Origin of the sequence: Granulicella rosea (assembly GCF_900188085.1) — a bacterium.
Classification (GTDB): domain Bacteria; phylum Acidobacteriota; class Terriglobia; order Terriglobales; family Acidobacteriaceae; genus Edaphobacter; species Edaphobacter rosea.
This window is the reverse complement of record NZ_FZOU01000004.1, coordinates 230164-285410: the sequence shown is the minus strand read 5'-3', so window position 1 is coordinate 285410 and position 55247 is coordinate 230164. Positions and strand designations below refer to the sequence as shown.

The following is a 55247-nucleotide window of genomic DNA, read 5'->3' as shown; positions in this document are numbered from 1 at the left end:
GAAGAGAAAGTCCACGAACTCTCCGGTCTTCCAATCGGCCCGCTTGGCGCCCTGCGGACGCACCTTCTCCCAGGCTGCGATAGCGTCTCCAACGATACGATCCACTGGCTTCGTGAAGGCTGTTGCGGTCTTGTTGACTGGAACATCGAGCAGGCAGACCGCATCGGCGGGGAGTATGTCGCCCGTGGCAGGGACAATTACTGCATCGCGCTGCCAGCGGATGCAGCCGACCCGCAGCCTAAGAATCTCGTTGTTGCGAAGTCCTGCGAAAAGCCAGGTCGTCGCGAGTGCCCTGCACAACTCTATGGGATAACTGTTGGGGCGAAAGTTCCCTCGATGGGCCGGGCCACGACGGGGAAGATCATCGGGAACGAGGTTGAGACCGGCCCATACGAGCTTGGCCCAGACATCGTCGGCGATGATCCTCGGGTTGGGACCGATCAGAGCGACCAGGCTCTTCGGTGTGGCAAATGCCGCATGGGATCAAATCGTCGCGGGATCAGCTCCCACTCTTGAAGATCGCGAAAGAAGATCCGCAGCGTGGAGATGCGGCTCGCACGAGTACTTGGGGCGAGTATCTTACCTCGGCTTCTGATATGAACTGGATCGATGCTTCCCCAGTCTCCACCATGCCACTGACAGACGACGGAGATGAGTTCCGCGGCAAGATCACGAGTCCAATCGCCTGGTGAGAGAACCGTTGGATGTACATGACCGAGCCAACGACCGACGTTGAGAAGGAAGTAATAGCTCTGGGTTCTGGAACTCCTCGCGTAGGTGGATCGATCAAACCAGAGACGGCAGAGGCGCGCCCACTCAGGTGGCACGCCGAGAGTAAGGGCGGGCGAAGACTTCTTGTCGGAAACGGGTCGATGGATCTCAAGAGCCTCCGGAACGGTCCCCATGCTGGCCAGCACACGGGAAAAAGCAACGATGGAGTAGCTCCCAAGGCGTGGTGGCTTCCGTGCGATCACCGCCTTCAAATGCTCCAATGTAAGCTGATCAAGATGGGGCGAGCGGATGAAGAGCAGCGTCTCAAATACAGTCCGCATGATGCGATCACTCATGCCGTGCTTGATGTATCCCCACTCCAGAAGTAGTGCGTGGACACGGTCGGAGACGGTCTTCATGTAATCGCGGCCAAACACCTTGCGTGCGAGGCACACGTAAACGACGTGGTCGCACTTGAGACGGTGTAGGTCAGCAAAGTCACAAAGCAAGTAAGCGATGGCGACGATGTGCTGACGCTCCATCCTTCTCCGCTCGATGGAATCGATCCACTCTTCGGTAGTCCATCCCCAAAAAGAACGCTTACGCTCAGCCATCTCACGCAGGAAGAACAGCAGCACATACTTGCGATGGTTGGTCTTGATCCCCGTATAGTCGAGCGTATCGTTGAGCGGCTGCACCAGCCGGTTGAGCGAAGGACCAAAGTCCATCGTTCGGCCGTACCTGTAGAAGCGATATGCCTCTGCATAGCGTGTCAACATCTCTTCTTCGCCCGCGGTGAGCATGGCACAGCGGTCGTATCGGGAAAGCTCAATGGGCCATGTCCAGGGTCCGTCGTCCGCCTTCTTCGGCTTCTTCTTCTCAGGTCCCCACTGGGCACGGGCGCTGCGCTGAAACAGTGATGATCGTTGCTCGGCGGTCAAGTTATCGACCCACCGACCAATGTTGTTGTGCCATGGCTGTCCATCCTTCCTGACTCGCTTGACTGTCACTGGGCAACCTCCGCAAGCATCTGAACGCGGCGGGCGTGAAGTTGAGCCATACCCGCTGCGAGCTTGAGCGAGAGGTCGCGTCCACTGAGATGGATATAGAGCAGTGTGGTCTGTACGCTCCGATGTCCGGCGAAGGTTGCAATCTCGTGTATGTCCCAACCCGAATGGGCAAGGTCGGTCAGACAAAGATGGCGAAGGGTATGAGTTGAGAATCGTTCGACGCCCGCTCGTCGTGCAAGGTGTAGGACGATCTTCGACCAGCTCCATATCGAGATCGGTTCGGTATAGTTGCGGTGAGACTCGGAGAGGAACAGCGGCCCGCGCTTGCTGCCGAGGGTCCTGCGATGCACGAGATAGCGGCCAAGCAACTCACCACTCGATGCGGAATAAGGAAGAGCGCGCTCGCGGCGTCCCTTCGTACTCTCGGTTCGAATCCGGAGAATGCGTCTCGACGGGTCAATGTCACTGCTCTGGAGACTGCAAAGCTCTTCGCGGCGAAGTCCAGCGTCATAGGCAAACGCAAGCATCGTCCTGTTACGGATGGACTCCTGTCGTGCTGCCGCAAGAATCCGGTGCCAGTCTTCCTCGTTAGGAATCCAGGGCAGCTTTTGCTGACGTGCGACCATCGCCCGTCCACTGCCGGTCTGTGCGGCTGGGTTGTTGGAACGCGTTCCCTCTTCCATCAGATATCCATGGAAAAGGCGAACAACCGTTAGTAGCTGCTGTATCGTCGCGTTCGCTAGAGCGACCTCGCCGGCTTGCAACGCTGCGAGATACAGTCCCACGTCCGCCCGCGTCGCGGAGACGGATGCAATGCATGCCGACTTCAAGAATGCAAGATACCTCTCCGATGCCCGCGAGTAGGCATCGAGCGTGTTGGAGGATAGGCCACGGTGCGACTGCAACAAAAGCCACGCTTGGGCGTGAGGGTCTGATGCGACCAACGGACACCGATCCCAACGGATCGGGTGAACAGTAAACTCGAACGGCACATGAACCTCCTGGTGGAGATCCAAGGAGAACAGCCTGGACACTAATTCCGCCTCATGCGGGGAGCGCGGCGGCGGCGAGCCAGCGGAAAACACTTGCGGTTGCCCTGATTCCACATAACTTACACTGGTCGCCCTGAACGTCCGCAAACAGGCTCGTATTGAATCCGCTGCGACGTGGGCAGGTGACGCAAGCCCCGGCCTCTGGTTTGAGGGTAGGGTCTTCACGGTCGAACGGTGCCTCGGCAAGATTCAGGTAGAGATTGGCCTGAATCCACGCGCTAAGGTGCTTAGCCGGAAGCAGGTGTGCTTCCTTGTCCTGCCAATCCTTCCGCCAGCAGTTTTCGAAAGCGTCTGCTTGATGCTCTTGCGGCAGACGGGCGATGAGGTTGGCATGGCTGGCCGTGATGCGCTCCTCCACGAATGCCTGGGCGACCTCGGGGATAAGCTGCAACAACGAGAGACGCGCATAGATGTGGCTTGCGCTCTTGCTGGATTTGGCGACAAGCGCGGCAACATCATAGCCGGGAAGGTCTAAGAGACGCTGAAAACCCTGCGCCTCCTCGTAAGGATGCACGTCCACACGCTGCGAATTCTCAACTTATCTTGAGTCCGTCAAAGGATGTCTACGACGTCTATGATGATGCGTTTCCCTTCGTCGTGGAATCGTTAACTGTAGAGCGTCTATGACGTGCAGTAGGAGTGAAGTTCTCTGCTTGCCGGAGGAAGGTTAGCCCGCATTGGCGCAGTGAGCGTAGCGTACTGCGCCAATGCGGGCTGGCGCCCTTGCCTCTGGAGGTAGATGTGATCAAAGTGCAACGAATCATCATGACAGATAGCCATGAGCGCAGTTGGATCGTTCTCGACGCGAACGGCCGACCCATTACAGAAGTCAATGAATACCTGCTGTATCTTCACCATCTTGGACGCTCGCCGAACACGGTGCGAGCGTATGCCCATCATCTTCGGTTGTTCTATGAGTTCCTGAGCGATCGACAACTCTCTTGGAAGGGGGTCGTGCTGAACGACCTTGCATTGTTCGTTGGCTGGCTACGTCAGTCGTCCGCCTCTGCCCACAAACAGCGCTGTGACACAACGATCAACGTGATCCTAGCCGCGGTGGGTTCGCTCTATGAGTACCAGGATCGGCTTGGCATCGAGACAGAGGTCAGCCGGTCGCGACGGTTCGGCGTAAGGAGTCCCTACAAGCCGTTCCTGCACCACATCAATCGCCGGCAATCCCTTCGCCAGTCTGTGATGCAAGTGCGAACGACGAAGCGGTTGCCCAAGGTGCTTGCGGCAGTAGATATACAGCGCCTTCTGGAAGCCTGCACTCATCTTCGAGACCGGCTTCTGTTGAGTCTGTTGTATGAGAGCGGAATGCGTATCGGCCAAGCGCTTGGTCTGCGGCACGCAGACATACGTTCGTTCGATGGGGAGATCGAGATCGTTCCGCGCTCGAATCTCAATGGGGCTCGCACGAAGTCACGCGATCCTTATGTGGTGCATGTCTCCAAGCAAGTCATGGCGCTCTATGCGGACTATCTGGTGCATGAGTATCGAGAGGCCACTCATGACTATGTGTTCGTGAACTTGTGGGGTGGCCGCATCGGAACACCAATGCGCTATGCGACGGTCATCGATCTATTCCGAGCGTTGGGAATGAGAACCGGGCTTCACGTCACTCCACACATGTTCCGCCATACGCACGCGACCGAGTTGCTGCGGTCTGGCTGGGATGCGGCCTACGTACAGAAGAGGCTGGGCCACGCCCACATCCAGACAACGACGAGCATCTATGCTCATCTGTCCGGAGAAGACATGGGAGAGGCCTATGCACCTTATCTTCGGGAGCGTGCGAAATGAGCCGCTACACAGAGCGATGGAATCGCGCCAAGCAGCGTCGTCTTCTTGCACAACTGGAGGGCTTCTGGAGCGACAATGTGTGGGATATGCAGTGCTGTTCCATCGAAGGTCTATCTCCAAAGTCTAGCCAGCGCCGTCTCCGCTTCCACTGCAAATCGGCGGCGATCAACGGCGAGTTGAAGTATGTGTTCCGGAAGAAGTTCGTTGAAGGCCAATGGAGAAGCACACAGGAGCTGACGAAGGTCCACCTTCTTGTGAAATGGCTGAACAGCCTGAAGCATCTCCCGCTATCGCTTATGGAGCATGATCTGGAGTGGTGGCGGCGCTCCTATACGAGCTATCTGACAAAGCGTGGCATGTATCGGATGGGAACGACCTGCCGGATGGATGGCGATCAGCAGCCGTCTGTTACGCCACGCGACAGTGCTTACATCAGCACGTTGCGCCAGGCCTATCTTCTGCTGAGCGATGCTTACGACGAACGTCCAGAGCAGGAGAAGGACATCTGGGATCTTCGCCGTCTGTCGATGCTGCATAATCCTACGCTATCGCCCGGACCGCTTAACTTCCTGCTGATCCAACAGCCATGGTTGCGTACGGCAGTGAAGTCCTTCTTGTTTTACTGTCTACCGATCTATGCCGAGGGTACATGCCGGACGCGGTTGCAGGCGGTGGTCTGCTTCTCCGAGTTCCTTGCAGCAGATAGGCCACATGCAACCGTGCGGTCGATCACGCGCCGCTGCTGTTGCGCTACCTCGCCTATCTTCCTAGCCGAGTATGTACCGGAACGCGGAAGAACCACATCATCAACCTTCGCACGTTCCTCGAACTGGCTCACCGTGAGCGATGGCTGTCGGTTGGCCCGGAACGTCTGATCCATGATGAGGAGGTTCCACAACCTGCGAAGCGTCAGCCGCGATATATCCCTTCCGCAGTGCTGGACCAGTTGAACCAACATCTGCACGAACTTAAACCGTGGTGGATGCGCATGGTGCTGATCCTGCAGGAGTGCGGAATGAGAATCAACGAACTGCTGCAACTTCCTATGGACTGCCTGTCTCAAGATGCACGAGGCGTCTTCTACCTTCGCTATCTTCAGGGTAAGGTTCGACGGGAGAATACGATACCCGTCTCGCAGGCGATCGCGCGTGTCGTGCAGGAGCAGCAGGAAGCTGTTCGTGCGCGAGGTAACGCATCGACGTTGTTGTTCCCCAACGAGCGAGGTCGTCCCACACGCCAGGCTAGCTTCTCGCAGGCGATCAATCATCTGGCTTATGTCCATCAGATCAAAGATGTGACGGGAAAGCTGTTCCGCTTCCAGTCGCATCAGTTCCGTCACACGGTTGGAACGCGGATGATCAATCTCGGTGTGCCGCATCACATCATCCAGCGTTACCTCGGGCATAAAGGCCCGGAGATGACCAGCCGCTATGCCCATATCCACGACAGCACGATGCGCGAGAAGCTGTCGGAGTACCTTGCAGGGACGCTGGTCGATGTCACTGGCAAGAAGGTCATGGAGAACACGGCGAACGATACAGCGGAGCTACAGTGGTTCAGTCGAAACGTGCTCGCGCAGGCTCTGACGAATGGCTTCTGCTCTATCCCTACAGTCGCTGGCCCATGTCCTCATCCCAATGCTTGTCTGAACTGCGCCCACTTCCGAACGGATATCACCTTCCTTGATGTTCATCGCTCAGAGTTGCGCGAGACAGAGCGCGTGATCGCCAAAGCAGATGCGAATGGATGGGTACGTCAAAGCGAAATGAATCAGCGGAAGCGGGAGAACCTGGTGAATATCATCACGTCTCTGGAGGTGCCAAATGCGTAGAAATCTAGTGGGGCTTGAACGAAGCACGCAGCTCAGAAGCAAAGCTGCGCTGGAAAGGGCGCAGAATGCCATCCGCCGTATGCAGACCGACGAACGGTCGATCAACTTCCGCACAGTCGCCGCTGAAGCTGGAGTCTCCACGGCATGGCTCTATAAAACCAAGCTCCTGCGTGAGCGCATCATGAAGCTGCGGACGGTCTCGAAGCCAATCGCAGAAAACACAGGCAAAGACCGTAGACTCATCTCCCAGGAACGAATCATCGCCACGCTACGGCTTCGCGTCAAGGAACTGGAAGCGAAGAATAAAGAACTGAAGGAACAACTGGAACTGTCCTACGGCCAGCTTGTACGACGACCTTCAAACGATAAACCTGCACGTCGTGGACATGTCCACGACGTGCAGAACCGCAACAAAAGAAAGAAATCGCTTGACGACTATAGATAATTCAATTAACTGCCATTCGAGCGCCTGCGCGTCGTCGATGTCGACGATGCGGGCGGGAAGGGAAAAGAGGTCTGCAAGCTGCGCGGCACGGAAGCGCCTCGCTCCCGCGACGATCTCGAAGCCTTCCGCTTGTGGTCGCACGGTGATGGGTTGAATCAGGCCGTTGGTGCGGATGCTCTCCGCCAGTTCGGCCAGCTTGCCCTCGTCGAAGGTGCGGCGGGGGTTGGTGGCGGATTCATGGATGGTGTCGATGGCGATGTATTGGAATTCGCTGCTGTTCTGCATGATGCCCTCCTGTGGGCGTGGGCTATGGGCATGAGGTTGTAGAGCGGAGGCGTTCCCCTGCATCCGCTCCGAGGGCGGGAAGGGGTTAGCCGCGATTGTGCTTTTGCGGGTCGAAGACTTCGGCGAAGCCCTGCGAACGCAGGTTCCTGTCCCAAAGCTCCGCGAATCGCTTATGCTGAATATGCAAAGCGATCAGATGGATGTAATGGTCACGAACGACCGTGCGGCTCCACTCTTCGGCTCCGACGTAGTCGTTGCGCCAGTACTGTGTGAAGCGCCGGATTATGTGAAGTCGGACAGAGAAATGCAGTCAGGACGCGGGATATCAGCGTTCTGACTGCACATAGTTAGAGCGACGCGAGGAAGGCAAGGAGCCTGTCATCAGGCTTGAAGCGCTTGAATGTAGAGCTTGAGGGTGTGACCTTAGCGAGGGCTTTTTCCTTCAACGCGATGCTTGTATGGAGGTAGCCGTTGGTGGTCTCGATGCTCTCGTGTCCGAGCCAGAGTGCGATAACGGAGATGTCCACTCCCGCATCAAGGAGCGCCATAGCGGTTCCATGTCTGATCGTGTGAGGCGAGATGCGCTTCTTCTTCAAGCTGAGGCAGTGTGCCGATGCAGCAGCAACGGCCTTCTGTAGCAGGAGTCGCACGGCAAAGCGGCTCAGCGGTTCGCCGCGAACTCCCGGAAAGGCTATGCCCCCGGTGTTCTCGCGAAGCCAGTCGCGCAAGATACGTGCGGTGGACGGCCATAGCGGAATCGCACGTTCCTTGCGGCCCTTGCCGTGGAGATGGACGTAGCTGTTCTTGCCGCTGCCGATCTGATCGGCGCGCAGAGCGCACAGTTCAGAGACGCGCGCGCCGGAGTTGTACATGGTCAGCAGCAAGGCATAGTCACGCCGGCCGCACCAGTGCTTGCGATCGATGCTGTTGAGGATGGCGTCCATCTCTGTGCGAGAGACATACTCCAGAAGCCGCGTATCCGTTCGCTTCATCGGAACGGCGAGCACGCGTGTTGCTGTTCCAACGCACTCGGGATGATGGAGAGCCACCATGCGGAAGAACGACCGTATGGCCGTGAGCCGCAGGTTGCGGGACACAATAGAGTTCTTGCGCTGCTGTTCCAGGCTGTCGAGAAAGCGCAGAATGATCTCCGCATCAAGCTGTTCGATGGCAAGGTGCGAAGGCTCGATCTTCAGTTCCGACTGCACGAACTGCAACAGGAGACGGAACGTATCCCGATAGCTCGCCAGCGTCTGTGGGCTGAGTCGTCGCTGAGCGATGAGGTAGTTGGTGAAATAGCGTTGGAGAAGAGGGCCTGCAAGCATCATCGGCGGTCTCCTCTCGGCATCAGTTCTGGATCGAACAATGCACCGGCATCGCGAAGGAGATCCGGCGTAGCGCTCAGATACCAATAGGTGGTCTCCGGCCCTTGGTGACCGAGATACACAGAGAGCCATGGAAGCTGCTTCCGAATGTCGGTGCCCTCACGCTGCCAAAGCGTCAATCGCTTCACAGCGAAGGTGTGCCTGAAGCAATGCAGTGTGGGCCTGCGTTGGCCTGCAGACGGAGCGATACCGGTCTGCTTCAACAGCTGGCGGAAGGTGTATCGGAGTGGGTTATAGATCAGCGGTCGGCAGATCGTGTTGGTGAAGAATGGCTCAGCTTGGCGGCCCCGCAACGCTGTTGCTCGCGCGCTCATGTAGTGCCGCAGATGCTCCACGGTCGAGGGATGGAGCACAACGTTGCGTGACTTCCCAAACTTCGTCTCGTGGATATAAAGGTGTGCTTGCGTCCGATCGAGCCTCACGTCAGCCATCGTCAGTCTTAGAGCTTCACCGATACGAATGCCTGTGCTGGCGAGCAGGCCGATCAGAGTGCTGACCGTCGCCGCACGAAACCTGAGCGGGTTCCGTGCGGCTGCTTCCATAAGTTGATGAATCTCCTGGTCAGAGAAGATGTAGGGCGCGCGGCGCTTATACCGCCTCCGGAACTGGCTCTGCGGAACGCCCGTCTGTTCTTCGAAAGTACGAATCTGCAGCAGGAACGCGCGGATGGCAAGCAGGCGATGCTCATCGCGATAGGGCCTGCCTAGCGAAGAACCCAGCATCACCCAATCCATCGCGAACTCCGTGTGGATCGGCCAAGGACATCCGTGCTGTCGCCATCGTTCAAGAAAGCTCCGGAGCAGCGCTTCTTCATATCTGAGGCGTCTACGCTGGTCGCCTTCAAAATAAGGGCTACGCCTAGCGCGAGTCCTCTTCAGCGCAAGGAATGCTTCGAGGTGTTGGGACAGAGCTTCGAAGGTCATCGCTCACCTCCCGCCCACGGCAGAGCAACCTGAGCGAGCGCCTTCATGTCCAGCTTGGCGTAGATCAACGTCGTAGAAAGATGGCGATGGCCGAGCAGGTCCGATACATCCTTAAAGGACGCGCCATGGTTCACCATGCTGGTGGCGACGGTATGACGGAGTGAGTGCGCGGAACCTCCGATCACACCCGCTCGCTTGAAGAGGTACTTCGAGATCGCCTTGATATGCAGGCGTCTCATCTCATCAGGGAAGGTTGAACGACTGGAATCAAAAATCCAGAGCGGGACACTGGAGAAGGTTCGAAGGTAGGCGACAAGCGCCTTGCCCACATCTTCCGGCAGCGGAAGTATCCGGTCGCGTCGGCTCTTCTGGCTGCATATCCTTATAGAGCCTGCTTGCCAGTCGATATCCTGCCACTTGAGATGAGCAACTTCTTCGCAGCGCAGACCGAGCCGCAGTAACAGCAACAGTAACGCACGATCTCGGCGCGCTATCCACCTGTTGCCCTGTGATGCCTTGAATAGAGCACGTATCTGCTCACTCGAAAGCTGTCGCGGAAGATGCGCGTGACGCTTCGTCGCAGTCCTGGGAAGAGCTTCGTCCCATCCCTTCGGCACCATGTTGTTCTCTGCGAGATACCGCAGAATCGTGCGCATGCTCGTCAGCGAAGCGCGTTGCGTGCCCCGGTTGGGATAGCGCTCGAACTCGGCTGTCAGAAACCGAACGATGTCCGTGAAGCAAATGGCATCCCATGCGATCGTCCCATCGCCAAAGCAATAGCGGCAAAGTCGCCGCAGGATGCGGCGTTGAATCTCACGTGTCGATGCTGCGAGACAGCGTACCTCTCGCGCGTACAGGTCATAGCTGGCCACGCACTCTGCGAGCGATAGCTCCTTCTTCGATGACTGGTCCATAGTCTCCTCGTGCCGACCGGATGTCGGCATGAGAAGAGTCCCGAACTATGTTGAGTAGTGCAAATACAAGAGCCGCGTGAACACTGCGCCCGAGCTATGTCGCGAGACTCCGCTTCACATAATCCGGCGCTTCACACAGTATTGGCGCAATGACTATGTCGCCATAGAGCAGTGGAGCCGCTTTATTCGCGAGGGCAACTACTGCTATCACTCGCAACTCCACACGGAACACGAACGCTTCGCCAAGCTATGGGACAAGAACCTGCGACTGCAAGGTTTCGCCGAGGCCTTCGAGCGGCAGCGACACCAACACGCCTAACCCAAGTTTCTCCGCCTACGGAGCGGATACAGGGCAGCGTGTGCGCTCCACAACCGCCACCATCGACAGCCCACAAGGAGGGCACCATGCAGGACAGCAGCGCATTCCAATACATCGCCATTGACCAGATTCACGAGTCCACCACCAACCCGCGCCAGACCTTCGAGCAATCCAAGCTGGAAGAACTTGCCGAATCCATCCGGCAGCATGGCCTCATCCAACCCATCACCATCCGTCCCAACGCCAGTGGCTTCGAAATCGTGGCCGGGGCGAGGCGTTTCCGCGCCGCGCAGCTTGCGGAAGTGTTTTCGCTTCCGGCCCGCATCGTGGACCTTGACGACGCCGCCGCGATGGAGTGGCAGTTGGTTGAGAATTCGCAGCGCGTCGATGTGCACCCATACGAGGAGGCGCAAGGCTTTCAGCGTCTCTTAGACCTGCCCGGCTACGACGTGGCCGCGCTAGTTGCTAAGTCGGGCAAGAGCGCCAGCCACATCTATGCGCGTCTCTCGTTATTGCAGCTTATCCCCGATGTCGCCCAGGCCTTCGTGGAGGAGCGCATTACGGCGAGTCACGCAAACCTCATCGCCCGTCTTCCTCAGGAGCATCAGGCCGAGGCGTTTGAAAACTGCTGGCGCAAAGACTGGCAGGACAAGGAAGCGCACCTGCTTCCCGCCAAGCACCTTTCGGCGTGGATACAGGCCAATCTCTACCTGAACCTTGCCGAGGCACCGTTCGACCGCGAAGACACCACCCTCAAACCAGAGGCCGGGGCTTGCATCACTTGCCCACGTCGCAGTGGGTACAACACCAGCCTGTTTGCGGACGTGCAGGGCGACCAGTGCCTTGATGCGCCATGCTTCCAAGCCAAGGTCGCTGCGCACATCGACCGCGAGATTGCCGCGCGGCCTGAGCTCGTCACCATCGAGACCGCATGGAGAGCGCCGAAGGAGCAGCACCCCGGAGCCTTGCAAAAGCACCAGTACCGCGAACTCGACATCCCCGATAACCCAGATGCCGAGCCGCCATGCCCTCACACCAAATCCGCCCTGATCGTGTTCGGCAAACATGCCGGACATACACTGACCGTCTGCGTTGACCCCGATTGCCCGGTACACAACCCGCGCGAAGCTGCCCGCGTTGCTGCCGATCTGGCGCCCGTCATGGCACCCGCTGCCGAAGAGGAGACGGAGGAAGAAGCCGCACAGCGCCAAGCCGAGCACGAGCAACGGATGGCCGAGTACAACGCCGAACAGGAGCGTAAAGAGGAGGAGCGCAAAGCCGAATTCGAGCGTCAGCAGAAGGAGTACGAAGCCGAACAAGCCCGCCGCGAAAAACAGCGCAAGGCGCGTCTTGCCACCTTCGACCGCATCCTCGACCAAGCACCCGCGATGTTCACAGCAGCGCAGCTTCACTTCTTCCTGCGCTTGGTGGTCTACATCGACCCGTACAGCTTCCTTGAGGAAGTCGCCAGCCACTTCGCAGCAGATGACGAAAATCACGAACAGACCGAGCACGAGATCGTACTTTCCGCGCTTGAAGCCACCACCGACGAGAAGCTAACCAGCTTCGCCCTGCGTCTCGCCTTGACCGACCATCTCGGCATCCCGCGCGACACCGACCCCGACTTGCTGACGGAAGCCGAGGCCGTGTTCGTCCCGCCTCAGGCAAAACCCAAGAAAGCGACGAAGGCCAAAGCAGCCCCTAGCCTTGTCAAACCAGCCGAGAAGAAGACAACGGCGAAGAAGCAGAAAGCGGCCTAAGCATAGATATCGTGGCCCCGGATTCGTCCGGGGCCGATTTGTCTCTGGATTGCTCAAAAAACCGCGGGAGAACCCCCTTCGGTTTCTCCCGGCCCTCATCCCGCCTGGCACCGGCCCTCGCTCGCCGGCTGCGCGGCAAAGAGTCAAGTTCCTCCTCTTTGCATTCTTCCCCTTTATTGCCTGCGGCGCTCAACTGCCGTGAAGCGCGTCTCCCGTTACCTTTCTTCTGCGTGAAGCCGGGGTGAAAGACTCAACATGAGCGGCACAACAGCAAGTGCCGTGATGGCAGTAGCGACCACGGCCCAAACGATACCGGTCTTATCACCTAGGCGCCCGTAGATCACAGGGGCCAGTGCGCTTGCGCCGAGAATACCTGTGTAGAAGATTCCAAAAGCCCGCTCGATGCGATGCGGAGCCACAAGTTCCGGAACCGTGCCGTAAAGAACGGACGACGTGCCATTGAGCATCACGCCGAGGAACGGCAAGATGATGATCCCTGGGATGAGAGGAAGAACCAAGAACGAGAGGATGGCAACAGCGGTACCGATTTCAGTCGTGAGCACAGTCGCCAGCAAACCAAGACGTGCTCCAAGCCAGCCGCAGGCTGCTTTCCCAAAAGCTCCGCCAATGAATACTAACGATAAAGCAATACCCACACTCGTTTGCGATGCACTTTTCGTCTTCATGAGAAAAGGCAGGAACAACAAAAAGCCCATGCGTGTGGCTGTATCAAGGATTCCGATTACAAAGAGTAGTGCGAAGCCCACCTTGCCCTTAGTCTGGCCGATCGGCACAACGACCACTTCCATGTCGCTGGCAGGAGTTGGAACGGGCGGCATGAATAGCCGTATGGAGACTGCAACGAGCAAACCTAGCCCGGCAGCGAACCAGAGCGTTGAGCGCCAATGCATCAGCGTCAGCAAGAAAGAGACGACTGGTGGAAGTGACGCCTTGCCGAGGTCACCAGCAAAGTTATATGTGCCTAGGGGGCCGCGAGACTTCTCGCCATAAGCCCGCGACACGGCGCCAGAGGCAAGTGGATGTTGGGTGCTGCCGCCGAAGCCTGCCAACGCCAGCGCGCCGACCAAGCCTATGAGACCGCCTGAGAGGCCAGCCACTGCGTAGCCAGTTGCGCTGAACAATGTCCCGAGCGCGAGAACCGTTCGCGGGTTCAAGTGCTTCGCAAGCTGCGTTGACGGAACCTGGAACGCTGCCAATGTCCCGACGTAGACAGCGCGAACAACGGCGAGAGCCGCGTAATCAAGTGAGAACTCCGTCTGCCATATCGGGAGCAGCACGTAGATCGTGTCCACGTAGCCGTCATGAAGTGCATGCGCAACACATGCCAGCGCCAGAGTATGCCTAGCGTCCACAATCCCAGACCTTCCATCAGCCATGCTTGTCCTCGCTTCTATAAACGATTGTCAGAGGAGTCTGATTAGGCGATCTAGAACGTTTCCCCATCGCTGGGCATTATTCTCCTCTCTGTTTCTGGTTCCCGATCGGAGCTTGCTTACGTACTTTGGTGGACCAGCCTTCACCGGGAGCGTCATTTACAACCTAATCCATACCTATGCACTTCCATGCGTACTGGGCATCGTGCCCTATGCTTTCCCGTCGCCCGCTGTGCGGCCAACTAAGCCTTGTTTGGGTCACCCACGTCAGCATGGATCGGCTGCTTGGTTATGGCCGGAAGTATCCGGAGCCTTTCAAGTTCATGCACATCCAAAGCAGCGCGACCCCGATTACCAAACTCGCGGTATGAGGGAACGGGTCCGAAAATGGGCCGATCGCGAATCTTCAGCCGCGCCGCGCACCTCCAATGATGAGCTCGATACCTTCCCGATAGCGACGGTCGAACCGGTCAAACAAGATCGGACCGCTCTGGATCAAGATAGGTAGTCCCTTTCCTTCTAGCGCCGCCTTTCTGGCAGCGAGGTCGTACTGCGCTGATCGCTCTCCTGGTCGCGTAAATACGGCCTGCTCTTCCATGACGAAGCTTTGGGTGTAGGCGTTGATGGTGCTCATGAGGACTACCGTCTGACGAATGGTGAAACCGCCGTCTACAATGCGCTTCGCGATACTTTCGGCAACCGTCATGTAGCGCGTATCTGTGAGCCGGCTCCCAGTGACTAAACGAGCGCCGTCCCTATAACGAAGAAGAACCTTTCGCAGCCCTGTCCCAAACGCCGCGGCGAAGACGCTCCAGTCCGCATCTGCTTTTCTCGGCAACAGCTCCGGACTTCCTTCCGCGAGGATTAGGGTTGCCATCTCGTCAATGAGGTCCTGTTTGCTCTTGAAATGCCAGTAAAGGGTAGCAGCTTGGATGTCCAGCTTCTTGGCGAGAGTTCGCAGTGTAAGTTCTTCTAGTCCCACTTCGTCCAAGAGCCTCAAGGCCTCCCGGAGAACCCGGTCGCGATTCACTTTCATGCTGATACGCTAACGACGCTTGACCTGAATGTCAAACACCGTTAGATTTTCCCTAACGGCGTTAGATATATGTGACACGTCAGGAGGAAGTCATGAAAGCAGCCATCATTCGCACAGCAGGAGCAAAACCGGCCTTGGGAGAGTTTCCGGATCCAGTCGCCACAACCGGGATGGAGGTTATTGCTGTGGCCGCCTCCGCCCTCAGCCAGTTCAGCCGGTCGAGGTCGTCCGGCGCCCACTACAGCTCGGACGCGGAATTTCCCGTCGTTGCAGGAGCCGACGGCGTCGGGACGACGGACGATGGAAGACGGGTTTACTTCGTGATGCCGCAAGCTCCCCATGGAGCCTTAGCGGAACGAACGCTGGTACGTCCAAAACTGACCGTGCCGGTCCCCGACGACCTCGATGATGTGTCCGCCGCGGCTATCGCCAACCCTGGCATGTCCGCCTGGGCCGCTCTCGTGGAGCGCGCGGCGTTGAAGCCTGGCGAAACTGTTTTGATCAACGGTGCGACAGGCACCGCAGGTCGCCTCGCGGTACAAATTGCCAAGCATCTTGGCGCAGGCAGAGTGATTGCGACGGGGCGCAATGAAGCAGAGCTGGAAGAGCTGCGGGTCATCGGCGCCGATGTCCTTGTTCCATTTAAGCTGGGGCTGCTCCACCCATCAGGGGAAAAGCAATACGAAGCCCCCCTCAAGGACGCTATCGCGGGCGGCGTAAACGTCGTCCTTGATTACCTTTGGGGCAAGAGCGCACGGACCGTTATGGCGGCCATCGTCCGCAGCGTCGAGGACGCAACGCCGGTGCGTTTCGTTCATGTGGGAGGCGCCAGTGGAGAAGAGAGCATCGATCTTCCCGGCGCGGCACTACGTTCCTCCTCAATCCAGCTGATGGGAAGCGGCTTGAAGAGTGTTCCTCTGGAAAAGCTGCTCTCCGCGATCGCGAACGTATTTGCGATCCGCAGGTCTGGAAATCTCCAGATCGCCACCCGCACCGTGCCTTTGTCGGCGGTGGAAGAGGCCTGGGATGCGCCCGGGAAGCCGCGTCTCGTAGTCAGATTCTGAGCTAGCTGTCCGGGCTTTGCTGCGATGAGTCCGCCCGATCCTAGAGGACCATTGCGCGTTTGCAAGGTGAAACTTTCTCCTCGCGCTCACATCATATATAGCAGTGCTATGTAAAAGCAGAGCGCTAGAACTAAACCCGAACTTGAGGAGAATGCATATGTCTAGGACAATGTCAGCAAGCGAATACGCGGTGGAGCAGTTTTTCCGCGCTCTTTCCGACCGCGATATTTCGATCGCACCCCCTGTGCTCAGCGAAGAAGTAAACCTGACCATCCCTTACGCTTTGGCTGGTGGAACAGACCCGGAACGCGTTTTCAAAAGGAAAGATGCGGTACTGGGTTACCTCGGCATGGTGCTTGAGAATTTCACGCGATCCGTTATCACCGATCGGCAGACATTCCTCACAGACGATGGCAGGACTGTCTTCGTGGAGGGCCGTGGTGACCTGATCCGGAAGTCGAACGGTGAGCCCTACCGAAACCTTTATGTCTTCCGCTTCACAATCTCCGATGGGCACATCACGGACATCCGCGAGTACGGCAATCCGGTCATCTACGCGAAGGCTTTGGGCCTTCAGATCGGTTGACCTCAGCAGCCGGCTGCTGGTCCTTCCCGCGATCGGCAGCTAATGCCACGACCGCGCGGAATGAGTCTGCGGTCAGGAACGTGACCCATCCTGCCGGCTCGGTGATCTTCGAAGGCCTGATGAACAGCGACCGTGCACAGTCCCGCGTTCACTCCTCGGTCGTTGAATGATTATCAGGGAAGGATTGATGCTTTCTTATCATCGCTACGAACGCTGTGATCTCCCGAATCACCAGATCAGGCCTATCGTTCTGGATGTAGTGGTCGCTGCCTTTGGCGATGATGCGGATGCTCTGAGTGGACAGAGCTTTTGATTCCTCCTGCATCTGGTTCCAGACGACTGAGTTCGCTTTCGCGACAGAAGCGGGCCAGTTAGAAGAAAGTACCGTTGGGTCGCGCGAAAGAATCAGGACGGGAAGATCACCGAAGGGTCCTGCGTGGATCGTCTCTTCTCCTGAAGCCCGTTCTGCATCGAGTTCATTCTCTATTGCGGCCATTTGAGACGGAATGCACGAGTCGGCCTTGATCCATGCGCTGTCAGCTTCAAAGCCCGGGGGAATGGATGTGCAGTCTCCATGGAGCCGATACCAGCCCAGCGTCATAAGCAACTTCTGCCACGGCATCTCACGACGCTGGTCGTCCTGGATCTTTACCAGTGCCTTAGGAATGCGGTCGTCCTGCAGCGGCGTAGCTCCATCGACGAACACGAGCCCGGCCAGATCGCCAGGATAGTGCGCCGCGTAAGACCGCAGATAGATTCCTGAGATCGAGTGTCCCACCAGAACAAACGGCCTCTGGATAGAGGCCGCCCCGATGAGTTGATGGAGTTCCGAGGCAATCGCGTTCGCATCCTGAACGCCGGGACGCGATCCGCTCCAGCCAAAGCCGGCGCGATCGTACGAGCAAACTCTGGTTTGCCGTGAAAGCGCAGGCTGCACCCGCGCCCAGCTCGTGAAGTCATCCCCGAGCCCTGAACTCAGCACGATCGTTGGGGAGCCTTCGCCCGTGCAGTACAGGTGCATCGGATGGCCGCCAATGTTGTATAGCTTGCCAGGAACTCCAGCGATCGCACGATAGTGGCGAATGCTTAGCTCGTTGTAGGCAAATCCACAAACCCCAGCCAATACACACACAAGAATAATGATCGTGCTGATTCTGATGAGAAGCTTGCGGAATACCATCCAACTCATCCTAACAAAGCTGCCTCAGTTGCATAATTGAGCCGTCGCGTCTCGCTGGACGCGTTCAGACCAATGCGCTCATAGCGCAAGGGCGTGGCTCCTACAGCGGGACATTAGTCCTGTGAAACGCGGTTGCCTCCAGTAATCGGCGCACTTGCGAAATGCCGAGTTTCCCGATACCAGGTCTGCAATTTGGGAATCACATGGGCGGACTTACCTGTCCGATTCGGAACCTAGGGACCATACTTTGCGTATGGTGAGCTATGCAGAGAATGTTGCGGTATGGCCTTGTCCTTATGTTCATCTCACAGGCTGGCTTGGCCTTCGCCCAAAGCAAAGCCCCATCGCTCGATGACGCACGGATCTCTCCTACGCTTTACTTTCCAAGTGCGGCCGCCGAACTCTCCTCGCGGGCACCCTTGCAAGCGCTGGTGGCAGAGAAAATCAAGCAGCTTCCGAATGCTTCCGTCGCGCAGCTTGCCCACGGTCTTGATGGAGCGGACGAACTCTTCATCGCCCTGCAACGCCACCTTGCTTACATCAAGGTGCAGGCTTTGGAGAATATTGATGACCAGGCACTCCGTGCCGGCGGCGACCAGATTGCTGCTGCACAGGCGCAGTTGGATACTGCCATGGCACAGCGGCTACGGCTGGTGCCGCCAGCCGAGATTACGTCCCTGGGCCGATATGCGTATCTTGCCCAGCAGCTTCAAGGCGAGGTACCCACGGTTACTCACAGAATGCTGAGAGGTATCGCGATGCGGTGACGATACCGCTGGAAGCGAGCCTTTCCGACAGTTACGACCGAACGATCGAATTTCTGGGAAAGGGCGGCAAAGAGATCGCTTCGCCTGACACGGCTACGCGCCGCACGGCTCTGGCCGCGCGCAAGAACGCTTACGATCAAGCTGCTCCTGCCCCTGGCCGCGCGTCTTTCCGACAGGCAACGGCTCGCCCAACCCCAAGGGCCTCGACTTCTACAATCGGCTTCTCGATGAGCTCCACAACGCCGGCATCGAACCCTACTGCACTCTCTTTCATTGGGATCTTCCCCAAACCCTCGAAGACAAGGGCGGCTGGCAGTCCCGCGACACCTCAAAAACGCTGACTGCGTTTGTTCGTCGTGCGGATGAAGGCACGCTCTCCCAGCTACTGGTGGAAGCAAGCATCCTGCTGGCGTCCTCGCGGGAAAATCCCACCTCGATACTCGAAGATGCCGCCACTGCCTACAAGGTGGATACTGAAGCCATCGCCCTCAAGGTGAAGCAGGAGTTCGTTGCGAAGGAGAAGGCAAAGAAGGTACCACAAACAGCAGCTAAGACCGCGAAGAAGGCGGCCTAGCTATACATCCAGCGAGGGGCGGTGTTGCACCGTCCCTCGTCTTTCCGGGCCAAAATCGCGCAGGGAGAAACCTTGCTGGTTTCTCCCTGCACCCTCATCCGGCCTTTCCCGGCCCCCGCTCGCCGGCTGCGCGGCAGAAGGCGTTCTCCTTCCTGCACTTTCCCCTCGGCTGCCTACGGCCCTTTCTCACCATAAGCACGTTCCATGTAACCTATCCTGCAGGCAGCTTACTCGCAGCTACGAGCACCGCTGCGATGCTCATGAAAACTGCAACGCCAACCCCAACCAACACTCGAGTATCCTAGCCGGCGCTAGAAAAATGGAAGTCTCAATAGGGTAGTCAGGAGCTTGCTAGCTGGTTAATATCTTCAACTTCTAGAATCGGCTTCGGGTAGCCACGCAGAATGCATTTGATCATTGCAAGTCCGAGCTCCTGCATGGTGCTGACGTAGTTGGGAAATAGCTTGTCGAGAATGGGGTAGAGCAATGTGATGAGCTTGTAATAGCCCTTCACATTGCGCTGCGTTGGAAAAGGCTTCATGAAGCCGGGGCGGAAGCTGTAGACGTGCTGAAAAGGCAAGCGCATGAGGTTGTTTTCGGTGCGGCCTTTAACACGAGCCCACATCACACGACCCTTTTCTGTGCTGTCGGCCAGGTAACCGGAGACGAAGATAAAGATCATTTGAGGGTTGAGGGCGACGAGCACCTCGGCGAAGTGCACCGTGATGTCGTGAGTAATATGCGTGTAGTCAGCCTCGTTCATACCAGCGGAGCTGATACCCGCGCAGTAGAGGCAGGCATCGTAGCCGGCAAGCTGGGCAGTGACGCTCTCAATGTGCATAAAGTCGGGGACGAGAAGTTCTTTAAGCTTGGGATGGGCCAAGGTGGAGGGCCTACGGCTGACCATAAGAATCTGAGCAACGGCAGGGTGTTCGAGTGCTTCCAAGAGCACACCTTCACCGACTAAGCCGGTGGCTCCGGTGAGGATGAGATTGAGGGTCGCGGTTTCGTTGAGCATGAACGGCTCCTGTTTGCATCGTAACCCGTTGGACGGGTCCGTTGCAGAGGGTGCGAAGAGACACCCGGTTGGAAGTCATGCCTGGGTTGCTCCACTCTTGAACCGTTGAGATCTGGGGCATTTTCGAACGATCAGAAATCTTCCGCACCACCCTCACAACAACTCTGCGAGAAGAATACACAGGTAAACTTTACAGAAAACTGTTAACTCGGTTACTGTTTTGGTATGGCTAAGACAGCGATACCCACCAAAGACGCGGCATTTGCGTCCACGCTGGCAGCAGAGTTGCGCGCCACGTTCGGGAATCTCAAACGGAAGCTCCGACAGCAGGGCGAACAGAACGATTTCACTTCGTCTCAGATCGCAGTGATTCTCCGATTGGAGAAGGACGGCCCGGCAACGGTATCGAGCCTTGCCAGGGCGGAGGGGATGCGTCCTCAGTCAATGAGTGCTGTTATCGCTCCGTTGGAAGAAATGGGATTTGTCGCGGGATCTGCCGACCCAAACGACGGGCGAAAAACGCTTATGTCACTAACAGAAGCCTGTGAGAGATCGATCGAGGACGGGCGTGCCGCTCGTCAGGACTGGCTCGCGCAAGCCATCCAGCAGAAACTTTCTCCCCAGGAACAGAAGCAGGTATCTACAGCAATACACCTGCTTGCGCGACTCGCCGGTGATTGACTGTCCTGCCGCGAAGCAGGCCATCCACACTTCGGTCGCTACTTTTCAAAGGAGGATGCTGTGCCACCCACCATACTTGACCCTCAAACTGCGCTGATCGTGGTGGATCTTCAGAAGGGCCTTCGCGACATACCGTCTCTCCATCCCATAGCAGGTGTCATCGACCATTCTTGTCAGCTTATCGAGGCCTTTCGCAGGCAGAAGCTGCCCGTGGTTCTGGTTAATGTCACCGGGGCCGCTCCGGGACGGACAGAGGAGCCTCGACGGCACCGGGAGCTTCCCGCCGACTTCGATGGACTGATGCCCGAACTGCATCAGCAGGCAGGTGACATCCTCATCAGAAAACGCACTTGGGGGGCCTTTGCGAACACCGACCTGGAAGCTCAACTAAAAACGAAAGGTGGGACGCAGGTCGTTCTCGCGGGCGTGGCCACCGGTACGGGCGTAGAGGCCACGGCTCGCCAGGCGTACGATGCGGGTTTCAATGTGACGCTTGCCATCGACGCCATGACGGATACGCGGGCTGAGGCGCATGCGTACAGTCTTTCTCATGTATTTCCTCGCCTCGGAGAAACCGGGACGACTCAAGAAATTATCGATCTCTTGGGGAAAAGGAGCTCTAACCAATGAACTGGATTCATCTTGTTTCGTACTTCTTTGGCGGCATCTTCATAGCGAACGCCGTTCCGCATTGTGTCAGCGGGGTGATGGGACAGCCCTTCCAGAGTCCCTTCGCAAAGCCGTCCGGAGAAGGTCTCTCTTCGTCGACGGTCAACATCCTCTGGGGATTTTTCAATCTGATCATCGGCTACGTGCTCGTGGTGCGTGTCGGACACTTCGATCTGGAATTGACAGGTGACGTTCTTGCGCTTGCGGTTGGCGCACTCCTCATCAGCCTGTTCTCGGCGCGGCATTTCGGCCAGTTTCACGGAGGCAACACCCCGGGGCGCTCATGAAGAATCCGCTCTCCAGAGCATTCCGAGCTCTGAGGAACTTCAACTTTCGTCTGTGGATGGCAGGCGGTCTGGTCTCTAACATCGGGACGTGGATGCAGCGCGTGGCACAAGACTGGATCGTGCTGACGCAACTGACCCACCACGACGCGACTGCCGTCGGTATCGTTACGGGTCTGCAGTTCGCTCCGCAATTGCTGTTGCTGCCCTGGAGCGGTTTGGCCGCGGACCGTTTCAACCAGCGCAAGCTGCTGATGCTCACGCAGGCATCCATGGGGGCGCTTGCGGCCCCATGGGCATTCTGACCATCTCAGGTCACGTCCGGCTTTGGCATGTGTATGTGTTTGCCTTTGTCTTTGGCGCCGCCGCGGCGCTCGATGCGCCCGTGCGACAAACTTTCGTTGGGGAGCTGGTGGGTAACGAGCACCTACCCAATGCCGTCGCACTCAACTCGACTTCGTTTGTCGTCGGCCAGATGATCGGACCAGCTGTGGCCGGTGTGGTATCGCGAAGATAGCAACTGGCTGGGCATTTCTCCTCAATGAGCTGTCCTTCGGCGCTGTTCTGCTCTCCATGTACCTGCTGCGCGTCCACGCGACACGGCGCCAGAGGCAAGTGGATGTTGGGTGCTGCCGCCGACGCCTGCCAACGCCAGCGCGCCGACCAAGCCTATGAGACCGCCTGAGAGACCAGCCACTGGGTAGCCAGTTGCGCTGAACAATGTCCCGAGCGCGAGAACCGTTCGCGGATTCAAGTGCTTCGCAAGCTGCGTTGACGGAACCTGGAACGCTGCCAATGTCCCGACGTAGACAGCGCGAACAACGGCGAGAGCCGCGTAATCAAGTGAGAACTCCGTCTGCCATATCGGGAGCAGCACGTAGATCGTGTCCACGTAGCCGTCATGAAGTGCATGCGCGACACTTGTCAGCGCCAGTATGCGCTGGAGCGTCTGCTCTCCAAGATTGCACTGGAGTTATTTGAGTCCGCAGAAGAGACTTCCTTCGAAAAGAACCTTTATACGCAGGCCGCCGGGCACGCGATGCTGGACCGCGAGAAAGTCGATGCGATCTTCCAGAGCACGCTTCGGCCGTATGAGTTCTATCCGATGGCAGACGCGGGCGCCTCTCGCAACTGGATGCGCAAATCCCTTGTGTTCGAAGACCCGCATTATCTCGTGAACCATCTCTATGCTTCAGTGATCGCGGTCGCGCTGTTCGACAAAGCCCACTCCGACCCTGGCTTCGCGGAGAAGTATGGTGCGCTCTTGCGTCGCGGTTTCGATGCTGATCCCAAAGTGCTGCTCGCCACGATGGGCATTCACCTCGATGACCCGCATCTGGTCGAAGGGGCGGCTCATCTCTTTGAGCAAAAGACAAATGACTTGCAGGTACTCTACGCGTCCCGGTGAAGACGCATCGCGAGAACTCGGCTGTCTCCACAACCGAGAATGCCTAAGACCGTTAGGAATCGTTGCGCTGCGCGCGGGGGCAGAGTCCTTTAGCGAGCTCTGGCTACCTTATTTATGTGCTCTCTGTCCAACCTCGACTCCCGGCGTAAAGAACTGGAATCCCATCGGCGAGGGGGCTGTGAACCGGCGTGCGCGACGCTCCTACTCCAGGTCCCTTGACCCAGAGCGCCTCTGCAATCATGGCTTCGTCCGAGCATTTTCAGGTCGAGCGTCTTCCTTGAAAAGGGCGCTCCTGCGGATCCCGTCCCGTAGCCCGAATTATTGTTACCCTGTGCAGCAAATCCTAGCGCGTCGCCGAATCCATCCAGCTATGCAAAGGATCTGTAAGGGTGGACGTGCGAAAGTCACAGCCTGGTCGGTAGTCCGGGGGACGCTTTGCGTTCGTACAGTCACCCATCCGCTTAGGATGTGGGGCTACCTGTAAGTCCTTTCCCCATCCTGGGGAGAGGAGCGTCTATGCAGATCGCAAAGTGGATCATCGCCTTTATCGCAGTTGTTTAACTCTCCACTGGTACAAAACATCGGGCAATCCAGGAACGACATTTGGATCGTGGATCAACGCCATATGCAACCAGCGGTCACGTTGCTTCCTTCGGACGTACAATCGCCCAATGACCACAAAATCGACGAGCCGACAGGCAGAGCGGCGGGATAGACGGCGTCAGGACATTCTCGACGTTGCGAGCCGTCTTTTTTCGAAGCTCGGTTACGAGAATGTGACCCTCAGGGCGATCGCGGAAGAGATGGGTTATGCGCACGCGAGTCTTTACCGTTATTTTCCAGATAAGTCGAGCCTGTTGGCGGAGATTTGTCGGGAAACATTTTCGCTGCTTGTCATCGAGTTCGATGCGGTGTTAAGCGCGACAACTGACCCTGATGAACGCCTCTTCCAGACGACACGAGCCTTTGTCCGATTCGGCCTCGACCATCCGCAGCACTTTCGGATTGTGTTTTTCGGGCCAGAAGACCGAAACGGGATCCGGGCCGGTGACTATATCAACGAGATCGGTCGGCCCCTCTTCGATCGTCTGGTCGACGTTTTTATCGCCTGTTCGGTCGGACAGGGGAATGCAGCCAAGCCTCCACTCGATGCACGCACATGGTGGTTCTGCATCTTTGGGCTTACACAGGTTCTGGTCACGCAAGGCGAGCTCCCGCATTTGCCCAATCCGGAGACGGTGATGGAACGAACGATCCAAGTTCTGTGGGCAGGACTGAACGCGTCGCCTCAGGTATCGACCCCTAAGAGGAGTGCTATAAAAAGCCCGCGATCTGCAATAAAAAAACCTTAAGTTACTTTGCAACCACTGGTCACTTCCAACATCTATTCAGACATGGATGATGCAGGCCGTTCGCCGGTCGACTGCGTCGCTCACTAGGCATTCCCATGCCTGTAATCATGGGGCCACTTCAAGCAACAGACTGCGACGGCACGGGAGCGAGTGAAAAAGATGGCACCAACAATTGCGGTGGCAGGAGCAACGGGGAATCTGGGAATGCGCCTTGTGAGGGCGCTTCGCGAACGTGGTGCGGAGGTTGTGGCCCTCGTAAGGACGGCAACCGATGGGCGCAAGATAACTGAACTCGAACGGCTTGGGGGCAAAGCAGTTGAGGTCGATCTGGCCACGGCATCTGATGTAGCTGAGGCGATGGAAGGGGCAACTTGCGTCGTGTCCGTCCTTGCTGGACTTCATGACGTGATTGTGGAGAGGCAGAAGGTCCTGCTTGAGGCTGCTATTCTGGCAGCCATTCCGAAATTCATCCCGTCAGATTTCTCGACGGACTTCACCGCGCTCACGCCCGGAGAGAATAGGAACTTCGACCTTCGCCGCGAGTTCCACCAGACGCTGGACGTTGCGCCTATCGCATCGACGGCCATCTTCAACGGAGCATTCGCCGAAATCCTTACCTATAACGTGCCTCTCCTTGACTTCAAGGAGAAAGTCGTCGGGTACTGGGAAAATCCTGACTGGCACATCGACTTCACGACCATGGACAACACGGCTGCGTTCACTGCTGCGGCGGCGCTTGATCCGGATACGCCGAAGTCTTTGCGGATTGCGAGTTTTCAGGTCAGCCCGAACGATCTCGTCGCTTACACCGCAAAGACTTTTGGGACGCCGTACAAACTCGTGCGGCTTGGCAGCCTGGAGGACTTGCGCGCTTACAACAAGCGTGAGCGCGCCGCTCATCCTGAAGGCGAGAACGAGCTGTATGCAAAGTGGCAGCAGAGCCAGTACATGCAAAGCATGTTCAGCACGCACCACGAAACGCTCGATAACGATCGGTACCCCGGTTTCGTCTGGTCGGAGCTCGAAGATGTGATCGAGCCGCGGTAAGGATAGTTAGCTTCTCCAAATCTCAACAGAGGGAATGAGGAAATCGTTCATGCACCGTCGCGTGTTTTTGATGCAAAGCACCTTCGTTTCCGGTGCCGCGCTCTTGTTACGCCATCCTGCCTTTGCTGCGACCGACCCCAACAGCGCACCAAAAGGAGAGCCACATATGTCTACGAAGATCGAAGAATTTCGCCTCAACGTACCGCAAAGCCAGCTCGCCGATCTGCACGACCGGCTCACCCATACGCGATGGCCAGAGCGAGAAACCGTAGACGACACCAGCCAAGGCCCTCAACTTGCCAAGGTTCAGGCTCTGGTTGCCCACTGGCGAACCAAATACGATTGGAGGAAGTGCGAAGCCCTGTTGAACGGCTTTGGCCATTTCAAAACGAACATTAACGGCCTCGACATACAGTTTCTTCACATCGTCTCGCCTGAGCCCGATGCACTGCCGCTGCTGATGTGCCATGGATGGCCTGGTTCGATTCTTGAGTTCCGGAAGGTGATCGAGCCACTTTCCAATCCGGCAAAGTTCGGTGGCGATCCCCGCAAGGCATTTCATCTCGTTATCCCCTCGATGCCCGGCTTCGGCTTCTCTGACAAGCCGTCCGCAACCGGATGGAGCATTCCTCAGATTGCTGACGCGTGGATCACGCTGATGGACCGCCTTGGCTACAAGCGCTGGGGGGCGCAGGGCGGCGATCTCGGCTTTGCGGTGATCGATTCGATCGCGGAGAAGAAACCGAAACAATTCGTTGGCTTTCACTCGAACTTCATCATGATGCAACCTACCCCGGATGAGATTGCGCAGGCGACCCCCCAGGAAAAGGATATGTTCGCCAGCGAAAAGGACTTCTGGGATAAGCTGTCCGGCTATGCCAAAGAGCAGTCGACCCGGCCACAGACCATCGGGTATTCACTGGCGGACTCTCCGGTCGGTTTGGCTACTTGGATTTACGCCATGTTCCAAGACACCTGCGGTACTCCCGGGAACGCGGAAGCGACCTTCACCCTTGACGAGTTGTTGGATGACATCATGATGTACTGGCTGCCGAACACAGGCGCTTCTTCGGCAAGACTATATTGGGAGATGGTGAATTCTCACTGGCATCCCTCCACAAATCCCTCAAAACCTATTCATGTTCCAGCAGGATTCACCATGTTTCCACAAGAAGCCGTTCGCAAATCCCGGCGACTCATTGAAGCGAGGTACAACAATCTCGTTTACTTCAATGAGGCTGCGCACGGTGGGCATTTCGGCGCACTGGAACAACCTGAAGTAATTGTTTCTGATGTTCGGAAGACATTCGATACCTTGCGGTAAGAAGGCTTCAGCAGGTTACTGCCTGAAGCCATGCTGCAAGTCTTCCCGCGCGTTTTTTGAGCATAAAAAGCGGGCGGCAGAACGCCGCACAATGTCCGCGTTTGTTACACCGCTTTCTTGCCAGTCTTCATTGCTGACTGTGATGCTTCTTCGCTTTCTCCTTCGCAACGAATTCCTGCCGTACTTTCGCAGCGATGGCGTCCGTGTCCACCTTGTAGGCTGTGGCAGCTTCCTTGAGGATCGTACTCGGATTGCCGCGTGAGGCAGCCGCAGAATGCAAGCATGCACCACCTAACTTCGGCGGCTTTGTCGCCGACGCGGTCGTTCCTGCTACCGCCGGACAGCATCTTCGCAATCCTCGCTGGCCTCCGCACGCCAAATTTCACAACGGTCAGACGATGCTCATGGGAGTTTTCAACGGCTCGCTTTCAGTGATCGTGTTGTCTCGCTTTCATGCCTCACCGTGCCCATGTTTCTGTTTGCGGCAGCGTTCGCTGCAGACGACTTTGTCGCTATGGCCCTTGCTCCACTGTTTCCCGGTGCCGGCTGGACCGACCCGGAGTTCGTGGCAGAGACGCGCTATCCCTTGGGTCTAGGGCCGTAACAACTGATCGCCTACGTGATTTATAGCCTCGCCTTGCTGGCTGTCAGCCTGGCCGTCTTGCAGCGCTGAGGAAGCGAAGTGATGGGCACCGTTTCATCGTGTCCATCACTTCAATGTCATACGTCTTGAGAAACGCGGTTGACAGAGCGTAGTAACGCGGTCTTCCGGCATCGGTGTTGCCGTTCGCCTCGCATTTCGCTGGTTAGTGGTGGCACTCCGGCATTCGCTCTCCTGCCGGTACAATCGCGCCTTCTACGAGAATGAGGTCAAAGCTCGCAGCCCCTTCGCGGCGTTTCTTGACCTCTTGGTAGGCAGGGCTTGTGTACCAGCGCCTTGCCTCGACCATGGATGGAAGCTCGAATAGAACCACTCCCAAGACGCCTCCTGCGCCCTCAAGAATTTCGAACGGTGCGTAGGCTACAAGCGGCTTAGCCTCGAAGCCCTCGAACGCTGGCTTCACATTTGCCCAGTAATCTTCAAGGCGATCGCGTTCAGTGATGTCTCTGCAAAGCGAAAAGGTAAGCGGGCATAGTTGCTCCTGATGATCAGCCGAGTGCGGCGACACCACGTAACAATGAGGATATCGCGCGTATGCGTATATAGCGGACATAGGCGCTATAGAACGTCCGTCCCGGTAAACGCACTCCTCGTCACCTGCGATCTTGATGAGTGCCAAATAACCAATGCGCTCAACGACTGCGAGAGTTTGCCCGGATGGCCACCTTGCGTTTCCTTTTCGACGGCACGCAGATCATGCTTTCATATGCGACGAAACCTGCGCCTGAGCTTTCACTGCCTGCAAGTGGGGAGCCAGAAACGCATTACGATCCTGCCCATGGTTGAGTACGCCAGTTCCTATCACCGTTATGAAGGCCATATCTGTTAGGCCGAGGAAGTCAAACAATGCCTCAAGGTATGTCTCGACAAAGTTAAACGAAGGTGACTCCGTTCGCCTATCGTGAATACTGCCGGTGGCAATAATGAAAGTAGCCTTTTTGCCGTGAAGCAGGCCTTTCTGAGTTCCACCTGCATGAGAGAACGTTTTGCCGACGCGAGTGATTTGATCGATCCAGAGCTTCATGACAGAAGGAACACTATAGTTGTGCATTGGCACTCCAATAACGTATTCCTTCGCCTGCTCCAGCTCGGCTATCAAGCTGTCAGAACATGCTAAGAGCTGTTCTTGTTGCGGAGTCCGCGCCTCGCTCGGCGTAAAGGCTGCGCCTAACCAGTCTGCGTTGAGGGGTGGGATTGATGTCGCGCTCAGATCCCGGTAGACCACCGTTCCTTCCGGATGGGCCGATTTCCATTCAGCAACGAACGCGCTGGTGAGTTCGCGCGAAACGGACTGACCATAGAGTGGACTTGAGTCGACGTGAAGAAGTGTGTGCATGGGTGGGAAGTCTCCTGTACGTGAACTGATGGCTATCGTATTGGCACTGATTCAATTAATTTACAGTTGCAAACTAAGAAACATTTGTGCATTATCAGACGGATGTTCACTATTTGAACCGATTCCTCTGGAAGAGAGCTATGCTCGTTAGATGAGGCCTTCCACCTCCCTTGACGGAACGTCCGATGCAACCGATCCCCGCATCATGCGAAGCCGCCGGATGCTAATGGATGCTTTGGCTAACCTATTGACCCACAAGCCCTTCGAGGACATCTCGGTCCAGGAGATTGTTGAAGAGTCCACGCTGACCAGAACGACTTTCTATCTGCACTACCCAGACAAGAATTCGCTCTTGCAAGCGATGACCACTAAACGCTTCGGAGAGCTGGCGGAGCGCAGAGGTCTCACATTTGCCGACGGAAATGGGAATCTGAGGGAAATCGCGTTGGGCGTTTGTGATTATCTGACTGAAGCACTTTATTGTCCGGGCCAGCTGCCGAGGATGGCTCTCGAAGGTGCCATCATTCCAATTGTGGAAGACCTGCTTCGGAGAGGGGCCCGTGGCGTCTCAATGGAGGCCGGCGCCGGATTCGAGCTGGTGTCGACCGCCGCTGCATGGGCGATCTTCGGCTGTGCGCGAAGTTGGTTTGAAACCTCTGATGGTATTCCAGCGGAGGAAATGGCTGTCAGAATTGAGGCGATTGTCAGGCCGCTGTTGAGCGCCGTGTCGCTTGAGCGCAATTCGGCAAGTTCGTGATTGAGCTCCAGATAGGCTGTTTTCGGGGAGGTCCCTCATAAAACGCCTTCCGGTTTGCGGCTGACAGAAGATCGCGCACACGAGCGGATTCGTCCTCCGTTTCAGACCTCTTTAAAACACGCCTTGAGTGCATTTTCCTGCTGGTCGGCCGGCAGTTTCCGTCGGCGCTGCACTGCTTAGACCCGACGCGCGCCTAGCAGCAAAGTTCCGCCATTTTTCTCGCGTTAGCCACCCAATCGTCCGACGGGGCCACAGCCCACAGCCCTGCCAAGGCACGCAGCATGTCCATACCGCTTACATACCGCGCAAATCACCGCTATCCACAGCCCGGTGCATTAAAGAATCAATAGCCGTCGTAATCAGTGACTCCGACTGCCCTCATCAGGGCTCCAGCGACTCTGACGTGGAACAATAGAAAAATGGCAATGAAGGCGAAACCATCGAAGCGTGAAGCCATACTCGAGGCGATGCTCGACATTGTTGTGGAGCGTGGCTTCCATGACGCTCCCATGTCCTTGCTCGCCGAGCGCTCCGGAGCCAGCGCCGGTGTTATCTATCACCACTTCTCCAGCAAGGAAGAGATCATACAGGCGCTCTACGAGCACATTCGCGGCCTGAAGCTGGAAGCCCTGCTCGCTGGATTTTCCCCGGACGAGGAACCCCGCAAGACCTTCCTGCGTGGCTGCCTGAACGCCTACAACTTCTACCGGAAACATCAGCGCGAGATGCGGTTTTATGAGCAATATGAGCATGCCGGTTTCAGCTGCAAGACACGAAGCCGCGAAGAAACCGCGCGCGTAAAGGCCTACGCCCGTCTGTTCTCCGGCAGGTCGAAGGGCGGCGTATTGAACGATTGGCCTGCGGAGGTCATTCAGGAATTGACCTTGAATACCATTAACCGCCTCGCCAGCCAGAGCAAGAAGCTCCCTGAATCTCTGCTATTGGAAATCGCCGATAAGCTCTGGAAGCTTGTTGCGAACAGCGACTAGAGCGAACGTTCGGTTTATAGTGTAGACTTGCTTCATGAAAATCGATTCGGTTCTCGTCACCGGCGGCTCGGGCTTTGTTGCCATCCATTGCATCGATCAGTTGCTCCGTGCGGGCTATCCGGTTCGCACCACGGTGCGCTCGCTCAAGCGTGTAGCGGATATTCGCGCGATGCTGAAGGCCGCAGGTACTCCGCGCCAAGAAGCCCTCTCATTTTTTGAAGCCGACCTGATGCAGGACAAGGGATGGACAGAAGCCGTTGCCGGATGTCGATTTGTTCTGCACGTAGCCTCACCCTTTCCAGCATCCGTGCCGAAGCACGAAGACGAGTTGATTCTTCCGGCGCGTGAAGGCGCTCTTCGCGTTCTCCGGGCCGCCCGCGACGCAGGTGTGCAAAGAGTTGTTCAGACCTCTTCCTTTGCCGCCATCGGATATGGCCATAAACCGCAAACGGCTCCGTTCGACGAGACCATGTGGACAAACGTCGACGGTGCAGGTGTCAGCGCCTATGCGAAATCCAAGACACTTGCGGAGCGTGCCGCGTGGGACTTTATCGCGCGCGAAGGCGGTGAGCTCGAACTATCCGTGGTCAATCCTGTCGGCATATTCGGTCCTACCTTCGGTCCTGACTACTCAACTTCTATTCTCATCGTGAAGAAACTGCTTGATGGGGAAGTTCCCGCCTGTCCTCGTATCAGCTTCGGAGTGGTGGATGTTCGCGATGTATCTGACATGCACCTCCGAGCAATGACAAACCCTGCTGCAAACGGAGAACGCTTCCTCGTCACAGCTGGAGAGTTCATCTCGCTGCTCGATGTCGGCACAATTCTCAAGAAAAATATGGGTTCGATGGCAAAGCGTGTTCCTAGCCGCGAGATACCAGACTGGATCGTGCGTTTTCTGGCTCTCTTTATCGCGGACATGAAAGCAATCTCGCCAGAGTTGGGCATCAAGAAGAACGCGTCGAACGAGAAGGCCGAGCGCATTTTGGGCTGGACCCCGAGGTCAAATGAAGAAGCCATCACCGCTAGCGGTACAAGCCTCGCTCAGTTGGGCCTTCTAAAGGGTAAGTAGGCAGAGACACATTTCTTGGATATGGGCTGACGTAAAATCGCTCTCCACGAACGCGTTGTCCGTAGGCTTACCCGGACGAGAGAAGTCGATCTTGACCCCGTTGCTGTGGGCCCACACGTCCATCGCCTGACTAGCGAACTCGCTGCCGTTGTAGCGGAACAGCACCTTGGGATGCCACGCTCGAGCCTCAGCCTGTTCAAGGTTCGGACCACATCGTCCCCCTTCAAGCTCTGTCCTACTTCGATCGCCATCGACTCCCGTGTGAAGACATCGACTATCGTCAGCGACCGGAAGCGTCCTCACCACGTGTACGAGCCACGTTCTTATTTGGCGATAACGAGTAATTACGAGGAGATGGAAGCGAGAACCGCCTCCATCTCCCCATACCCCTCAGGGCAGGAAGAGATCCGCGCGGCTGGATGGTGCGTCTGAATACCTAGGAAAGAGCACACCGATAAACCGGGGCCGGATCAACTCCGGCCCCTCCGCATCTTGCCGTCGTTCCTCGCAGCGTCAGGCTCTTTGCATAACCGGAAGCGCCCCATGCGTGGCCACTGCCGGCCAACGGGACGTGTCCTTGAAGCGGGCGTCCATACCGTCAGGAAAGGTCGAACCCTTCGGCCGGTCTGAAACTGCTTTTCAGGCCGAGAAGTGACTTCTCCATGCCCATGAGCGGGAACGTATGGATGAAAAGCTGTTTCAGGCGGCGCCGATCGATCCGCCATCCGCGTGACGTGCGCTTCCAGTGGTCGAGCCAATAACCGACGAGAAAACTATTGCCGTCCCCCTCTTTGGTCTCGTGCATGTGGATATGAAGCGCGATCGAGCTTGCCTCGTCCCCGTTGATCGTGATCCTGACCGGATGTTCCAGGTGCGCCCAGAGGTTGAAATATTGCTCGATGCCCGGCTGATCCGGCCGCCTGCCGCGCATCAATTCGATATAAGTGGTCAGGCCGACCGGCTCCATATGCCCCGTATCGCTGACGTCGAACTCGACATCGTCGGCGAAAACCTCCGACCATTGCTGGTAAGAATCCTGATCCTCCCATCCAGGTTGGTGAAAGTCCTGACCCAGCGCGTACATGGTGGTTCGCTCATGAATTTCGGCGCGGTCTTTCAGATACCGCACATCTTCTTCCAATGACATAAATCCTCCAGCTTCGATCGACGACACCCGGCGAGCGCCTCGGCTTTGAATATAGCTATTCGCGTTGGCGTTTCTATGTTATGAAGTCTGTAATGCATGACAATTCGTCTGAAAATGGTGCTGGCGATCGTCTGACCGAAATCCTCCGCGACCTGCGTCTGGATGGCCTTGATTATGGGCGACGGCACTTAGAGGGCGCATGGGCGTTCGCCTTTCCGGCAAAGGGCGACGCAATGTTCCACTTCATCGGAGGGAAGGGGTGCTGGTTGAAACGACCAACCGGCGAGTGGATGGAGCTTCTGTCCGGCGACGCCGTCCTTATCCCACGCGGGGATGCGCATGCACTGGCGAGTGCGCCCGACGCGGTGTCGACTCCGTTTCCCCTGTGGCGATGCGAACCGCTAGGCACCGCCAGATATGATCCGAGAGCCGAGCAGTCCGAAGCACGCCATTTGTTGCTCAATGGTTCGATGCGCTTCAATCTAGACAGACTACATCCCTTGTTCGCGTTGATGCCCGACATCCTTCGCGCCAACGAACTGATGCGGCACGAACCCGATACCGGATATCTGCTCGAGGCGCTGGCCCGGGAGATGGCGTCCAACCGCGTAGGAGGAGCAGGCATCGTTTCGCGGCTGGCGGACGTGCTGGCGGCACAAATTATCCGCTCTTGGGTCGAGTACGGCCACAACTCGGCTGAAGGCTGGATCGCTGCCGTTAGGGATCGGCAGATCGGCCGTGTTCTTGTCGCGATGCATCAGCATCCAGAGCGCAATTGGACGATTGAGAGCCTTGCTGAAGTAATGGGTGCGTCCCGGGCATCGTTTGCCGCCAAATTCGTGGCGGTTGCCGGAAGCACGCCGGCCGACTATCTCAGGCGCGTCCGGATGTCCCAAGCCAAGCTTTGGCTGAGCCGGGGCAAGGCCACGATAGCCGAGGCAGCCTTTCGCTTCGGCTATGGATCGGAAGCGTCGTTCAGCAGGGCCTTCAAGAAAACCATCGGTGCGCCGCCAAGCCACTATGTCCGTAAGGCCGATGCGACCTAGCAGAGGAAATAGATGGACCTCGCGACCGCATCGAGTCGACACCGCCGTGAACCGAGAGTACTGAGAGGTTCTCCGGCACTGCTTGCTAGAGCCCTGGGTAATTGCGGTCCGCCGAACACAGTTTGGTCGGCCTCCCGAAGACTTCCTGTGCGTATCAGCCAGGAAATGTAAAGAGCTCAACGAGCTTCTTCACGCGCTCCTTCTGGCGGCTGGGCGGCAATCGCTTGGTCCTTGTAAGGTCGGCGATGCCATGAAGGCTCGCCCAGAACAATTCCGCTACAAGCTCCGCCCTTGCGCTCTGGCCTTGAAACAGTTCCAAGAGTTGGGCGAAGCCGAACCGCAACTCAGGGGGCGTGTCGGCCTGACCGAATGGGACACTGAGGTTGAGCAAAAACATCACTTCGTAGAGGGCTGGCGAAGCTGCGGCAAATTGCAGGTAGGCGGCAACAATGGACTCAACCGCGTTTCCGCCCTTGGCCCGTTTCCGTGCCTTCTCCAGCGCTATGCCCAATTCCCCGAATCCCTCGACCGCAATCGCAGCGAGGATTCCTTCCCGGCTTCCGAAGTGCGCATACAGAACGGGCTGGCTGTAGGAAATTTCTTCGGATAGCCGGCGAACCGTGACGTTCGCCCAGCCCTCCAGCTCCGCAATCCGTCGTGCCGCGCTGATTATTTGCGCGCGTCGGGCTTGTTTGTCACGCTCTTTTCGTTCCGCAATTCGACTTGTCGTCACGTCGTCTACCACCAATATAAAGAATAGCACTGCTCTTTTTCCTGATGGCCTCCCTAGGTTCAACGACTCGTAATATTTCCGTGCGCCACGGATCATCCATTTCGGACAGAGGCGGAACAACATTTTCAGAGGATGGTTGAATCTCCGGCGTAACACGCGACATCTATTATAGCGTTGCTAGATTTTATCAAAGGAGTAAACACAATGCATATCACTATCCCGCTCGCGATCGCTGGTCTTCTGGCCGTTGGCATCTCCATCATCGGCACCTTCTACATCCTGTCGCCAGAACGCGTAATGGGAGGCTTCGGACTGAAACTGCCATCACCCGACCCTGACACCCGTGCGTGGCTTCGGCTCAAAGGAATTCGAGACATCGGGTCTGGACTGGTCGTCCTGACACTGATGCTCACCACGGATCCCCGTACGGTAGGTATCGCCCTGCTGGCTTTGTCTTTCATTGCTTTCGGCGACATGTGCAATGTTCTGCTCTCAGGTGGGCCAAAGTCGACAGCCATCTCCGTTCACGGCGTTACCTGCACGCTGATGATTGTTGTCGGTCTGTTCCTGATCCACGTTTTCTAAGGAACGTCTCCGCCCAGACGAATCATGGTTTTTCTCTGTAGGAGGGCCGTGACGTTCCTGCGGCCTTACGTTCAGTCCACCAGCACCAACTTACGAAGGAACCGAGGAAACTCTATGCGCAACCCAGTCGATTTGGCATACCTGTTTGCCGACATCATGAACAGCCACAACGCTGGCCACTTCGTGGAACTGTTCACGGAAGACTACGTGAACCATAACGCTTTTGCTGAGCCGGGTCGTGCCGGCCTGATCAAGCTCATGGGGCACTGGTTCGATACCCTATCTGACACAAAGGTTACGGTTGAAGACGCCTTGACCGCGGGCGACCGTGTCGTGGGCCGCTATACCTATCGCGCTCGCCACACAGGACCATTCCTCGGCATCCCCGCATCCGGCGCCGAGATCACGATCCGTTCCATCGATATCTGGCGCTTCGAAGACGACAAGTTCGTCGAGCATTGGGACGAGCTGAACACGCTCGATGCTTTTCAGCAGCTTGGAGCGATCCCGAAGCAACTTGGACCCCGGCAGGCGTCACACCCGATTTAAGCCGCGTTCCCATCTTTATCGCCTGCTGAAGCTGTCCAGCTATGCCTCCTAAACATGGCCCGGGAGCGTGTCGATTCCAGTTCGCTGGCGATCGACAACCTGATGCAGTCGACTGAAGGTTTGCGAGCACGCAAGCAGATGACCTACGTCCACGTCGAAATGCTGATTTATGAAGCTCTAGTAAAACGATACCCTCGGCATGAGGCAAACGGCTTGCGTCTCGTCGCCGCTATCTCTGTAACGGTTTGGAGAACCGCCAGGGATCGCTGGCATCAAGCTGGAGACGACCATTCTTTCGAATGGTACCTCCGAAAGCAATTCAAGTTCCTCGCTCAGGCATTTGGTAGCTGAATAAAGCAGAACCCGCGTTGGGGCTGCGAGGTGAGAACGTCTCGTGCTGGTCGCGAATCGGAGTTGCCTGAAGGGCGTTGAGCTGTTCGTCTCGGACAAGTGCCTTGGTCTGGCCGAGAACCTCGCGGCTTCTATCCCGAAGCGAAGTGGCAGCGCTGCGTGATGCGCTTCTACCGCAACGTCTGGACAGTAGTTGCCACGGGCAAGGTCAAGGAAGTTGCAACGATGCTCAAGGCCATCGACGCCCAGGAAGGTGCCGCAGCCTCTCGGTAGAAAGTTCGCTGAACCAACGTAACGTCTGCCTGTGGAGCAGTATCGAGGCAAAGTTGGCCCAGGACGAGGCGGAGAGCCTCAAGTGCTACGGGATTATTACTCCGCTCCCCAGTTCTTATCTAATTTGAGTGACAGAAAGCTTGTCTTGATACACGACCGTCCTCTCAGACCGGGAGAAGACCAACTGCGCGGTAGCTGTTTGTCAGCGGATCGTTGGGCGGGACACGACTAATCCGTTTCATGGAACCGAAGCGGCTTCGTTCAAATCGGCTTCTCGCCAGTGATCTGCCCTGCGGACGGGTGTTACAAAACAGGTCAATGAATACGCCGAATAGGACAAAATGTATAGAACGCGCAACCCGATTTCTATCGGGTTTCGCCGCCCCAACGACGTAAGCCCTTGTCGCTTCTAGCGGTTAGAGTCGGGGACCGTTCGAGTCCCAAATATCTGAGCCTAATTTGGTCGCAATTTACACAAAATAAAGGGCATCCTATCGTGGTTCCTGTAACAGTCAGACAACGGAGGAAACAATATGGAAACAGTTCAGAACGGACAATGCGGTCTCTGTAATCACTTCGGGGAGCAGCACAAGACAGACGTACTGATCAGCATCGTGAGCAGCCATCAGGCGGACCTCAAGGTCCTCGACGAATGCGGTCATCCGAAGCACGCAGCCTTGCACCTGAAGGTCACACCGATCAGCGGTTGTGATGGCTTTGTTCCTGCTGCGGCAGCGTAACCAGGAGCCCATCTTTACAAAAAACGGCCCGAGGCTTCGGGCCATTTTTCTTTTGAGGCATGTTTCCCGATTCCCGCGTTAAGCAGTTCTCCTTCCTCGGGGAGAGTTGCGCGCTCTCCGATGCGAGTGATAACGCTCGTGCGAGGCGAGCTAAGCGAGTCTGTTGAAATGAACATGCCGCCGCAGGGTAGCGGTGAGAAAACTGAATGTGGTTCTTCGCCATGATGCCTCAGCACTATTGAATCGCCGTGTTGTCGTCTGAGACCGGATTCGGGTGTCGGCACAACTCACGGACCGCCACGAGGTGCTGTTCGAGAGTATCGATGGCCTGATGATGAAGTTCCAGCATGATGACGAATTCCTCCAAAGAGAGGGAGTACGCGAGTTCACCGGCGGTGACGTGAATTGCACCGCATTGGCAGGCAAAGATGGCGCCTTGTGGAGAGTGGGCGAGAAGGATACGTGAATCATCCATGGATTCCTCCTGGAATCGGTTCGCTGCCGGGGCAGGCAGGGTTGAAACGGGATCTGCAAGACAATAAGGGAGAATGGCCGAGGTTCGGAACTGAGAGCATCATTCCCCGGTCTCTGGTGCATGGATTCAGATACTGCAGGTAGGACGGGAGCGGCCTCGGGCGAAAATGATGAGAAACCGAACACTGGTCGTATGGAGTGACGGCGAAATGAACAACGTCTCCAGGCCAGAGACTCATGCCGATGTTCTTGGGGCGATAACGATTGACCAGAATGTGCCCGCGTGCGATCAGCTTTCTGGCCTCAGGAATGCTTCCTGCGAAGCCCATGCGAAACACGACATTGTCCAGTCTGCGCTCCAACAGGCTGATCAGGCTTTCGAGCGGACGTACTGTCTCCAATGCCCAAGCTTGCCGAAGAAGTTCGGTAAGATCCTTCGGCCGGAGGGCATAGTAGGAAAGAAGCGTCAGTTCAGGCGGGTGTTCGGGCGATCGCGTCGAACCATCCAACCGCCAGCAGGAGGAGGTCCACCGACAGATGGCACGGAACACTGGCTCGATGTGGAAGACGCTGAGGATGGTCATGCAACTTCTCCGGCTATGGAAGTTGCAGGCGAACGACATTGCTCGCTCTCGCCTGCCGACTTGAAGGTTTCGATCTCCCAGGTACCGCAAGGCTTCGCCAAAAGACTCTTACGGTGTCTGCTCTAACGTCGAAGCGATTCGCTTCGAGAACTGCATCTTCTCTTTAGCTGCCGCGAACCGAGGCGCGCTTCAATCCAAGCCAGTCTTGCCTTCGGCCCAATATGCCTTGGTCTTGAGCTGAGCCATGTCCATGCGGCGGTTGCGCAACATTGCCCGGAGGGCTTGGATGGACTGCGCTTTTCCGGTCATGATCCATCTGGGCGTTACTAAGCCCGATGCGCCATCGATCAGGGTCTGATCCACTTCGGCAAGATGGGAAGAGTCTGGAATTTTCTTGACGAGCTTGGCATTTGGGAGCCCGATGCGCCGAATGGCTTCCGCTGACTCGACGAGAGAGGAGACCTCGAAGACAAAACGGGCTTGCTGCGTCTCCCGGCGGCTGCGATGAAGCGCCACTGAGGCAGCGATGGAGGTCTCGTCTCCAAAGAAGATCGCGTCTTCAGCAACTTCCGCAAAATCGAGAGAGCTGCGAGGACCCATGAGACTACATGGCGTATCTTTCTTGAGCGATTCGGCCCACTCGGATCCCGGACCGTTGCCGTGTAGAAACATGATGAACTCAGCCGTTCCTTCCACCGGGTCCCAGGAGATCGGTGTGTAGGTTCGGGTCTGCAGGCCACCCATATGGAACTGCACCTTCTGACCGGGGATCCATTTCTCTCGCTTTAGGCTCTCGCCAGCAATTTCAGTGAGCCGGAAGTGACCGCTCAGATGAGTCACCGCGGAAACGGCAGCAGATCGAAAGAACATTCGCTCCATTGTGTCGGTGACAAACTTGGGAACAACTGACATTGGAACCTCCCTATTGCACAGCGCTATCACGGTTGAGCTGACTATTGTGTCCCTGTTTTGCTAGGGTTCTCTAACAGTTGATGTTGGGCGAAAAGATACGATCCAAGCACGAGGACAACGGCGATCGCTTGCGCGGCCAACGTCTCAATCGTGGGAAAGATCGAGAACCACAAATTCAGCCATCCGGGGATTCGTCCCGTCAACCAGCGAATAGGAGTTGTAGGCAGCCAGTGGGCCAACTGCATCTCTTGCGCCTGCTCTCCCACCATGACGAAGAGAACCAATCCAAGTAGCACGCCGGTGAAAACGAGCATCTTGCGATAGGGCAGCTTGCGATGCGCGACGAAGGTGAGTACGGCCACTAGCCCGGAGAACATTGAGCCTAGCAGGACACCCAGATACACAGGCTCATTGCCGAGCCGTAACCGATAGCTTTGCAGGAACAGAACCACTTCGACGCCTTCCCGGTACAACGAAGAGAACCCGAGCAGACCCATGCCAAAGACCAGTTTGCGCGCAGAGTCGTGCGTATCGCGTTCCTCTAACAGCTCCCGCTTCCTCCGATTGTGAAGGGAGATCCATCCCGTCCAGTAAATCTTGTGAAAGAACCAATTCATGACGATCAGCAGGACCACAATGGCTAGAAGTCCGGTTGCCGCTTGAAGCTCGAGCGCCGAGACTTTGCCACTGATGTCGTCGAGTATGCGCACGGCAACGCACCAGGTCACCAGCGTCGCCAACAGGCCAAACCCCGCGCCGGCCGCAATGGGACTGCGGTATCTCTGACGGTCCCCCGTCAAACCCGCGGTGATGGCCGCGAGTACAAGAATGCATTCCAGCCCCTCGCGGAGAACCAGCACGGCAATATCGAAGACGGCTGCCGACTGGCTTGTCTGCGGCGCAAGTGGGTTTGGGTTCCCGACAGAAACGTTGCCTCGCCACGCTAACACGGCAAAGATCGCGATCGCTGCGGCGATAGCCGCGATCCAGGCAGTTCGCCTGACGCGTCCGATTGGTTGAGGAACAGTGCGTGACAACATGGCGAGCATCTCCTACTGCGGTGTTCGAGCGGACTGGATTTCGGGTATCTGGGCTGCCTCGATCACCCAATCGACGATGCGTTTGTCCGGCAACAACGCTTGCGACGGCATCCTGTAGTTCAGGCCGTCAAGCCGCTTGCGTAAGCCGCCCTCGATGCCGCCATAGGAGAGCAACAGCGGCACGACCAATGGCGTGTTCCCGGTTTTGCTAATCTGTTCAACCTTCTGACGGAGTTGTTCGGTCGCAGCGTTTCGCACCGGTTCCTCTGCATCGTCGCGTAGCGTCACACATTCGAAACCGGCGTAATGGCTTTGTTGACCCATCTCGTTTGCGAGGGCACTCATATCCGCAAGCCAGAGTTTGTTCTCGTCGTCGGGGACGGGGCCATGCGCGACGAGGACCACAACTTCATGTGCGGGATCGTGGCTAATCGATGCGGCTCGGTCGCGCAGTATCGCGGCGACAATGCGATGGCGATCGAGCGCGGACGCTATGCGGATCGGGACAGAAGCGGATATCGGCTTCGTCGCCTCCAATGTCATCGCGGAGTCTTTCTCCATTGCTCCGTGATTCATCACCATCATTCCGCCGCCGTGATCCATCGAGGCAAACATCTTCAGGTCTTCCGGCTCTTGCGAACGCGATCCGAGAAGATAGGCGATGCTGTCGATCACGGAACTATGTGAGCTGACAAAGAGCGGCACCGCCACAATCTCAGTGACCTTGCGGGCCACCAATCGATTGATCGCCGCCTGCATGGAGGAGCGGGTTGCCATACCGAAGGCAACCTCCGTTGGAAGCTTGAGGTCCACCTGATCCGCGACATGGCGAACCTCTTCGTTCCATTCCTGAGCGCTGCCGCCATGGGCTAACAATAGGACTCCCACATGGGACTGTGGATGATCTACGTGTGTTGCGGCGGGACTTTGCGCACGCGCCACCCCGAGAGTGAAAAGGCAGACTGCGGTATAGAGCAAGAACTTCTTCATGGTGTCTCCTATCGTTCAATGCATCATTGGGCTGCGGCTGTGTTTGAAAGTCGGCGCCTGTTCTTGATCGAGTTCGCCAGCCGCAACGATGACGGCGAGTGTCTCCATGGCTTGCTTGATGAGCGTTGCGGTCTGTGCGAACGCTTCCACGGCCATGTTGATGGTGACGGGACCGATGGTCAGGTGAATCGACTTGCACTCGCAAAGTCTTACGGTGCCAAGCCCGGTATGTTCTGCCAGAGTTGCGTTGAGGTCGCTCATGACTACTCCTTTGGCTCCAAGTTCGTTATTCGTGTGGGAAGGTGTACCGCATACCGACGCGTAAGGTTCTTCCGTAATCGGTGCGGTCATACGTTGGAGGAGTTTGAGAAAGGAGGCTGTCGCGGCTGTTCGCAAGATTGTCGATAGAGCCGTATGCCTGAATGCCGCGGGCGATGTCTTTGGACGCATAGAGATTCCAGAGAGCGTAATTCTGCTCGTGATCTCCGGTTGCCAGTAGCCATTTGTCGGAGAAGTTCCCGCGGATGTTCGCTACCATTCCCAGCTTTCGAGACACATACTCCGCACGAACATAGCCGGAGTTGCGACTGACCTCGGGAAGCGTCTGCTTATCCGTGATGCTGTACGGATCGACATAGGCATAGAAGGCGTCTACCTTCAGATTGCGGGTGAGAAGCACACTGCCTTTCAAGTTGATGCCCTGGGTGTAGGCTTGATCGACGTTCGTATAAACGTAGGTTGCGGTGAACGGTAATGCTCCGAACGTCGGAGGAATGCCATACTGGGCCAGCAGAGCCAAGAGATCGGCTTCAGTCATAGGGAAGCCGGCATAGATGTAATTGATGAGACCGTTCAGGTTATTGCGATAGAGCGTCACATCAAGGCTGAAACGATTTACCTGATAGCCCGCTCCGACCGACCAACTCTCGCTGGTTTCTGGCTTGAGAGTGGGGTTGCCTATGACCTGGTAGCCGTACTCCGGATGCAGCAGAAGGTAGTAGAGCTCCCCGATCGTCGGCGAGCGGAAGCCCTTGCCATAGTCGCTTCGTACGGTCCAATGGTCGTTGACCTTGTAGACGAGACCGACCTTTGGCACGACGTGACCGCCGTACAGCGAATGATGGTCATAGCGGCTACCAACGTCGATGATGAGTCTCTTCCAGGGTTGAATGCGATCCTGTAACCACACATCGTTCGTCGTGATCTGTTGGCCGTTATCGTTACCCACGATGCGGTTCAGGCCGCGATAAGAGTCCTGTACCCACTCATCGCCGCCTTGTAGGAAATTCCATGAGCTGATTTGTTGCGAGACGGTGGCATCGGCGCGATGATAGCGCTCGTAGAGATTGCCGTAGTCGAATTGAGCGCCGACGCTGTTGTCTGCATTGAGGGGATTAGACCAGGAGTTCGAGTCGTAACGAGCTTCGTAGAGGCGAGTTTGTATGACGGTAGTTGAAGTCGGGGCGAAGTCACCGACCAGCGCGTGGGTCTGTGTGCTGTCGTTGCTTGTGGCAGAATCGTAACCCGAAGCTGAAGTGCCGGTGCTGTCTGTGTTCTTGCCCGTCGCGTTGTCGTGATACGCGTTGACCGTGTAGCCGATCGACGCCTTTGGACTGAAGCTGTAGCTCAGTTTCACCATGCCGTCATAGCGTTGGTTATTCGCTCCGATCGTGCTCTCGTCGCCCGGGATCAGCGTGTAGGAATTGACGTGATGCAGTTCAAGATCAGTGAAGGCACTCAGCTTCTTGAACTGTGTGCCAAGATCGAGATCGCCGTCGAATGCGCCTAGCGTTCCACCTGAAACCCGGAGACCACCTTCAAACGGATGCGTCGGCTCGTGGGTGATGAGATTGATGACGCCCCCAACCGCATCCGTTCCATACAACGCCGATGCTGCGCCGCGCACGACTTCGATGCGATCCAGCCTGCCGATGTCTTGCTGCCCAAGGTCAATGATGCCGCTGTTGATACCGCGTGCTCCGACGAGCGGCAGACCATCCTGCAGCACAAGCACGTCGGCGGAAGGTACACCATTGATCATCTCTTCGGACGAACCGAAGAACGAGCTATTGTTGCGCGTCACGATGCCGGGCAGTTCACTCAATACATCGGCTACATTCTCGTAGCCAGTGCGCTGAATACGTTGCTGCGTCACCACATCGACGGGCAAGGGTGTGTCCTGTTGAAGCTCCTCGACGCGCGATGCCGATACGACAGTGACGTTCTGCTCCACGGTCGCCACGGCGAGCTTTATATCCGCGGAGGATGGCCCGGGGCCGGACTTGACCTGCACGGAACGAGTCGCGCTCGCTAGGCCGTTCGCAGAGGCGGTTAAGATGTACTCGCCCGAAGCTACGGCGTTGAACCTGTACTCTCCGCTGTTGGTTGTTTCTGTTTGTTGTGCTATTCCGTTGAGCGCATTACGGAGTATCACGGTTGCATGGGGGATCGCCGCGCCGTGCGGATCGAGCACATGACCATCAATCTGCTGTGAGGCATTTTGTGCGTTCGCAAGAAACGGCAAAAGTAGAACAAGAGCGACAGCTTTTCGCATCGTCTGACCTTTCACGGTTGCGGTAGTCGCTCGAAAGCGATCCACCTAGGTTGTCGATCTCCAATCCTTCAGGGGCGCTTCGCCAAAAGACTCCCCATCGGATTGCCTGTGCTCGCTATGACTGCATCACACGCCACGCTTGGCGTAATACTCCGCAACCTGGCTCGTATTGAACTCGAAGGGAATATGGCGCGAATCCGGAACGGAGAGCAGTACGCCGCGTTCCATCGCATCGGGGCTCTCCTCAAATTGCAGGAAGGATGGCAAGGGCAGCCGAGGCGCTTTGCGTGCAGCCTGCGTTGTCTCCCATTGATTGGCGCGCTCGCTGAGTTGTACGACGGCACCCGGATCAAGGACCATCGAGCCAATGGTCTCTCTTCGGCCGTTGACAAGAAGGTGGCCATGCGAAACCAGCTGCCGCGCAGCCGCCATGCTGCGGGCGAATCCGAGGCGGAACACCACATTGTCGAGGCGCCGTTCGAGAAGCCCTATCAGCGCCTCGATCCAGTTCTTCGGCTGGCGACTCTTCGCGTTGCGGACGAACCGGCGCAACTGTTCTTCACGAATGCCGTAGTGAAAGAGGAGCTTCTGCTTCTCTCGCAACTGCGCACCGAACTGAGAAATCTTCGGCTTGCGTGCCTTGCCGTGTTGTCCGGGTGGGTAGTTTCGCTTTTCGAGGGCGCCCGGTTTGCCCAGGCCAGGCAGTTCCAGACCCAGCGCGCGCTGGATCTTCCACTTCTTTCGTACGCTCATGCAGCCGTCTCCTGTAGACGCAGACTGCCGAGCTAGCCCAGTGGGCACACCTCAGCCTGCATCGTCGATCTCCAAACTGCCGTGACGCTTCGCCAAAAGACTCCACGGTAGTTCGCTTCTAAATGCAGACTAAATCGGTCGGATATTAAAGTCCAGCTTTCAAACAGCGAACGAATCAAATCAGAGATTGTCCTGCAAGAAACCCGCAGTGAAGCGTCAGACGCTCAGCTTGTTGGTTCGCTGCCTCCTAGATACTGGCTTGGCGTAACGCCCATCACGCGTTTGAACATGGCTGCGAAGGCGCCCGCTGTCTCGTATCCAAATTTCGACGCGAGGTTTGTGATCTGCATTCCCTTCGCCAGATATGGAAGCGCGGTCAAAGCACGGAACTGATCGCGCCAGCAGCGAAACGACATGCCAGTCTCTTTCAGAAAGAGCCGCGCCAGCGTGCGCGGCGAAGCTGCGGCAACTGTTGCCCATGCTTCGAGCGTGCGTGTATCGCCTGGATCGGAAAGGAGAACCCTTTCCACCGCCAGCAGCCGCTCATCTCGCAGCACTGGCATCACTACCGCGTATGCGGGTGACCAATCGATCTCCTGTAGGAGCAAGCGAACGACTTGGCCGTCCCGACCATCTTCGTCGTACTCCACCGGCATCGCTGTAACGCGCCGCACCAACTCACGAAGTAGCGGAGAAACAGAAATGACGCACGGTTCGTGAGGTGTCCCTCTGGGGCATGAGTCACTCCGGATGTAGAGCGTTCTCATCTCCAAAGGACTGAGTGCTGCGGTCTGATGAGGATACTCCGGAGGAAACCAGACCGCTCGATGCGGCGGGACAATCCATGCCCCGCGTTCTGTCGTGACCTTCATCGTGCCTGATTCCGCGTAAAGTAACTGCGCACGAGGATGGCTATGAAGATAGCCCGGATACCCGGTCGGATAAGACTTTGCCATGCCTCCAACTGGCCGGGGTACGCGTTGATAAAACTCGTGGTCCGTACTTCTCTGCATTTTGTCCTGTTTGGCGCATAGATTGACCGAATTGGCGGATTGGGGTCGGATGCGCCGTATTACTCTACATATACGACCAAATCAGTCGGAGTTCAAGTCTGTCTGACCTGACCTTCCAATGCAGAGCAACCGAGGGTTCCCTCGGGAAAATTAGGAGACCCCCGCAGCAGTCTTTTTGGCGAAGCGCCGCGAGGGTCTGGAGATCGACAACCCGAAGGCTGACGACTGCTCTCAGTGTAGAGCAGCCACGCACCTGCGGGGAAACGAAAGGTGCATGTCTATGTTTCTTCGTTGGCGTATTTTCTTGATGATTCTGGTGCTTTCATTTGCAGCCGTTGGCTATGCACAACTTCCGCAAGCGGCGTCTTGTACATCTTTTCCCGGTTCTTTGAAGGTAACGGTAAGCGGAACAGTCTCCGACTCCACCGGTGCCCGCATCACCTCCGCTACCGTCCATTTGATGTGCGGCAATCAGGTGCAACAGGCGCGGACGGACGGGCAGGGGCACTTCACCCTGACCGTTCCTGAAGGTTCGTACCGGTTGCAGGTCGAGGCTGCCGGCTTTGCCGCGTATACGAAGGATCTGACGGCCAGCGCCCATTCTCCAACTGCTGATGTGGCTCTTACGGTACAGAACGCGGCCAACACGGTCACGGTGCAGGCAGAGGCAGGGTATGTGGCAAACGATAGTACGTTGGCTACAAAGACCGACACACCTTTGCTCGAAACGCCACAGTCGATCTCCGTCATCACTCGCGATGAGATAGACGCGCAGGCGCCACAGAGCCTGAATGAAGCACTCCGCTATGCCCCCGGTCTCGTTGCTGAATCGGAGGGAAATAGCTCATCGTTCTGGAGCGGGAGCAGCCTGCAGTTGCGAGGTTTTACTCCCGCGGTCTACCAGGACGGCTTGACGGATGACGCCTCCGGGAACACGCTGCTCGACACCTATTTCTATCAGCGCATCGAGGTATTGGAAGGCCCATCGTCGGTACTCTACGGGCAGGGCAATCCAGCAGGCATCGTCAACGTGGAGAGCAAGCGCCCCATGGCTTCGGCGTTCCATGAGGTCCAGTTAGGCTTCGGTACTTATGGGCGATACGAGGGCAATTTCGACTTCAGCGGTCCTCTGCTGTCTCCTCATCTGCTCTATCGCCTGACGGGAGTTGGATTCACGGAAGGCTCGCAGACATGGTTTATCCATCCGAAGCGTCTCGCGATTGCACCCGCTCTTACCTGGGTTCCCGACGCGAAAACCAGCCTGACATTTTTGACTAACTACACCTATAACCCCGAGGTCGGGGCCTATGCTCCGATACCTGCGCTTGGCAGTGGACTTCCAAATCCCAACGGCAAGATCGCTGTCGGTTTCTTTCCCGGCGATCCGAACTTCAACGAGACCAAGCAGTCGTTCCTCCAAGTGGGCGATGCGTTCACAAGGAGCTTCGATCACGACTTGCGCATCGAGCAAAACCTCCGCTTCACTGGCAATCGCGACTACGCCAAGATGATCTGGCCAGAAGGGTTTGAAGCGGACAATGCCACCCTGGACCGGTACACGTTCATTCGACACGTATCGTTCAATTCGATCTTGTCGGATCAACGAGTAGTCAAGACCCTGCAGACGGGGAAGATTCGTCAGACGTTTCTGGCTGGCGCAAACTACACACACTACAAAGAAGGTTGGAACTGGGGCTCAGGGGATGTTGCCCCCATCAATGTCTTCCATCCGGTCTACTACCTGCCGATTGCAACGCCGGAGATCAGTGGCAGCGAGAGCACGCTGGTCAACCAGACCGGCATCTACTTCCAGGATCAGGCAGCGTTGGGACGTCTGCGGCTCTCCTTTGCTGGACGCCAGGACTGGCTTTCCTACAACGACACGAGCAACGGAACGGTCACGAAACAGGATGCCGATAAGTTCACCGTCCGAACCGGTGCCGTCTATCTGATTGGGCGCGGTCTCGCTCCGTACTTCAGCTACGCAACATCGTTCCAGCCGGATATTGGACTCACCGCGGCTGGCACCACTCTGCCGCCCACGACCGGCAAGCAGTATGAGGGCGGCGTCAAGTATCAGCCCGAACATGCCAACATGCTCATCACGGCCGATGTCTACGACCTGGCGCAGCAGAACGTCGGCACGACCGATCCGACAAATCCAAACTTCACCATTCCCATCGGCGAGATTAGGTCCCGTGGCTTCGAAGTGCAGGGACACTCTTCCCTCGCACACCGCGTGAGCATCGTCACCTCGTATGCCTATACCGATTCGAAGTACAGCCGATCGAATACCACCGGCGTCGCACTCAACGGTACGACAGAATCGACACAAGGTAAATACCAGTATGGCGTTCCGCTCAACCTCGCCTCTTTCTGGGCCGACTACAACCTGCCATCCGCATTCCTCCATGGCCTCGGCGTGAGCGCGGGCAGCCGTTTCGTAGGTGGGAGCTGGGGCGACAACGTGAACTCCTTCAAAGTGCCGGGTGCCACTCTCTTCGACGGAGCGCTGCACTACGACTTCTCCAGCGACTCAGGTCCGCTCCATGGGGCACGCCTTCAGATCAACGCCAGCAACATCGGCAATCGCACCTACGTAGCTTCCTGCTATGCGACCGATGGCTGTTACTACGGAGCGAAGCTCACTGTCTACGGCACCATGCGCTATCGCTGGTGAACCTGCATTAGGAACAACCTGTCGTGGAGTCTTTTGGCGAAGCGCCGCGAAAGTTTTGGGGATCGACAACCCGAAGGCTGAAGCCCACTTTAAGACGGACGCGACAGCCCGAGGCCATACGAAAGGAGCACTCGTGGTTTTCTCTATGCGTCACTGGCGAATTCTCGCCCTGTTCAGCCTGTTCTTGTCAGGAATCTCCGTTGGCTTTGCCCAAAATGCACAAATCAGCGGTTTGGTCTTTGACACGCAGAAGGCCGCAATTCCGCTTGCAACCATCGAAGCGGCCCATGAAGCGACTCATATTAAGACGACCGCGACCAGCAATCATGCGGGACTTTACACTATTGCCTCGTTGGTGCCGGGAAAATATAGGGTATCGGTCAGCGCGGCTGGGTTCGAAACGCAGGTCGTTGACGGGATCACTCTTGCCGTGGCGGGTAAACTTTCTCTTGATATCGTGCTGCATCCGGGAAACGTCACACAAAGTGTCACCGTAGACGGCAGCGGACTCCAAATGAACATGACCGACGCGACAGTGAGTACGGTCGTGGACCGGCAGTTCGTTGAAAACATGCCGCTCAACGGACGAAGCTTTCAGTCGCTCTTGACGCTGATTCCTGGCGTCGCCGTAGTGCCTTCAAGTGGCGGTGTCGGATACAGCGGCGAGGTCACCGTGAATGGACAACGTACCGAGGCCAATTACTTCACGGTCGATGGAGTGAGCGCGAACACAGGCTCAGTCGCGGCTAGCTCGATCATTGGCTGGGGCGCAGGCTATTCCGGCTCCGTGCCGCAGGAAACCGTGCTCGGCACCACGCAGAGCATCGTTCCTATCGATGCGCTGCAGGAGTTTCGGGCCACAACGTCTACTTACTCGGCACAGTATGGGCACACTCCTGGTGGACAGTTTGAATTTGTCACCCGCTCGGGCACACATCAGCTTCATGGAGGTGCCTTCGAATATCTGCGCAACGACGTCTTCGATGCGAATTCCTCCATCAACGACTTCAACGGGATCGCTAAGCCGAGGGAACGCCAAAACGATTTCGGAGGGACTCTGGGAGGGCCGCTGGGAATTCTCCATCTGCACAGTGGTCGGGACCATACCTTCTTTTTCGGAGCATATGAGGGATTGCGGTTGATCTCCCCGCAGTCGGCAGTAACCGATGTGCCGACCTACGAAGTGCGCAACGCGGCGGTCGCGTCGATGAAGCCGTTTCTGAATGCGTTTCCCTTGCCGACAGCCAATCTTGCAACGGCCAATGGGCTGAACGGTGAAACGAATGAAGGAAACGGGATGGCTATCTTCCAGTCTGGCTATTCCGTGCCAAGCTCGCTCGACAATGGCAGTCTGCGCGTGGATCGCCAGATTGGCGAGAAGCTTCGCCTATTCGCGCGGTACAGCTACACCCGTTCCAACACCACCGGTCGAAGCTCCGTCGCGCTTTCTGAAGTTCAGAAGCAGGCGAATATGGCTCGTAGCGTCACCGCAGGCGCAACAGCATTTCTGACCCAACGGCTGATGAACGATCTGCGCTTTAACTACACGGCCAGCACCGCCTCCTCAGCGGACTATATCGACAACTACGGAGGGGCCGTTGCTTTCGACACCAGCAACATGCCAGTGCTCTCCATGGCGAACTCCAACCTGTTCTTCGAGCTTTATTACGGAAAGAATCCTTACTTCTCGCTGACTCCAAGGACGACAGCCCAGCACCAGATCAACGTGGTTGACTGGATGGGCTACACGGTTGGACGCCACTCGCTGCGCTGGGGAGTCGACTATCGCCACCTTGCCAACAGGGAAGGATATCCGTCCGTGTACGAGTATCCGCTCTTTATGAGTCCGGCGACGACGACCGCAGGAACTCCCGACTATAACTACATCTTCAAGCTCGGATTGACCGAGCTGGAACCAACCTTCGGAAACACGTCCCTCTTCGTGCAGGATGAGTGGAAGGCAACCTCGCGGCTGAACGTGTCCGCCGGAGTTCGCTGGGATCTGAATCCGCCTCCCGGCGCCTCGAATGGGGCCCTGCCGTACGCCCTCACCACGGCGAATATAAGCATGGTGGCGCTTGCGCCGCACGGCACTCCGCTCTGGCACACTGTCTACACCAATTTTGCACCGCGCCTCGGACTCGCCTATCAGGCTCATGCCAATCCGGGTTACGAGACAACCGTCCGAACTGGCTTTGGAATGTTCTACGACATGCCCTATGCGACTGCCCTCCAAGGCTACTGGGGTACAGGCTATATGGCCTACAGCACGCTCGTTGCCCAGCCGTTTCCGGCCAGCCAGGCGAACTACGACGCGTCGCCCAGCGCGGGAGCAACCGCACCGTACAACAGCATCACTTATGGATTCGATCCGAATCTTAAGACGCCGTACACGATCGAGTGGAACGCTGCGGTTGAACAGCGATTGGGAGCAAAGCAGAGCCTTCTGCTGAACTATGTTGCTTCGGCCGGGCGGAAACAGCTTGTGAACCGGACTTACGACCCGACTTACCTGGGCAATCCCAACTTCATTCCTACGAATGATCTCTATCTGACCAGCAATGCAGCGAACTCGACCTACAACGCGCTCCAGGTGCGACTCGATCGGAAGCTGGCCAACGGATTGCAGGTCCTGTTGTCCTATACATGGGCTCACGCCATCGACAACGTGTCGAGCAACTTTGCTTCCTACCAACTGTTTCGCGCCAACTCCGACTACGACATCCGCAATAACTTTCAGACAGCCGTTACCTACGATCTTCCCGGAAGTTATTCGCACGCGCTGTTCAGCACAGCGCTCGCTCACTGGTCGCTCGATTCGCGCGTAACGGCCCGGTCGGCGTTGCCCGTAAACGTGATCGGGACAACCGCCTACACGGCCAACGGCACGGCTGCCTACTTCTATCCGAATCGCGTTGCCAATCAGCCGCTTTATCTCTATGGTGCCGACTCTCCAAGTGGTCGCGTCATCAACTACAACGCATTCACGATTGCCAAGGATAGCTCGGGCAACAACATCGAAGGCAACTTTGGACGTAACGGCGCACGAGGCTACGACGCGGTTCAGGCCGATCTTGCTTTGCGCAAAGATTTCATCTTTCACGAGGGTATTGGCCTGCAGTTCCGTGCCGAGGCCTTCAACCTCCTGAACCATCCCATATGGGGCACCGTCTACAACCAGCTCTCCACCGGACGCACGAACTTCGGTCACGTCTACACCATGCAGAACACGCAACTTGGTGGGCTCAACCCGCTTTACCAGACGGGCGGTCCGCGCTCTCTGCAACTCGCATTGAAACTGCATTTTTGATCCTGAGAGGTACTATGGCTTCACTCACTGCAAACACCGTACGGATTTGGTATCGAGTTCATAAGTGGACCAGCCTCGTCTGCACGGCCTTTCTGCTCATGGCTTGCATCACGGGTCTTCCGCTCATCTTCGGGGACGAGCTGCGAGACTTGCTCGAACCTCACGTTGCACCTGTGTCTGTTCCGCCCGGCACTCCGACCGCGAGCATTGACAAGATGGTCGCGGTCGCTCAGGCGAAGTTTCCAACGTTGCATCCCTTCAACGTGTATTGGGACGACGACGAGCCGCGGCTGTTCGTCAACATGAGCCCCTCTGCCAAACCGAAGGACGGCGAAATCAAGTCGGCAGTCTTCGATGTCCATACGGGGCATTTTCTCGAAGCCCCGGCGGATCGCTTCAGCTTCGTCAGCTTTTGCCTGCGGCTCCACATGGAACTATTCATGGGGCTGCCAGGGGAACTCTTCATGGGAGTCATGGCGCTCTCTTTCGTGGTCTCACTGGCCTCGGGAGCGTTGGTCTATGGCCCATTCATGCGCCGATTACGCTTTGGCACGTATCGAAGCGAAGCTGCACCCAGAACACGCTGGTTCGATTTACACAACTTACTGGGAATTGTCACCCTTACCTGGGCGCTGGTCGTCGGAGCAACCGGCATCATGAACGCGATCTCGACACCGCTCTTCGGCATCTGGCGCGCACAAACCATGCCCCAGATTCTCGCTCCTTACAGGGGCAAAGCCATGCCTTCGCATTTCGAGTCTGTCGATGCTGCTATCAAGGACGTGGCCAGCGCGTTGCCGCACAACGAAATCAGTTCCGTGCTCTTCCCAAACGCAGTTTTCGGAAGTCCGCGGCACTACGTCGTCTGGACGCGAGGCAAGACTCCAGTGACATCGCGCCTGCTCACTCCAGCGCTCGTGGACGTGGAGAATGGAGCCCTGACCGTCACGAACGGTCTGCCCTGGTATCTGCGCGCTCTGGAAGTTTCTCGTCCGCTTCACTTCGGAGACTACGGAGGCCTTCCGCTGAAAGTTCTGTGGGCTTTCTTTGATCTGGCACTGATTGTTGTTCTGGTGAGCGGTGTCTATCTGTGGCTCATTCGGCGTCGTGCTCCAGTCGAAAAAGAACTGAACCACCTGGTCCAACTCGAAGAGGCACAAACAGGAGCCTTCGCACGATGAGTCTTTCCCTCCCTTTCCGTCAGATCTACGGACCGGCAATCGTGATCGGCTTGATCACGCTATACGGGTTGCTCTCAGCACTGCTGGGTGACGGCATCTGGGATGTTCTTTCCTGGATCGCGCTAGCCATTCCTCTTGTTGTTATCGCGTGGAAATGCAGCAGAGACAATGGCACGTCAGCCGGCGCGTGAGTAGGGTCGTTGCGACAGCACATGTTGGACTGGAAATAGCAATCATGCGCTGATATTGTCTAATCTAGTCAGTCGTAACCTGAAGTGTTCGCAGCCCATGCCCTTCTACCGCCAAGATGCCAACGAGCTCGACAACGATGATGGGGCCGATTTCGCTCCTGAGGATGTGCCGCGCCCTGTCGCCGCCCTCGGCGGCTACATGGTCACCAAGGGGATGGAGATGGCCATCCATGAGCATCGCAAGGCTCAGCTTGTCCTGACACTACGGGGCATGGTCAGATGCGAAGCCGACCAAAGCGTCTGGATCGTGCCACCTCGTTGTGCGGTATGGATTCCAGGGAACGTTCCGCACAGCATGACGCTGGCCGGCAATGTTGAGGCATATTGCCTCTTCGTCGAACCAGATGCTGCTCCAGCGTTACCCAGGCAATGCTGCGCATTGTCGATCTCGCCCCTGCTGGAACGCTTGGTGATGCATGTCACTGAGATGCCGGTTCTGTACGACATTGACGGCCCCGACGGCCGTATTGCCACAGTGTTGCTCGACCAACTCTCAACAGCACCCGTTGAAAAGCTGAACTTTCCAATGCCGATCGATGCCAAGCTGCGCAGCATCGCCGTCGCGATGATGGCCGACCCCTCCGACCGCGCCACGATCGACGACTGGGGCCGGCGCATGGCGGTTGCCCCGCGGACATTGACACGCGCCCTGAAACGAGAAACCGGCATGAGCTTCGGCCGTTGGCGTCAACAGCTCCACATCCTCACCGCGCTGCAGCGCCTCGACCAAGGGGCGTCAGTTCAGACCGTTGCGTTCGATCTTGGCTATGAGGGTCCGAGCGCCTTCGTAACCATGTTCAGAAAGGCCTTAGGAAAGCCCCCCGCTCGGTATCTGGCGGATCGTCGCGCGTAACAGATCGTAGCGCGTTCAGATTTATCGGAGTTGACCAGAAAAAGCTATATATTGTCCAATTGGCGCTATCTGGTCAGGAGACGTTTTCCATAATCTGACTTCATGGGTTCCTGCTTACACCGTTGAGGTGCATTCAGGCGGAGGTCAGATCATGGATTTACCTTGCAACTCCCCTGCCGGGGATGCAGGTCGTGAAGAGACCACCGTTGCCATTATCGGAAGCGGGGTGTCCGGTCTAACTTTAGCGACCTTCTTACGAAAGTCTGGAATTGCGTGCGTCGTCCTGGAGCGGCGCAATCGCGCTTACGTCGAAGCGCGACAGCGTGCCGGATTCGTCGAGGCACGCGCAGTGGCGATGTTCGAGCGGTGGGGTTTGGCGGATTTACTTCCCGAGGGCCCCGTTGCCCAACGAGGTGAAATTCGCATAAACGGCTCAGGCCGAACTTTTGGAAGCTCCAGCGAAGAAGCCAAGCAGGGCCGTTTCTGCACACAACAGCAGCTTGTGACCAATCTGTTGCGGGAACTTATCGACCAGATGGGCGGTGATGTTTGTTTCCAAGTCACCGAGATAACGATCCACAACGATGAGGATAGCTGTCCGCGGATCAACTACTCCGATGCCGACGGTCTGCACGAGCTTGTCTGCGATTACATCGTCGGGTGCGATGGAGGGCATAGTGTTAGCCGGTCATCAATTCCACACGGCGTCTTGACGAAGTACAGCTATGAGTTCGGCTATGCGTGGTTGGCCGCACTCGTCGCCACACCGCCGGTGGCCGGACTCGCGATCATGGGAGTCAGCGATCACGGTTTTGCTGCCCAGATTACACGCGGGCCAAACAGGAGCAGAGTTTACCTCCAGTGCGACGTCAGTGATGGGTCCGAGGACTGGCCAGACTCGCGGATCTGGGACGAAATGAGGTTGCGCCTGTGCGATGACACCATCCAGGACGCCGTGGTGCTGGACAAGGACGTTATCCCCCTGCGGTCTGTGGTGTATGTGCCAATGCAATACCGGAACCTTTTCCTTGTTGGTGATGCCGCGCATCTAGTGCCACCTACGGGCGCCAAGGGCATGAACATTGCGCTTCATGATGTGGACGTTCTGTCTAAGGCCCTGGTAGCGGCACTGCGGGACGGCGACAAAGCAGCGTTACGAAGCTATTCCGATGCGGTGCTGCCGCACGTCTGGAAGGAGCAGGAGTTCAGCGCCACGATGACCGATATCATGCACGACGCGGGCGATCCCAAGCAGCACGGCACGTTCCGCCAGATGATCGCCCGAACGCGGCTTGATGCATTTCTCACCACTGCTGATTAGAGCCATGAATATCCGATGGAGCGATGACGGTCGTGATCTGACGATTGGTTGATTCACTTTCTACTTGCGCGGAAACGGCGGCAAGCAACAAAAGATGTCCGCGTTCGAGATGCCAACAAAGGATGTTCAATGATGATGAAGAACGATTTGAGCGTACTCGTTTCGGGTGCCAGCGTCTCCGGCCTCAGCGCTGCTTATTGGCTTTCCCATTATGGGTTCAAGGTCACAGTGGTCGAGCTAGCGCCGCATCTGCGCCCGGGCGGTCAGGCC

62 protein-coding genes and 4 pseudogenes (2 of these 66 only partly in view) are annotated in these 55247 nt (G+C 57.0%); 38 read left to right on the top strand and 28 right to left on the bottom strand.

Going from position 1 to position 55247, the window contains the following annotated elements; all coding sequences use genetic code 11:
* The 5 genes and pseudogenes from CHB87_RS13155 to CHB87_RS13140 all read right to left on the bottom strand — a co-directional run.
* Positions 1–300, bottom strand: the 5' end (the start) of a protein-coding gene (locus tag CHB87_RS13155; protein WP_176441747.1) for a tyrosine-type recombinase/integrase. The gene continues 693 nt to the left of window position 1, outside the view; only the first 300 of its 993 coding nucleotides appear in the window; its start codon is at positions 298–300; its stop codon lies off the left edge, out of view.
* Positions 301–440: 140 nt separating this feature from the next.
* A complete protein-coding gene (locus tag CHB87_RS13150) occupies positions 441–1652 on the bottom strand; it encodes a site-specific integrase (protein WP_142988340.1) in 1212 nt (403 codons plus the stop codon).
* A gap of 65 nt (positions 1653–1717) precedes the next feature.
* Entirely contained in the window at positions 1718–2404 is a 687-nt protein-coding gene (locus CHB87_RS13145; RefSeq protein ID WP_245817975.1) for a tyrosine-type recombinase/integrase, read from the bottom strand.
* A pseudogene (locus CHB87_RS22915) lies at positions 2405–2713 on the bottom strand (site-specific integrase); the annotation flags it as partial.
* Positions 2714–2765: 52 nt separating this feature from the next.
* Positions 2766–3293: a ParB/RepB/Spo0J family partition protein gene (locus tag CHB87_RS13140; protein WP_245817974.1), complete on the bottom strand. Its 528-nt coding sequence runs from the start codon at positions 3291–3293 to the stop codon at positions 2766–2768.
* 221 nt (positions 3294–3514) lie between these two features.
* Here CHB87_RS13140 and CHB87_RS13135 point away from each other — a divergent pair, with 221 nt between their 5' ends.
* The 4 genes from CHB87_RS13135 to CHB87_RS21955 are packed head-to-tail and all read left to right on the top strand — an operon-like array spanning position 3515 to position 6852.
* Positions 3515–4576 carry a tyrosine-type recombinase/integrase gene (locus tag CHB87_RS13135; RefSeq protein ID WP_217897052.1) on the top strand — a complete coding sequence of 354 codons (1062 nt, stop codon included), beginning with the start codon at positions 3515–3517 and terminating at the stop codon, positions 4574–4576.
* Positions 4573–5451, top strand: coding sequence for a hypothetical protein (locus CHB87_RS22300; RefSeq protein ID WP_176441746.1), 879 nt, complete (start codon positions 4573–4575; stop codon positions 5449–5451). Before CHB87_RS13135 ends, CHB87_RS22300 begins: the two co-directional genes overlap by 4 nt.
* A 59-nt stretch (positions 5452–5510) precedes the next feature.
* Complete coding sequence (locus tag CHB87_RS13130; protein WP_217897051.1) at positions 5511–6407, top strand: tyrosine-type recombinase/integrase; 897 nt, start codon at positions 5511–5513, stop codon at positions 6405–6407.
* The gene (locus CHB87_RS21955) at positions 6400–6852 is read left to right on the top strand and encodes a DUF6262 family protein (protein ID WP_142988339.1); all 453 of its coding nucleotides are present in this window, start codon (positions 6400–6402) and stop codon (positions 6850–6852) included. The genes CHB87_RS13130 and CHB87_RS21955 overlap by 8 nt, the downstream gene beginning before the upstream one ends.
* Here CHB87_RS21955 and CHB87_RS13125 read toward each other — a convergent pair.
* The 5 genes from CHB87_RS13125 to CHB87_RS13105 all read right to left on the bottom strand — a co-directional run bounded on the left by CHB87_RS13125 (position 6766) and on the right by CHB87_RS13105 (position 10359).
* Positions 6766–7137, bottom strand: coding sequence for a ParB/RepB/Spo0J family partition protein (locus tag CHB87_RS13125; RefSeq protein WP_245817973.1), 372 nt, complete (start codon positions 7135–7137; stop codon positions 6766–6768). The two genes, CHB87_RS21955 and CHB87_RS13125, sit on opposite strands and share 87 nt — an antisense overlap.
* Before the next feature lie 85 nt (positions 7138–7222).
* Complete coding sequence (locus CHB87_RS22910) at positions 7223–7420, bottom strand: DUF6908 domain-containing protein (protein ID WP_425432482.1); 198 nt, start codon at positions 7418–7420, stop codon at positions 7223–7225.
* Between the two features lie 64 nt (positions 7421–7484).
* Positions 7485–8465 (bottom strand): tyrosine-type recombinase/integrase, encoded by a 981-nt coding sequence (locus CHB87_RS13115; RefSeq protein ID WP_089408900.1) that lies wholly within the window; start codon positions 8463–8465, stop codon positions 7485–7487.
* On the bottom strand, positions 8462–9256 hold the full coding sequence (locus tag CHB87_RS13110; protein WP_176441744.1) for a tyrosine-type recombinase/integrase: 795 nt from the start codon (positions 9254–9256) through the stop codon (positions 8462–8464). The genes CHB87_RS13115 and CHB87_RS13110 overlap by 4 nt, the downstream gene beginning before the upstream one ends.
* A gap of 185 nt (positions 9257–9441) precedes the next feature.
* Positions 9442–10359: a tyrosine-type recombinase/integrase gene (locus CHB87_RS13105; protein ID WP_176441743.1), complete on the bottom strand. Its 918-nt coding sequence runs from the start codon at positions 10357–10359 to the stop codon at positions 9442–9444.
* A 76-nt stretch (positions 10360–10435) separates the two neighbouring features.
* Between CHB87_RS13105 and CHB87_RS22605 the strand changes: the two genes are divergently transcribed.
* Together CHB87_RS22605 and CHB87_RS13095 are read left to right on the top strand one after the other, a co-directional pair.
* Complete coding sequence (locus tag CHB87_RS22605) at positions 10436–10678, top strand: DUF6908 domain-containing protein (protein ID WP_425432479.1); 243 nt, start codon at positions 10436–10438, stop codon at positions 10676–10678.
* Positions 10679–10764: 86 nt separating this feature from the next.
* Positions 10765–12438, top strand: a complete 1674-nt coding sequence (locus CHB87_RS13095; RefSeq protein WP_089408897.1) for a ParB/RepB/Spo0J family partition protein — start codon at positions 10765–10767, stop codon at positions 12436–12438.
* Between the two features lie 215 nt (positions 12439–12653).
* Here the strand turns inward: CHB87_RS13095 and CHB87_RS13090 are convergent, their stop codons facing one another.
* On the bottom strand, positions 12654–13835 hold the full coding sequence (locus CHB87_RS13090) for an MFS transporter (protein WP_089408896.1): 1182 nt from the start codon (positions 13833–13835) through the stop codon (positions 12654–12656).
* Here CHB87_RS13090 and CHB87_RS22905 point away from each other — a divergent pair.
* Both CHB87_RS22905 and CHB87_RS22900 read left to right on the top strand, forming a co-directional pair.
* A pseudogene (locus CHB87_RS22905) lies at positions 13834–14052 on the top strand (DUF4260 family protein); the annotation flags it as partial. The gene CHB87_RS13090 and the pseudogene CHB87_RS22905 sit on opposite strands and share 2 nt — an antisense overlap.
* The gene (locus CHB87_RS22900; RefSeq protein ID WP_089408895.1) at positions 14012–14203 is read left to right on the top strand and encodes a DUF4260 family protein; all 192 of its coding nucleotides are present in this window, start codon (positions 14012–14014) and stop codon (positions 14201–14203) included. The pseudogene CHB87_RS22905 and the gene CHB87_RS22900, both read left to right, overlap by 41 nt.
* 35 nt (positions 14204–14238) lie before the next feature.
* On the opposite strand, the gene CHB87_RS13075 is transcribed toward CHB87_RS22900, so the two are convergent.
* On the bottom strand, positions 14239–14868 hold the full coding sequence (locus CHB87_RS13075; protein WP_089408894.1) for a TetR/AcrR family transcriptional regulator C-terminal domain-containing protein: 630 nt from the start codon (positions 14866–14868) through the stop codon (positions 14239–14241).
* 92 nt (positions 14869–14960) lie between these two features.
* Here CHB87_RS13075 and CHB87_RS13070 point away from each other — a divergent pair, with 92 nt between their 5' ends.
* Together CHB87_RS13070 and CHB87_RS13065 are read left to right on the top strand one after the other, a co-directional pair.
* Positions 14961–15932, top strand: a complete 972-nt coding sequence (locus CHB87_RS13070; RefSeq protein ID WP_089408893.1) for a quinone oxidoreductase family protein — start codon at positions 14961–14963, stop codon at positions 15930–15932.
* Between the two features lie 157 nt (positions 15933–16089).
* Positions 16090–16518 carry a nuclear transport factor 2 family protein gene (locus CHB87_RS13065; RefSeq protein ID WP_176441740.1) on the top strand — a complete coding sequence of 143 codons (429 nt, stop codon included), beginning with the start codon at positions 16090–16092 and terminating at the stop codon, positions 16516–16518.
* A gap of 148 nt (positions 16519–16666) precedes the next feature.
* Here the strand turns inward: CHB87_RS13065 and CHB87_RS13060 are convergent, their stop codons facing one another.
* Positions 16667–17698, bottom strand: a complete 1032-nt coding sequence (locus CHB87_RS13060; RefSeq protein ID WP_176441739.1) for an alpha/beta fold hydrolase — start codon at positions 17696–17698, stop codon at positions 16667–16669.
* Between the two features lie 296 nt (positions 17699–17994).
* On the opposite strand from CHB87_RS13060, the gene CHB87_RS13055 reads away from it, so the two are divergent.
* The 3 genes and pseudogenes from CHB87_RS13055 (at position 17995) to CHB87_RS13045 (ending at position 19039) form a co-directional block, all read left to right on the top strand.
* On the top strand, positions 17995–18465 hold the full coding sequence (locus tag CHB87_RS13055) for a hypothetical protein (RefSeq protein WP_142988338.1): 471 nt from the start codon (positions 17995–17997) through the stop codon (positions 18463–18465).
* Positions 18466–18622: 157 nt separating this feature from the next.
* Positions 18623–18802, top strand: a pseudogene (locus CHB87_RS13050) (family 1 glycosylhydrolase); the annotation flags it as partial.
* Between the two features lie 51 nt (positions 18803–18853).
* On the top strand, positions 18854–19039 hold the full coding sequence (locus CHB87_RS13045; RefSeq protein ID WP_089408889.1) for a hypothetical protein: 186 nt from the start codon (positions 18854–18856) through the stop codon (positions 19037–19039).
* Positions 19040–19379: 340 nt separating this feature from the next.
* Here the strand turns inward: CHB87_RS13045 and CHB87_RS13040 are convergent, their stop codons facing one another.
* Complete coding sequence (locus tag CHB87_RS13040; RefSeq protein ID WP_089408888.1) at positions 19380–20057, bottom strand: NAD-dependent epimerase/dehydratase family protein; 678 nt, start codon at positions 20055–20057, stop codon at positions 19380–19382.
* A 225-nt stretch (positions 20058–20282) separates the two neighbouring features.
* On the opposite strand from CHB87_RS13040, the gene CHB87_RS13035 reads away from it, so the two are divergent.
* The 10 genes from CHB87_RS13035 to CHB87_RS22895 all read left to right on the top strand — a co-directional run bounded on the left by CHB87_RS13035 (position 20283) and on the right by CHB87_RS22895 (position 27418).
* A complete protein-coding gene (locus tag CHB87_RS13035; protein WP_089408887.1) occupies positions 20283–20738 on the top strand; it encodes a MarR family winged helix-turn-helix transcriptional regulator in 456 nt (151 codons plus the stop codon).
* A 60-nt stretch (positions 20739–20798) separates the two neighbouring features.
* Complete coding sequence (locus tag CHB87_RS13030) at positions 20799–21368, top strand: cysteine hydrolase family protein (protein ID WP_089408886.1); 570 nt, start codon at positions 20799–20801, stop codon at positions 21366–21368.
* The gene (locus tag CHB87_RS13025) at positions 21365–21694 is read left to right on the top strand and encodes a hypothetical protein (RefSeq protein ID WP_089408885.1); all 330 of its coding nucleotides are present in this window, start codon (positions 21365–21367) and stop codon (positions 21692–21694) included. The genes CHB87_RS13030 and CHB87_RS13025 overlap by 4 nt, the downstream gene beginning before the upstream one ends.
* On the top strand, positions 21691–21996 hold the full coding sequence (locus tag CHB87_RS22770) for an MFS transporter (RefSeq protein WP_217897050.1): 306 nt from the start codon (positions 21691–21693) through the stop codon (positions 21994–21996). The genes CHB87_RS13025 and CHB87_RS22770 overlap by 4 nt, the downstream gene beginning before the upstream one ends.
* The gene (locus CHB87_RS22765) at positions 21984–22208 is read left to right on the top strand and encodes an MFS transporter (RefSeq protein ID WP_217897049.1); all 225 of its coding nucleotides are present in this window, start codon (positions 21984–21986) and stop codon (positions 22206–22208) included. Before CHB87_RS22770 ends, CHB87_RS22765 begins: the two co-directional genes overlap by 13 nt.
* A gap of 393 nt (positions 22209–22601) precedes the next feature.
* On the top strand, positions 22602–23099 hold the full coding sequence (locus CHB87_RS13015) for a hypothetical protein (RefSeq protein ID WP_089408884.1): 498 nt from the start codon (positions 22602–22604) through the stop codon (positions 23097–23099).
* A 671-nt stretch (positions 23100–23770) separates the two neighbouring features.
* Positions 23771–24451, top strand: a complete 681-nt coding sequence (locus CHB87_RS13010; RefSeq protein ID WP_089408883.1) for a TetR/AcrR family transcriptional regulator — start codon at positions 23771–23773, stop codon at positions 24449–24451.
* A gap of 159 nt (positions 24452–24610) precedes the next feature.
* Positions 24611–25498, top strand: a complete 888-nt coding sequence (locus CHB87_RS13005; protein WP_089409085.1) for an NmrA family NAD(P)-binding protein — start codon at positions 24611–24613, stop codon at positions 25496–25498.
* Between the two features lie 49 nt (positions 25499–25547).
* Positions 25548–26822, top strand: a complete 1275-nt coding sequence (locus CHB87_RS13000; protein ID WP_217897048.1) for an epoxide hydrolase family protein — start codon at positions 25548–25550, stop codon at positions 26820–26822.
* Positions 26823–27043: 221 nt separating this feature from the next.
* Positions 27044–27418 carry a DUF6640 family protein gene (locus CHB87_RS22895; RefSeq protein WP_425432478.1) on the top strand — a complete coding sequence of 125 codons (375 nt, stop codon included), beginning with the start codon at positions 27044–27046 and terminating at the stop codon, positions 27416–27418.
* Positions 27419–27628: 210 nt separating this feature from the next.
* Here CHB87_RS22895 and CHB87_RS12995 read toward each other — a convergent pair whose 3' ends face one another.
* On the bottom strand, positions 27629–28102 hold the full coding sequence (locus CHB87_RS12995; RefSeq protein WP_089408881.1) for a DUF1330 domain-containing protein: 474 nt from the start codon (positions 28100–28102) through the stop codon (positions 27629–27631).
* A 75-nt stretch (positions 28103–28177) separates the two neighbouring features.
* Positions 28178–28819, bottom strand: a complete 642-nt coding sequence (locus CHB87_RS12990) for an FMN-dependent NADH-azoreductase (RefSeq protein ID WP_089408880.1) — start codon at positions 28817–28819, stop codon at positions 28178–28180.
* A 151-nt stretch (positions 28820–28970) separates the two neighbouring features.
* Here CHB87_RS12990 and CHB87_RS12985 point away from each other — a divergent pair, with 151 nt between their 5' ends.
* From CHB87_RS12985 to CHB87_RS12975, 3 genes are all read left to right on the top strand, one after another.
* On the top strand, positions 28971–29576 hold the full coding sequence (locus CHB87_RS12985; RefSeq protein ID WP_089408879.1) for a TetR/AcrR family transcriptional regulator: 606 nt from the start codon (positions 28971–28973) through the stop codon (positions 29574–29576).
* Between the two features lie 425 nt (positions 29577–30001).
* Positions 30002–30565: a TetR/AcrR family transcriptional regulator gene (locus tag CHB87_RS12980; protein ID WP_176441738.1), complete on the top strand. Its 564-nt coding sequence runs from the start codon at positions 30002–30004 to the stop codon at positions 30563–30565.
* Between the two features lie 34 nt (positions 30566–30599).
* Positions 30600–31637 (top strand): SDR family oxidoreductase, encoded by a 1038-nt coding sequence (locus CHB87_RS12975; RefSeq protein ID WP_089408877.1) that lies wholly within the window; start codon positions 30600–30602, stop codon positions 31635–31637.
* Between the two features lie 39 nt (positions 31638–31676).
* Here the strand turns inward: CHB87_RS12975 and CHB87_RS22595 are convergent.
* A pseudogene (locus tag CHB87_RS22595) lies at positions 31677–31933 on the bottom strand (DDE-type integrase/transposase/recombinase); the annotation flags it as partial.
* 302 nt (positions 31934–32235) lie between these two features.
* Entirely contained in the window at positions 32236–32784 is a 549-nt protein-coding gene (locus tag CHB87_RS12965) for a nuclear transport factor 2 family protein (protein WP_089408875.1), read from the bottom strand.
* A 92-nt stretch (positions 32785–32876) separates the two neighbouring features.
* Between CHB87_RS12965 and CHB87_RS12960 the strand changes: the two genes are divergently transcribed.
* The gene (locus CHB87_RS12960) at positions 32877–33830 is read left to right on the top strand and encodes an AraC family transcriptional regulator (protein WP_089408874.1); all 954 of its coding nucleotides are present in this window, start codon (positions 32877–32879) and stop codon (positions 33828–33830) included.
* A gap of 154 nt (positions 33831–33984) precedes the next feature.
* Here CHB87_RS12960 and CHB87_RS12955 read toward each other — a convergent pair whose 3' ends face one another.
* Complete coding sequence (locus CHB87_RS12955; RefSeq protein WP_245817972.1) at positions 33985–34563, bottom strand: TetR/AcrR family transcriptional regulator; 579 nt, start codon at positions 34561–34563, stop codon at positions 33985–33987.
* Between the two features lie 204 nt (positions 34564–34767).
* On the opposite strand from CHB87_RS12955, the gene CHB87_RS12950 reads away from it, so the two are divergent.
* The 4 genes from CHB87_RS12950 (at position 34768) to CHB87_RS12935 (ending at position 37061) form a co-directional block, all read left to right on the top strand.
* Complete coding sequence (locus CHB87_RS12950) at positions 34768–35148, top strand: DUF4267 domain-containing protein (RefSeq protein WP_089408872.1); 381 nt, start codon at positions 34768–34770, stop codon at positions 35146–35148.
* Between the two features lie 114 nt (positions 35149–35262).
* Positions 35263–35697: an ester cyclase gene (locus CHB87_RS12945; protein WP_089408871.1), complete on the top strand. Its 435-nt coding sequence runs from the start codon at positions 35263–35265 to the stop codon at positions 35695–35697.
* A gap of 450 nt (positions 35698–36147) precedes the next feature.
* Complete coding sequence (locus CHB87_RS22760) at positions 36148–36321, top strand: transposase (protein WP_281252338.1); 174 nt, start codon at positions 36148–36150, stop codon at positions 36319–36321.
* Between the two features lie 533 nt (positions 36322–36854).
* On the top strand, positions 36855–37061 hold the full coding sequence (locus CHB87_RS12935; RefSeq protein WP_089408869.1) for a hypothetical protein: 207 nt from the start codon (positions 36855–36857) through the stop codon (positions 37059–37061).
* Positions 37062–37296: 235 nt separating this feature from the next.
* Here the strand turns inward: CHB87_RS12935 and CHB87_RS21945 are convergent, their stop codons facing one another.
* From CHB87_RS21945 to CHB87_RS12890, 9 genes are all read right to left on the bottom strand, one after another.
* Positions 37297–37536 carry a hypothetical protein gene (locus tag CHB87_RS21945; protein ID WP_142988336.1) on the bottom strand — a complete coding sequence of 80 codons (240 nt, stop codon included), beginning with the start codon at positions 37534–37536 and terminating at the stop codon, positions 37297–37299.
* Entirely contained in the window at positions 37529–38119 is a 591-nt protein-coding gene (locus tag CHB87_RS12925; RefSeq protein ID WP_217897047.1) for a S4 domain-containing protein, read from the bottom strand. Before CHB87_RS12925 ends, CHB87_RS21945 begins: the two co-directional genes overlap by 8 nt.
* Before the next feature lie 189 nt (positions 38120–38308).
* The gene (locus tag CHB87_RS12920; protein ID WP_089408866.1) at positions 38309–39031 is read right to left on the bottom strand and encodes a siderophore-interacting protein; all 723 of its coding nucleotides are present in this window, start codon (positions 39029–39031) and stop codon (positions 38309–38311) included.
* A 41-nt stretch (positions 39032–39072) separates the two neighbouring features.
* Complete coding sequence (locus tag CHB87_RS12915) at positions 39073–40071, bottom strand: FTR1 family iron permease (protein ID WP_089409084.1); 999 nt, start codon at positions 40069–40071, stop codon at positions 39073–39075.
* 12 nt (positions 40072–40083) lie between these two features.
* The gene (locus CHB87_RS12910) at positions 40084–41061 is read right to left on the bottom strand and encodes a sirohydrochlorin chelatase (RefSeq protein WP_089408865.1); all 978 of its coding nucleotides are present in this window, start codon (positions 41059–41061) and stop codon (positions 40084–40086) included.
* A 15-nt stretch (positions 41062–41076) separates the two neighbouring features.
* Positions 41077–41322 carry a hypothetical protein gene (locus tag CHB87_RS12905; protein WP_089408864.1) on the bottom strand — a complete coding sequence of 82 codons (246 nt, stop codon included), beginning with the start codon at positions 41320–41322 and terminating at the stop codon, positions 41077–41079.
* A 25-nt stretch (positions 41323–41347) separates the two neighbouring features.
* On the bottom strand, positions 41348–43660 hold the full coding sequence (locus CHB87_RS12900; RefSeq protein ID WP_089408863.1) for a TonB-dependent receptor: 2313 nt from the start codon (positions 43658–43660) through the stop codon (positions 41348–41350).
* An 81-nt stretch (positions 43661–43741) separates the two neighbouring features.
* Positions 43742–44368, bottom strand: a complete 627-nt coding sequence (rpsD, locus tag CHB87_RS12895) for a 30S ribosomal protein S4 (protein WP_089408862.1) — start codon at positions 44366–44368, stop codon at positions 43742–43744.
* Between the two features lie 224 nt (positions 44369–44592).
* Positions 44593–45324, bottom strand: a complete 732-nt coding sequence (locus tag CHB87_RS12890) for an AraC family transcriptional regulator (protein ID WP_176441736.1) — start codon at positions 45322–45324, stop codon at positions 44593–44595.
* A gap of 331 nt (positions 45325–45655) precedes the next feature.
* On the opposite strand from CHB87_RS12890, the gene CHB87_RS12885 reads away from it, so the two are divergent.
* The 7 genes from CHB87_RS12885 to CHB87_RS12855 form a co-directional block, all read left to right on the top strand.
* Positions 45656–48061: a TonB-dependent siderophore receptor gene (locus tag CHB87_RS12885; RefSeq protein WP_089408860.1), complete on the top strand. Its 2406-nt coding sequence runs from the start codon at positions 45656–45658 to the stop codon at positions 48059–48061.
* Between the two features lie 133 nt (positions 48062–48194).
* Complete coding sequence (locus CHB87_RS12880) at positions 48195–51371, top strand: TonB-dependent receptor (RefSeq protein ID WP_176441735.1); 3177 nt, start codon at positions 48195–48197, stop codon at positions 51369–51371.
* Positions 51372–51385: 14 nt separating this feature from the next.
* Entirely contained in the window at positions 51386–52552 is a 1167-nt protein-coding gene (locus tag CHB87_RS12875; RefSeq protein WP_089408858.1) for a PepSY-associated TM helix domain-containing protein, read from the top strand.
* Positions 52549–52743, top strand: a complete 195-nt coding sequence (locus tag CHB87_RS12870) for a hypothetical protein (RefSeq protein WP_089408857.1) — start codon at positions 52549–52551, stop codon at positions 52741–52743. Before CHB87_RS12875 ends, CHB87_RS12870 begins: the two co-directional genes overlap by 4 nt.
* 97 nt (positions 52744–52840) lie before the next feature.
* Positions 52841–53656 (top strand): AraC family transcriptional regulator, encoded by an 816-nt coding sequence (locus CHB87_RS12865; RefSeq protein WP_089408856.1) that lies wholly within the window; start codon positions 52841–52843, stop codon positions 53654–53656.
* Between the two features lie 151 nt (positions 53657–53807).
* Positions 53808–54977: a 4-hydroxybenzoate 3-monooxygenase gene (locus CHB87_RS12860; protein WP_089408855.1), complete on the top strand. Its 1170-nt coding sequence runs from the start codon at positions 53808–53810 to the stop codon at positions 54975–54977.
* Between the two features lie 129 nt (positions 54978–55106).
* Positions 55107–55247: the beginning of an FAD-dependent monooxygenase gene (locus tag CHB87_RS12855; RefSeq protein ID WP_217897046.1), read on the top strand. Its footprint extends 1056 nt past the window's final position; the window shows 141 of its 1197 coding nt (coding positions 1–141); the start codon lies at positions 55107–55109; its stop codon lies beyond the right edge, outside the window.

Excerpts from the sequence above, each read along its gene's own strand:
- CHB87_RS12950 (WP_089408872.1), top strand. The coding sequence starts at position 34,768 with ATGCATATCACTATCCCGCTCGCGATCGCTGGTCTTCTGGCCGTTGGC.
- CHB87_RS13010 (WP_089408883.1), top strand. The coding sequence starts at position 23,771 with ATGACCACAAAATCGACGAGCCGACAGGCAGAGCGGCGGGATAGACGG.
- CHB87_RS13015 (WP_089408884.1), top strand. The coding sequence starts at position 22,602 with ATGCGCGACACTTGTCAGCGCCAGTATGCGCTGGAGCGTCTGCTCTCC.
- CHB87_RS22900 (WP_089408895.1), top strand. The coding sequence starts at position 14,012 with ATGCACTTCCATGCGTACTGGGCATCGTGCCCTATGCTTTCCCGTCGC.
- CHB87_RS22300 (WP_176441746.1), top strand. The coding sequence starts at position 4,573 with ATGAGCCGCTACACAGAGCGATGGAATCGCGCCAAGCAGCGTCGTCTT.
- rpsD (WP_089408862.1), bottom strand. The coding sequence starts at position 44,368 with ATGAGCGTACGAAAGAAGTGGAAGATCCAGCGCGCGCTGGGTCTGGAA.
- CHB87_RS13035 (WP_089408887.1), top strand. The coding sequence starts at position 20,283 with ATGGCTAAGACAGCGATACCCACCAAAGACGCGGCATTTGCGTCCACG.
- CHB87_RS12860 (WP_089408855.1), top strand. The coding sequence starts at position 53,808 with ATGGATTTACCTTGCAACTCCCCTGCCGGGGATGCAGGTCGTGAAGAG.
- CHB87_RS13060 (WP_176441739.1), bottom strand. The coding sequence starts at position 17,698 with ATGGTATTCCGCAAGCTTCTCATCAGAATCAGCACGATCATTATTCTT.
- CHB87_RS12975 (WP_089408877.1), top strand. The coding sequence starts at position 30,600 with ATGAAAATCGATTCGGTTCTCGTCACCGGCGGCTCGGGCTTTGTTGCC.
- CHB87_RS12920 (WP_089408866.1), bottom strand. The coding sequence starts at position 39,031 with ATGTCAGTTGTTCCCAAGTTTGTCACCGACACAATGGAGCGAATGTTC.
- CHB87_RS13110 (WP_176441744.1), bottom strand. The coding sequence starts at position 9,256 with ATGGATTGGGTGATGCTGGGTTCTTCGCTAGGCAGGCCCTATCGCGAT.
- CHB87_RS13095 (WP_089408897.1), top strand. The coding sequence starts at position 10,765 with ATGCAGGACAGCAGCGCATTCCAATACATCGCCATTGACCAGATTCAC.
- CHB87_RS12915 (WP_089409084.1), bottom strand. The coding sequence starts at position 40,071 with ATGTTGTCACGCACTGTTCCTCAACCAATCGGACGCGTCAGGCGAACT.
- CHB87_RS12945 (WP_089408871.1), top strand. The coding sequence starts at position 35,263 with ATGCGCAACCCAGTCGATTTGGCATACCTGTTTGCCGACATCATGAAC.
- CHB87_RS12935 (WP_089408869.1), top strand. The coding sequence starts at position 36,855 with ATGGAAACAGTTCAGAACGGACAATGCGGTCTCTGTAATCACTTCGGG.
- CHB87_RS12905 (WP_089408864.1), bottom strand. The coding sequence starts at position 41,322 with ATGAGCGACCTCAACGCAACTCTGGCAGAACATACCGGGCTTGGCACC.
- CHB87_RS12990 (WP_089408880.1), bottom strand. The coding sequence starts at position 28,819 with ATGCACACACTTCTTCACGTCGACTCAAGTCCACTCTATGGTCAGTCC.
- CHB87_RS12885 (WP_089408860.1), top strand. The coding sequence starts at position 45,656 with ATGTCTATGTTTCTTCGTTGGCGTATTTTCTTGATGATTCTGGTGCTT.
- CHB87_RS21955 (WP_142988339.1), top strand. The coding sequence starts at position 6,400 with ATGCGTAGAAATCTAGTGGGGCTTGAACGAAGCACGCAGCTCAGAAGC.
- CHB87_RS12925 (WP_217897047.1), bottom strand. The coding sequence starts at position 38,119 with ATGACCATCCTCAGCGTCTTCCACATCGAGCCAGTGTTCCGTGCCATC.
- CHB87_RS12985 (WP_089408879.1), top strand. The coding sequence starts at position 28,971 with ATGAGGCCTTCCACCTCCCTTGACGGAACGTCCGATGCAACCGATCCC.
- CHB87_RS13040 (WP_089408888.1), bottom strand. The coding sequence starts at position 20,057 with ATGCTCAACGAAACCGCGACCCTCAATCTCATCCTCACCGGAGCCACC.
- CHB87_RS13025 (WP_089408885.1), top strand. The coding sequence starts at position 21,365 with ATGAACTGGATTCATCTTGTTTCGTACTTCTTTGGCGGCATCTTCATA.
- CHB87_RS13125 (WP_245817973.1), bottom strand. The coding sequence starts at position 7,137 with ATGCAGAACAGCAGCGAATTCCAATACATCGCCATCGACACCATCCAT.
- CHB87_RS13075 (WP_089408894.1), bottom strand. The coding sequence starts at position 14,868 with ATGAAAGTGAATCGCGACCGGGTTCTCCGGGAGGCCTTGAGGCTCTTG.
- CHB87_RS12965 (WP_089408875.1), bottom strand. The coding sequence starts at position 32,784 with ATGTCATTGGAAGAAGATGTGCGGTATCTGAAAGACCGCGCCGAAATT.
- CHB87_RS12980 (WP_176441738.1), top strand. The coding sequence starts at position 30,002 with ATGAAGGCGAAACCATCGAAGCGTGAAGCCATACTCGAGGCGATGCTC.
- CHB87_RS13065 (WP_176441740.1), top strand. The coding sequence starts at position 16,090 with ATGTCTAGGACAATGTCAGCAAGCGAATACGCGGTGGAGCAGTTTTTC.
- CHB87_RS12870 (WP_089408857.1), top strand. The coding sequence starts at position 52,549 with ATGAGTCTTTCCCTCCCTTTCCGTCAGATCTACGGACCGGCAATCGTG.
- CHB87_RS13055 (WP_142988338.1), top strand. The coding sequence starts at position 17,995 with ATGTTCATCTCACAGGCTGGCTTGGCCTTCGCCCAAAGCAAAGCCCCA.
- CHB87_RS21945 (WP_142988336.1), bottom strand. The coding sequence starts at position 37,536 with ATGGATGATTCACGTATCCTTCTCGCCCACTCTCCACAAGGCGCCATC.
- CHB87_RS13005 (WP_089409085.1), top strand. The coding sequence starts at position 24,611 with ATGGCACCAACAATTGCGGTGGCAGGAGCAACGGGGAATCTGGGAATG.
- CHB87_RS12890 (WP_176441736.1), bottom strand. The coding sequence starts at position 45,324 with ATGGCAAAGTCTTATCCGACCGGGTATCCGGGCTATCTTCATAGCCAT.
- CHB87_RS13000 (WP_217897048.1), top strand. The coding sequence starts at position 25,548 with ATGCACCGTCGCGTGTTTTTGATGCAAAGCACCTTCGTTTCCGGTGCC.
- CHB87_RS13145 (WP_245817975.1), bottom strand. The coding sequence starts at position 2,404 with ATGGAAGAGGGAACGCGTTCCAACAACCCAGCCGCACAGACCGGCAGT.
- CHB87_RS12875 (WP_089408858.1), top strand. The coding sequence starts at position 51,386 with ATGGCTTCACTCACTGCAAACACCGTACGGATTTGGTATCGAGTTCAT.
- CHB87_RS13070 (WP_089408893.1), top strand. The coding sequence starts at position 14,961 with ATGAAAGCAGCCATCATTCGCACAGCAGGAGCAAAACCGGCCTTGGGA.
- CHB87_RS22765 (WP_217897049.1), top strand. The coding sequence starts at position 21,984 with ATGGGCATTCTGACCATCTCAGGTCACGTCCGGCTTTGGCATGTGTAT.
- CHB87_RS13090 (WP_089408896.1), bottom strand. The coding sequence starts at position 13,835 with ATGGCTGATGGAAGGTCTGGGATTGTGGACGCTAGGCATACTCTGGCG.
- CHB87_RS13105 (WP_176441743.1), bottom strand. The coding sequence starts at position 10,359 with ATGGACCAGTCATCGAAGAAGGAGCTATCGCTCGCAGAGTGCGTGGCC.
- CHB87_RS22770 (WP_217897050.1), top strand. The coding sequence starts at position 21,691 with ATGAAGAATCCGCTCTCCAGAGCATTCCGAGCTCTGAGGAACTTCAAC.
- CHB87_RS12865 (WP_089408856.1), top strand. The coding sequence starts at position 52,841 with ATGCCCTTCTACCGCCAAGATGCCAACGAGCTCGACAACGATGATGGG.
- CHB87_RS12910 (WP_089408865.1), bottom strand. The coding sequence starts at position 41,061 with ATGAAGAAGTTCTTGCTCTATACCGCAGTCTGCCTTTTCACTCTCGGG.
- CHB87_RS13115 (WP_089408900.1), bottom strand. The coding sequence starts at position 8,465 with ATGATGCTTGCAGGCCCTCTTCTCCAACGCTATTTCACCAACTACCTC.
- CHB87_RS12960 (WP_089408874.1), top strand. The coding sequence starts at position 32,877 with ATGCATGACAATTCGTCTGAAAATGGTGCTGGCGATCGTCTGACCGAA.